The sequence below is a fragment of the Dactylosporangium sp. NPDC051087 genome (assembly GCF_055586325.1).
Window position 1 is genome coordinate 1 of sequence record NZ_JBVJIJ010000056.1, and the last position, 41,658, is coordinate 41,658.

Sequence of the window (41,658 nt, forward strand, 5' to 3'; positions counted from 1 at the left end):
ACACCGGCCCGACCCGCGTCGACGACCACGGACCCGTCTTCAGCAACTCTTCCGCGCTATGACCGACGACTAGATCCAAGATCACCAACAGCATCAATTCCGTGATGTGGGTTTGATCATGTCCCGTGTCGACAGCGGAGCTCCTGACAGTTGTGTTGCCGCACCTCGACGGGCTGCGTGTCGATCGGGTCTCTGTCGAGGCCGGGGGCGTGCGTGTTCAGGCCGAGTCGGTCGAGGGTTTCGGTGTCTGTCCCGACTGCGGCGTCACTGCTCGCCGTGTCCACAGCCGGTACCAACGGCGGGTCAGTCATCCTGCAATGGCTGGCCGTCGGGTGTGACTGCATGTGCGAGTCCGCCGGTTCTTCTGCTTGGAACCGCGCTGTGTCCGGCAGACGTTCGCGGAGCAGATCCCGGGTTTGACGGCCAGGCACAGTCGTCACAGCGTCCTGGCCCGGCAGGTACTGCAGCACATCGCGGTCGCGGCTGGCGGCCGGGGGCTCGGCTGGCGAACCGCCTGCACGTCGCCGTCGGGCGGATGACCCTGATCCGGTTGATCCGCGGCCTCTCGATGCCCGAGGTGACTTCCCCGCGGGTCGTCGGCGTCGATGACTTCGCGCTGCGCCGGGGGCGGGTCTACGGCACCGTCCTGGTGGACCTCGAGACCCACCAACCGATCGATGTCCTCGCCGACCGCGAGGCCGCCACCCTTGCCGCCTGGCTACAGCGGAACCCCGGCGTGGAGGTGATCTGCCGGGACCGCGCCGGGGCATTCGCCGAAGGCGCCCGAACGGGTGCACCGCAAGCGATCCAGGTCGCGGACCGATGGCATCTTTGGCACAACCTGGTCGAAGCGGTTGAGAAGGTCGTCATCCGCCACCGGCACTGCCTGCCCGAACCCGACCAAGACCAGCAGCCCGCCGCCGTGGAGCCGGCAGCCCCCTACGGTCCACCGGCGGAACGCGCCGAGACCCCTGCAACCATCCGAGTCCGCGAACGGTTCGCCGCCGTTTCCGGACCTGGTCGTTGGCAAAGGCGTCGCGCGTGTCGTCGCCGCCCGTCTGCTCAGCCTCGACCCCGGACACCGTCACCCGCTACGCCAACGCCACCACCGTCGAGGAACTGCTGACCGCCCGGCACCGGGTCAGCAAACTCGACCCGTTCAAGACCCACCTCGACACCCGCTGGAACGACGGCTGCACCGACGCCGTCCGCCTCACCCAGGAAATCCGTGACCAAGGCTTCCACGGCACCGAACGCACCGTGCGCCGCTACCTCGAACCCTTCCGCGCCGTCGGCAACCCAACCGCCACGAAACCGGCGACACCCAAGGTCCATATGCCGCGTCCGGGCAGCGGTTGGTCCCAGGCGCGCGTCGGTCTGTGGCGGTGCGAGATCGATGTGTCCCGCGCCGGATGGTCGTGGGGCATGCGCGAGAGTGTGGCGGTGCAAGTCCTGCGCGCCGGGTGGTGGGCGGTCCCGGGCGCGTGCGGGGGTGACTGCACGAACTCTACGTATCCGGGCGGGGGCGTGCGGTCTTGGGCGGTCCTGAGTGCGGGTGGGTCCACCGCTGTGCCCGAACCCCACTGTCCGGTGCCCTTCAGCGGGACGGTGCGTGGGTGGATGGCGGGTGCGAGGGATCCCTGATGTGCGCGGGTTGGGGCCGTGCGTGCGCAGTGCGTTCTCGGCGCGGTGGTCTGTTGCGGGGCGGCCTCTAGGCGCACTTGGCGCGTGGTGGGTGGCGGATGGTTCCGGTTGGGGCTGTGGCGGTGTGGGTCGATGTGCGGGCGGCGGTCGGTGCCGGTCGTGGGCGGGGTTTGTGGTGGGGGAAGATCTGCGCGGCGGGTGGTGGTGGGGGCGCGCGGACCGGCGGATCCCGAGCGCGGCCGAACTTTGTCTGCGGCGGGGTGGTTGTGGGGGAGAGGGATGCAAAGTTTTCGGGGGTGGTGGCGTCAGGGAGGGAGGAAGGAGGTGTCCGCCGTGATGACACCTGAGGAGGCTGAGTTTTCGGCCTTCGTCGAGCAGCGTGCTCATGCGCTGTTGAAGACGGCGTACGCGTTGACGGGGGACCGGCACGCTGCTGAGGATTTGGTGCAGAGTGCGCTGGCCAAGGCGTTTTCGCGGTGGCGGAGGATCGAGGAGCCGGAGCCGTATCTGCGGCGGATGATCTACAACGAGTTTGCGTCGGGGTGGCGGAGCCGGCGCAGGCAGGCGGAGGTCACGGTGGCGGAGCCGCCTGAGCGGGCGGGGACGCGGTACATGGACGCGGACACGGCGTTGCGGCTGCTGTTGCGGGACGCGTTGCAGGCGTTGCCGCCCAGGCAGCGGGCGGTGCTGATCCTGCGGTACTTCGAGGACCTGAGCGTCGAGGAGACCGCTGCGGTCCTGTCCTGCCGGCAGGGCACCGTGGCCAGTCAGGCGTCGCGCGGGCTGGCGAAGCTGCGTGAGCTCGTGCCGCAGCTCGACTGGAGCGAAGACCTCGTGGAAGGACGGCACTGATGCGCTTCGAACAGCTGCTCCACGAGACGATCGACGAGATGTCCGGTGAGCTGCGCGGGCCCGCGGCCGGGCTGGCCGCCCGCAGCATGGCCAAGGGGCGGAGCATCCGCAGGACCCGGCGCCTCGCCGCGGTCGGCGGTGCGGTCGCGGCGGCGGTGGTCGTCGCCCTGCCGTGGCTGGTCCTGCCCCGGGCGGACCACGCGGCGCCGGTACTCCCCGCCACGTCCACCACCCCGACGGCGGCAGGGACGAAGAACGCACTGCCCGGCGGCTGGGTCGTCACCAGGATGGGCGGCTCGATCCTCGACCGGGCGACCGGTGAGTACGTCAGCATGAGCGGACAGGTGTCCCCGGCGCCGGCCGGCAACCGTGTCCTGGTCATCGACAATCCGCGCACGGTGCGGCTGGTCGACGTGCGCGGTACGCGCCCCGTGACCGTCGACACGGCCGGCTTCGTCGGCGACTTCAACTGGAACGCGGCCGGTGACCGGCTGGTCGGCGGGATCACGCAGAAGGAACCGGCCAAGGTCGGGTTCGCCGTCATCGACGCGCAGACCGGTGCGGTGCGCAGGCAATGGATCGACCACGACCGGTACGACTGCAGCCAGTGCACCTTCACCTGGACGCGGGACGGCGAGCAGGTCGTCCTCCCCATCGCCGACCGCTCCGGCGGCGAGGCGGAGGAACGGGTCGACCACCTCCAGACCTTCGACGCCACGACCGGCGCGCCCGGCGTGGAGCTGATGGTCACGGCGGCGCCGTCCGGCCCGTTCTCCTGGTCGCCCGGCGGCCGGTACGTCCTGGCGGGCCCCCCGACGCCCGGGGTGGTGGAAGGCTGGCGGCTCTACGACGTCACCACCGGGCAGAGCGCGGACTTCCCGGCGCCCGCGGTGTGGGTGACCGCCGACCTGCTGCTCGCCACCAAGGACGGCAACGTGCTCAGCCTCACCCCCGACGGCACCGTCACCGCGACCACGCAGGTCAGCGTCGCCGCCCGCTCGACGATCAGCGTGGGCCCGCCCGGCTAGCGGGGCACGCGGAGGGGGCGTTCGACGGCGTCCTGGGCGGCGAGGGACGCCATCAGGTCGCGGTACGCGGCGGGGTCGAGGTCGCCGGTCAGCAGCCGGTCGAACGCCTTGGCCTCGCGCTGCGCGAGGCGCGCGGCATAGGGCGGGGGGAGCGGGCCGAACCTGGCGGCGAGCCAGCGGGCGGCCCGCGGCTCGTACGCGCCCGCGAGGCGGTGGTGGCGGATCATCCACGCGTGGAGGGCGATCAGCACCGTGTAGGCCACGGCGATGAACAGGAGGACCAGCACAAGCAGCAGGGTATCCCCCCGACGTGCGGGCGCCGTGAGTTGGCCGCCACCCGAATCCGCCGATAGTGTTGCGGACCGCGGCAAACGCAACCGGACCGCGGCGAAAGGAAACCGTCACCGCGGCGAAGGAAACCGTCACCGCGGCGAAGGAAACCGTCACCGCGGCGAAGGAAACCGTCACCGCGGCGAAGGCAACCGTCACCGCGGCGAAGGCAACCAGGGGAGGGGCGGCACAGCGTGGAGTGGCAGCCGGACCTGTTCGACGCCGGCCCGGTCACCAGCTCCGACCAGCCCGAGGTCCGCTCACCGGCCGCCGACCCCTCCATGCGGGCCCGCTGGCGGGCGCTGATCCTCACCGACCCGGTCGCCCGGCTGGTCCGCAACGCCGCCCACGTCAGCGTCCACCAGGCCTATGACCTGCGGCAGCTCGCCCTCGCCGCGGTCGACATCGCGGTCGCGTCGATGGGGTTCGCCAGGCAGGTCACCCTCGCCGAGCTGATCGAGTCGACCGCGGAGCTCGCCGCCGTCATGCACCCCGGCGGTACCCACGCCGACCATCAGGACGCGGCCCGCTGGGTCGTGAAAGGCCTGCTCAACGACGCCGACAACCAGGGCGCGTTCGTCTACCAGTTCGTCGACGCGCACGCGTCCCCGCCGCGGCGCGAGGAGTACGCGTTCAAGCTCCTGCAGCTGCAGGACGGCCCCGACGGTGCGGTCGTGCTCGCCTCGCACCAGGCGGTCATGCTGTACCTCAACGGCCTGGACCTGGACGTCGACGACGCCGAGGCCGCGTTCTCCGTCGTGCTGCAGCGGCAGCTGCGGGACCGGCGCTTCGAGGCCGCCGCCCGCACCGCCACGCAGGCCGAGCGGGTCTCGGTGGCCATGTCCGCGTCGCTGGCCGACGTGCTCGACGCGACCCGCCGCGACGTGCGCGCGTTCGACTGGATCACCGACGTGCCGCACCGGCTGGCGCGGGCCCGTGAGCACGTCGAGGCCCGGATCGCGGCCGACGCGGAGGTCCTCGACCACGTCGCGGCCGGCATCGACACCGAGACCGACAGCGCCGTCCGGCAGGCGTCCGGTGATCTGGTGGAGACCCTGCGCCGCATCCGCCGGGTGCACCTGGACCTCGCCGAGCGGGTCGCCGGGGCGCGGGGCGTGTTCCTGCAGGCCCAGCTGAGCCAGGTGTTCGCCCGGCGGGTCCACCTGCGGCTGCTCAACATCGAGTCCGAGCTGTTCCATCCGGTGCTGGACGCGCCCGCCGACCAGGCCAGGGTCGTCGCGGAGGCGTTCGGCGACCGGGTCCTCGGGCTGCGGGTGCCGCGGCTGCTGCACCTCGACGGCCTCGTCGACATGCTGCTCGCCCCGCCGCGCGTGGCCGGGCCCGACGAGGTGGAGCCGGAGACGCCGGGCGAGGTCGAGGGCGTGGACCTGCAGGCCTACCCGCCGGCCGTGGTCGAGGAGGCCACCCGCGTCCTGCGCCGCGCCTCGGGGCGGCCGCTGTCCGAGCTGATGGGCGAGCTCACCAAGGACGACCTGCGCGAGCTGGTCCTGCTCACCGCCCTGTGGTCCTACGCCCCCGACGTCGCGGACCCCGACGCCACGCCCGACACTCAGCGGGCCCTGGCCGCGGCGCTGTCCGCCGAGCGCTCCGGCGGCCGCCTCGACCACCCCCTCGCCTGGGGCGACGACCTGCTCGTGAACTACAAGGGAGGCCCGGACGCGTGACGGTCCCGATCGAGGACGTGTGGTCGGCGGCGGAGCTGGTCGCGTTCGGGCTGCGCACCGGCGCCCGGCCGACCGACGGCAACGCCTATGGGCAGCTGCTGGAGCGGTACCGCACGAACACCGCCTTCCGCGACGCCGTCGACACCGTCGCCGGCGGCCTGGGTCTCGTCGTGCTCGGCGCGCCGCCGCGCACCGGCCTCGTCCTGAGCACCCAGCCGGGCAGCGTGTTCGCGCTGCGGATGGCGGACCTGCGCGGCGGCAGCATGACCGCCGACGACAAGCTCATCGCCGGGCTGGTCGTGCTGGGCATCGCCGCGTACGCGTTCCCGCACGACGTCGACCTCGACGGCACCGACGTGAAGCTCGTCGAGGTCGCGGCGCTGGACAAGTTCGTCCGGGACGCGATCGACCGGGTCCTCGCCCTGCCCGGCGACGCCGACACGGTGGACGGTCAGGCCCGCCGGGCCGCCGAGGTGTACCGGCGGACCGCCGCCTTCAAACCCAAGGACCGCCTGCCGGGGCCGGCGCGCGGCTGCACCCAGTTCGCGGTGCTGGAGGTCCTCGGCTGGCTCGTCGAACGCGGCGCGGCCCGGCAGCTGCCGCAGATGGGCGCCACCTCGTACCAGCTGACCGACCGCTTCCGGCTGCTCGTCGCCGACGTGGCCGGCGGCGAGGCCCTCGAGGCGCTCCGCTCGGTGCGACGGGAGGCCGACTGATGCCGGCACCGGCCCGACTGTGGCAGATGCGGCGGGTGTACCTCGACCGCGTGGGCTCACCCGCGGCGCGGTTCCGCGACGTGTGGCTCGACCTCACCGGGCGGGACGGCCGGCCGCTCGACACGATCCTGTGGATGCGCAACGGCGGCGGCAAGTCGACGCTGATCGCGCTCGTCTGCGCCCTGATCCGCCCCGACCGGCGCGACTTCCTCGCCACCGCGACCACGGGCCGGCACCTGGAGGACTGCATCCTCGGCGCCGACACCGGCCACGTCGTGGTCGAGTGGACCGACCCGTCCGGGCGGCGGCTCGTGACCGGCGCGGTCTACGAGTGGACCGACCGGGTCCAGCCCGCCGACCCGAACGCCGGCCACGACCGGCTGAAGCAGACCTGGTACGCCTACACCCCCGGGCCCGAGGTCGAGAGCCTGCCGTTCGCCGGCGCCGATCTCAAGGAGTTCGTCCGGGCCGTCGAGGCGCTGCCCGCCGACGCCGAGCCGATCATCACCACCAAGCAGGACCGGTGGGCGCAGGCGCTGCACGACCGGGGCCTCGACCCGGGCCTGTTCACCGCCATCCTGCGGATCAACGCCTCCGAGGGCGGCATCGAGCACCACTTCAAGTTCAAGACGTCCGACGAGTTCGTGCAGTACCTGCTGAGCCTCGTCACCGAGCCGACGTCCGCGGCCAAGGTCGCCGCGATCCTGCGCGGCACCCGCGAACGCCTCGCCCGGCAGCCGCGTCTGCGCGCCGAGGTCGCCTTCTGCGACGAGGCCGTCGACCTCCTCGCCGTCCTGGACCGCTCCCGCGCCGCCGTCACCGCCGCCACGACCGGCGCCGCCGCGACCCGGGGGTCGGCGCTGGGCCTCGCCGCCGCGTTCACCGGCGCGGCCGGCCGCGCCACGGAACAGGCCGCGGCGCACGAGGCGGCGGCCGGCACCGCGGCCGACGCGGCCGGCGCCGCCGACTCGCGGGCCGCCGCCCTCGACGTGCTGCTGCGCGAGGAGCAGTGGCAGGCCGCGTTCCGCCGGCACACCGACGCGCTCGCCGCCGTCGACGACGCCGCCGCGCTGGTGCTCGCCCGGCGCCGCCTGCACCGCGCCTGGCAGCTCGTCCCCGTCCTCGTCGACCGCGACCAGCTCACCTCCCGGCTCGCCGCGGCCCGCGGCCGGCAGCTGGAGGCGGAGGCCGGCGCCGCCCCGCTGCGCCAGGCCAGGTCCGAGGCGGCGAGGGGATACCTGGCGGCGCTGCGGGACGCCTGCGCCGAGCTCGACGACACGATCGCGACCCTGACGGGGCAGGCCGCGGACGCCGCCGAACAGCAGGCGAAGTCCCGCGCGCTCGCCGACGGGCTCCGCGCCGACCTCGGCGGACTCGCCGGCCGGCACCGCGCGGTCGAGCAGCACCTCGCCGCGTTCGACCACGACCTGCGCACCGCCGCCACCGCCGGCCACCTCACGCCCGCCGTGCGGGACGACGACACCTCCCAGGAGGATCCGGGAGCGGCCCTCGGAGCGGCGCTCGAGGCGGCCCGGGAGGAGGACACCGAGGCGGCGCGGGAGCTGGCGGAGGAACTGCCGGCGGAGGCGGAGCGCCTCGACGCGGACCGGGCGGGGCACGAGCGGGAACGCGCCGCGGTGCACGCCGCCGTCACCGAACTGACCAGGCAGCTGGCCACGCTCGACAGCGTGCGGACGCCGCTGCTCGCCGAGATCGACGCGCTCGCCACCGATCCGCGGCTGACGGCACTGACCGAGCGGGACGCCGTCGACCCGGTCGGCGAGCACCGGCTGCTCGTCGACCAGCTCTCGGAGGCGATCGTCGGCGCGGACCGGCAGCGGATCCAGCTCGCCGTGGCCGACGCCGAGGACGACCGGGCGGTGCAGGCCCTGGCGTCGCCGCGCGGGCTGCTGCCGGCGTCGCTGGACCTGGCACGGGCCGCCGACGTGCTCGCCGCCGCCCGCATCCCGGCGAGCACGGGCTGGCACCACCTCGCCGACAACGTGCCGCAGGACCGGTGGGCCGCCGCCGTCGACCGGGTCCCGCACCTCGTCGGTGGCCTGCTGCTGCACGACGGGGCCGACCTCGGCCGGGCCCGCGAGGCACTCGACGGCGCGGGGCTGTTCCCGACCAGCGCCGTCCAGATCTCCACGACGGCCCAGCTCGACGCCGCGGCCCGCGAGGCCCTCGACGGGGCGCGGCTGTTCCCGACCAGCGCCGTCCAGATCGCCACGACGGCCCAGCTCGACGCCGCCACCGGCGGGCCCGCGGCCGGTCCGGACACCGGGCACGGGTTCGTCCTGGCGCCCGCGCCGGCGATGTTCGACCGCACCGCCGCCGCGCGGGAGGCGGACCGGCGGGCGGACGGGCGGCGGGACCGGGGCGAGCGCGTGCAGGAGCTGCTCGACGCGCGGGACCACGACCTGCGGCTCAAGGACCAGCTGCGGCACCTCGCCGACCGGTGCCCGCCGGGGCATCGCGAGCACCTCGACGCCGAGCACCGGCGGGTCGAGGAGCAGCTCGCCGAGGCCCGCGACCGGGCCGGGACCCTCGAGGCCGCCCGGGGCGAGCTCGACGCGCGCGCCGGACGGCTCCGCGAGACCCAGCACCGCCTCGCCGAGCTGCGCCGCGTCCTCGCCACCCGGCTCGGTGTCCTGCACGACCTGTCCCGCCGCGCGCCCGAGGCCGACCGGCAGCGGGCCGAGCTGCGGCAGCTCCCGGCCCGCCGGGCCGACCTGGAAGGCCACCTCGACCAGGCGGAGGAGCAGGAGCGCGGGTACGCCACCGTCGCCGCCCGCCGCACCGCCGACGCCGAACAGCACCGGTCGACGGCCAGGGGCCACCGCGCGCGGATGGACGAGCTGCGCAGGGTCGCGGACGGCAAGACCGCGGGAACGGGAACGACGCTGAGCCTGGCGGCGGCGATGAGCGCCTACCAGGCCGCCGACGAGGCCTACACGCGCCGCTCGTCCGGCGACGCGCTCGAGGCCACGATCAGCGAGATCGGCCGGCGCCTCGACGGCCTGGACCGGCAGTTGCGGCAGTACACGGCGGAGGAGCACGAGACCGCCGCCGGGCTCGCCGCCACCCCCGAGGCGGCGGACCCCGCGCTCGTCGCCCGGGACACCGAGCTCGCCGAGCAGGCGCACTTCGCCGCCCGCGCCGCCGCCACCAGGGCGGAGGCCGAGCGGGACGCGGCCCGCCGGGAGCTGACCGACCGGACCGCGGCCCGCCCGGCACCGCAGGAGCTGCCACGGGTCGTACCGGCGGCGGAAAACCTGCAGGAGCAGCTCGACGCCGCCGGTGGGACCGCCCGGGTCGCCCGGGAGCGGCAGGCCGCGGCCACGCAGGCGGCCGAGCTCCAGCACCGGCGCGCCGCCGACTTCCAGGGGCTCGCCGACGACCTGGAGGCGGACCTGGGGGAGCGCGGCGCGGCCGGCGCGCCCCCGTTCGACGGTGACGTCGACGCCGCCCGGGAAGCGGGACGCGCGGCGCGCCGGGCGGTGCAGGCGGCCGACAAGGCCGTCACCGCCGCCCGCAACCAGCTCGCCGCCGAGGTCCACCGCGTCGACCGGTGGGCCGGCGAGGAACGCTTCGCCGCCGTCACCGCCGAGGTCCGCGACCGGTTCCGCGGCGAGCACACCGCCGACCTGCCGGCGGGCCTCGCCGACGAGCTGCGGACCTACCGGCACGCGCTCGCCGGTGAGCTGGAGGCCGTCGACAAGGACAAGCACCTCGTGGTGACCGCGCTGTGCGCCGAGGTCCGCGAGGGACTCAAGACGCTGCAACGGGCGCAGCACCACGCGCAACTGCCGCCGGGCCTCGCCGACCACCTGCGCAACCGGCGGTTCCTCGACGTCGGCCCGCGCTCCACCGTGGACACGACCGACGCGACGCTGCGCAGCCGGGTGGAGCGGCTCGTCGAGCGGCTCGTCGCCCGGCAGGAGACCATCCCCGACGGGCTGAGCCTGGTGTGGGAGGCGACCACCGCTGTCGTCGGCCGCGGCAACTTCACCGCCCGGGTGCTGAAGCCGTCCACCGAGCTCGGCGAGGACCGCCAGCCGGTGGAGCTGATGAGCAAGTGGTCCGGCGGGGAGAAGGTGACGATCAGCCTGCTGCTGTTCTGCATGCTCGCCCGGCTGCGCGCCGCGAACCGCGGCGGTGACGTGCCGGGCCTCGGCGTGCTGCCGATGGACAACCCGCTCGGCTCCGCCAACTACGTCGCGTTCCTGGACCTGCAGCGGCGGGTCGCGGCGGCGAACGGCATCCAGCTCGTCTTCCTGTCCGGCCTCGGCGACATGCGCGCCGTCGGCCGCTTCCCCAACGTGGTGCGGATGCGCAACACCCACCACCGGGGCCGCAACTACGCGCAGGTGCAGGAGCGTGAGCTCAACGAGGAGCAGGGCATCACGACGGCCCGGCTCACGTTCCCGCACCAGGAGACGCTGCTCTAGGTGTACCGGCCGCGAGCCTCCGGCGAGGCGGGCGGTGCGACGCCGCACCGAGCCGGCGGCCGCCCGGCTCGGCGGCTACGGCAGGTCGCCTGGGCGGTCGACGACCGCGGACCGCAGCAGTGCCGTGCTGAACGGGGTGGCGCCGACCGCCCAGTCCCACGCGTTGGCAGCGACGACGTCGGTCCGGGAGCCGAGCAGCTCGTGGCGGGCCGGGTCGAAGATGAGGGCGCCCCGGAAGCCGCCGCTGGTCCTCGTCACCGCGACCCCGTGGCGACCGGCCGCGTCGGCGAGGTCGTCCAGGACCGTGACCCCGTCGAGGGTGGCGAGGGCCTCGAACACCGCGGCCCGCACCGCCGGCGGCAGCATGCCCCGCTCCAGCAGCCGTCCCGCCGCGGTGAACTCGCCGCCGCCCTCCTCGCCGCGTTCGCGGAGCACCCGCAGCATCGCCGCCGGGTCGGCCGGCAGGTCACCGGCGTATCCCGGGTCCGGCCGGCACGCCTGCCCGCCGGACGTCTCGACACCGCCGACGCAACCGGACAGCAGCACGTCGGCGGCACCGGCCGTGCGGACCAGGCCTTCGCGGGTCCCGTCCGCGGACCGCCACGTCTGCTGCCGCAGCGTCGTGGGCCGCCCGAGGCCCGGCGTGACGAGCACCGTTCCCGGGTCGGGCGCGCCCGGGGCGACCGGCCCGGCGTCGACGAGTTGCACCGTGACCGACTCGGTGTAGACGAACTGACCGGGTCGCGGCTCGGTCCACGGCTCGGCGGCCACCGCCCGGGCGGCGAGCCGGAGCACGTCGGCCCCGCCCCGGCCCGCCGGCAGCGGCGCGGCGGGACCGGCGGGGGCCGCGCTGTCCGGCCGCTCCGCGCCGTCCGGCAGCCCGCCGCCGGATGCCCAGACCGCCCCTGCGGCGACCGCCGCCGCGAGCCCGCCCGCCAGCACGAGGCGGCGGGTTCTGGCAGCGCGCCGCCGGGCCCGGCCGCCGGGGCCGCCGACCCCGGCGCGGTCGGTCCGGCCCGGCCCGCCGGAGCCGGCGGGCACGCCGACAGGGTGAGCACCATCGTCGCGGGGGCCGCTGACCCCGGCGCGGTCGGTCCGGCCCGGCCCGCCGGAGCCGGCGGGCACGCCGACAGGGTGAGCACCATCGTCGCGGGGGCCGCTGCCCCCGGCGCGGTCGGTCCGGCCGGGCCTGCCGGAGCCGGCCGGCACGACGCCGGCGAGCACTCGGGCGCGGATCGCGGCGACGTGCTCGTCCGGCGGGACGTCGAGGGTCGTGCCCAGCGTGCGCAGGGCCTGCAGGTCGTCCATGCTCACTCCACAGTGGATTCGGTCGGGTCGGACCCGAGCGCGGCGCGGACCTTGGCCCGGGCGCGGTGCAGCCGCGACCGGACCGTGCCGCCGGCGACACCCAGCGCGGCGGCGATCTCGTCGTAGGAGAGTTCGCCCCATGCGAACAGCAGCAGGACGTCCCGCTCGCCCGCGTTGAGCCCGGCGAGCGCGGCGAGCAGCGGCGGCCGCGCCGCCCGCGCGGTCACGTCGTCGGCGACGCGGTCCGCCGGGCCGTCGGCCGGTGGCTCGGGCGCGCACCGGGCGAGGGCGCGCAGCCGCGCCGACTCGCGCCGGTGATGCTGGGCGATCTCGCGGGTGAGGATGCCGAAGAGCCACGGCCGGGCGTCGGCGCGGGTGAGGTCGTACCGCCCGCGCGCGGTGAACGCCGCCAGGAACGTCTCGGCCACCACGTCTGCGGCGGTCTCGACGCCGAGGCGGCGCTGGGCGTACCGGAACAGCTGCACGGCATACCGGTCGTGCAGCGCTCCGAACGCCCCCGCGTCGTGCCCGGACCGCTCGATCAGGTCCGCGTCGCTGAGCTCCGCGCCGCGCTCCCGCGGGTCCGTGCCAACGTGCGGTTCCACGTCGGTGATGCTCCTGCCTGTCGGGGGCTGGTGTCACCGGGTATCGGCACCAGCCCCCGTTCAGGTTCCCGCCGGGTCAGGCGGGTTCGATCCAGATGTTGCGGTAGCGGACGTTGGCGCCCGCGTCGTTGTGGTCCTGCAGGCGGATCGGCAGGAACGCGGCCGACTCGGCGGCGCCGTTGCCCGTCGGGCCGTCGATCTGGATGTCGTTGTGGACGGTGACGCCGTTCCAGACGACGGTGACGCGGGCGTTCTCCGTCTTCGTCGTGCCGTTCCAGCGGGCCGCGCGGAACGTGATGTCGTACGTCTGCCACGTCTCCGGGGCGGTGCCCGCGTTGCTGTCCGGGGCGCGCTTGAGATAGATGGCGCCGCACTCGTTGTTGGCCAGTGCCGGCTTGCCGAAGGTGTCCAGCACCTGCAGCTCGTAACGGTCCTGCAGGTAGATGCCGCTGTTGCCGCGGGCCTGGCCGGTCACCTCCGGAGGCAGGTTCGGCAACCAGAACTCCACGTGCAGCTTGAAGTCGCCGAAGGTCTGCTTGGTGCGCAGGTCACCGCCGAGGACCTCGGTGGAGCCGCCGGACACCGGCCAGGTGGCGGCGGAGCCGTCGCTCGCGGCGAAGGCGTTGAGGTTGCCGCCGTCGAACAGCTGCACGCGGCTGGTGCCGTTGTGCGTCCACACCTGCTGCGCGCCGCCGTTCGCGTCGGCGATCTGCAGCGCGGTGCCGTTGGCGGTGCCGCCGCCGACGGCGTCCAGGACCCGGCCGGACTGCGGGTTGAGCAGCGTGCCGTTGGCCTGGGTCCGCCAGATCTGGGCGGCGCTGCCGTTGCAGTTCCACAGCTGCACCAGGGTGCCGGCCGCGGTGGCCCCGCCGGCGACGTCGAGGCACCTGCCGAGGGCGCGCAGGGTGTCGCCGGAGCGGGTCCAGCTCTGCGCCGTCGTGCCGTTGCAGCCCCACAGCTGGACCTTGGTGCCGTTGGCGGTGCCGGCGTTGCTGACGTCGACGCAGCGCCCGCCGATGCCGGTGATGGTGCCGGTACGGTCGCCGGGCGGCGGGCCGACGGTGAGGCTGTCGAGGTTCACGTGCCCGATGTCGCCGCTGTCCACCTTGTACGTGACGGTGTTGCCGCCGGCCCGCAGCGGCACGGAGTCCACCTTCGTCGACCACGTCTCCCAGTCGACGGTGCTCGGCAGGGACACCTGCCGGACCTTGGCGCCGTTGACGTAGAGGCTCACCGTCTTCGTGCCCGCGGACGGGTTCGGCCCGTTGCTGTAGCGCAGGCTCAGGTCGTACGCGCCGGCGACCGCGGTCGTGACGCTGAACGTGGTCGCGGCGCCCGCCGTACCGTAGCCGGCGACGAAACCGGAGCCGGTGTATCCACTGTGGTCGGTCGCCACGCGCGCGCTGCCGCTCAGGCCCGCGTGCTCCGCCTCGAGCCGCCCCGGCTGCGGGATGCTGCCGTCCACGAGGGAGTTCAGCGTGTACCACGCCTCGGTGCTCCACAGCGAGGCGCCGGTGCTCGACGTGAAGGGCCGCGGCGAGCGCAGGTAGACGACCCGGCCCGGCTTCAGGCCCGCCAGCTGCACGTTGACCTTGAGCTTGTCCGCGGACACCGTCGCCGAGGTGACCTGCAGCGTCTCCTCGTCGACCTTCGGGCCGCCGTAGGCCGGCGTCGGCACGTACCGCCACTGCTTCGCGTTGTACGACGCGGCGGTCACCGACGCGCCGACCGGCTGGGTGTACTCGATCTCGAAGCCGCCGGCGACCGCGCGCATCGCCTTCATCTCGAACGCGGACCCGCCGTTGGCGGTGAGCTTCTGCAGGCCGTAGGTGAGCTTGCCGTCCTGGCCCCAGTTGCCGCCCGCGCCGAGCCCGCCGACGTAGAACGCGCCGTCGGGGCCCTGGCTGAGCCGCAGCACGCCCATCTCCAGGCCCTGCGTCATGCGGAAGACGGCACCCTGGTACTCGCCGCCGACCTTCTCCAGGTACGCCCGCTGGATGCCGCCGTACGTGACGTCACCGAACAGCAGCTGCCCGGCGAACGGGCCGCTGTTGAGCAGCAGCGGGGTGCTCGGCGAGTTCGCGATCTCGTTCTGCGGCAGCCACAGCACCGGCTGGGTCACCGGCTGGTTGTCGAACGGCCCGTCCGGGTTGGTGTAGTGGCCGAAGAACCGGTCCTGCTTGACGCGCACCAGCTTCGAGGCGGGCAGCCAGCCGCCCTGGTTGTCGGTGACGAAGATGTCGCCCTCTGGGCCCCAGCCGATCCCGTCGGGGGTGCGCAGGCCGCCGGCGACGTACTGCACCGCGCCGGTGCTGCGGTTGATCTTCAGGCTGGTCCCGCGGTTCGGGGAGCCCTGCGGGTCGGTGGTCGCGCCGCCCTGGTTGATGGATACGGACAGGTTCAGGTAGAAGAAGCCGTCCTTGTACAGCAGCCCGAACGCGAACTCGTGGAAGTTGCCGTCGTACGGCCACGTCGCGACGGTCCGGTACTGGTCGATCTGGCCGTCGCCGTTGGTGTCGTTGAGCTCGGTCAGCTCGTGCTTCTGCGACACGTACAGCTTGCCGTCGACGTACTTGATGCCCATCGGCTCCCGCAGGCCGGACGCGATGCGGGTGTAGGTGACCTGCGACGGTGACGTGGCGCCGGTGACGCCGGACAGCAGGTAGACCTCGCCGACGGTGGTGTTGCTGCCGCCCCAGGTGGTGATCGCCAGGCGCCCGTCCGGCAGCCAGTCCATGGCGCTGACCTGCGGCTGGAAGCCGTTCGGCCGGAGGTTCGTCAGCGTGTACCCGGGATGCACGGCGTTGAGCGGCAGGCCGTCGCCGGGGCTGTCGGCGGCGCCCTCGCACTCCTTGCGGCCAGGGGCGGTGACCCGGACGACCCCGGCGTCGGTGCTGAGCACCGAATTCGGCACGACGGTGAACGCGGAGGCGCCCGGCGGGCGCCATTCGAGGGTCAGCTGCTGGCCACCGGTGCGCTCGAAGTAGTCGATGCGCAGCGCGTGGTAGCCGGTGGTGAGGGTGACGGTGCCGTCCATCGGGGTCGCGCCGTGCAGCCCGTCGTGGTTGATGACGGTCGCGCCGTCGACGAGGAGCCGCGAGCCGTCGTCGCTGGTGAGCCGGAAGATGTACGACCCGGCGGTGGCGATGTTGACGTTGCCGATCACCTGCGCCTGGAAGAGGTCCTCGAGGCCACCGAAGTCGGCGGCGGTGCTCCAGTTGACGGTCGGCATGAGCTTGTCGACGTTCGGCGTCTGCCCGGTCTTGAGGGTGCAGATCGAGTTCAGCGGCGTCTGCACGTCGAAGACGCGCAGCGTGACGCCGGGTTCCTGCGGCGGGACGGCGGCCCGCGCCGCGGTCGCCGGCAGCAGCCCGGCGATGAGCACGGCGGCGGCCGCGCCCAGGATGGTTCTCTGCATTCGAGCGCTCCGAGGGTAGGAGTTAGCCGAAACGGCATGACGGTGCCGTCCGAGGAACTCCCGCGCGCTCGCCGAAGGGCGTCACGGGCACCGGGCACCGCGATCCGCGGTGCTCGATGTGCCCGCCACGCTAGAAGACTTCTGCTCGATTGTCCATAACTTCTGCTGCGGGTGCGGAAAGTCGGTCCGGAAGGGCGGCACGAGGATGTGCGGCCACAGCCGCGCGCTGCCGCCGATCCCGGACAGGATGCCCCACGCCGACAGGGTGAGCACCATCGCCGCCGTCACGACCGCCGCGCACCGCAGCACCGGCGGGCCGCTGAGCGCGGTCCAGCCGTCGCCGAGCAGCGTCGCCAGCACGATCCAGGTCGCGCCGCCCGAGATCGCGCCGAACACCGCCGCCGCCGGCCACCGCATCGACGTCAGTATGCCGTGCGGTCAGAAGGTGTACGGGGTGTCGTACTCCGGCCGGACGACCCGGGTGCGCGGGGAGGCCTTGCGGACGGCCGCGATCAGGGCGTCGAGGCGGGCCGCGTCGGCCGGGGCGACCGCCGGCGGGTTGCGCAGGCCGGTCTCGAAGTTGTCCCAGTGCACGGGGACCACCACCCTCGGGCGGCCGAGCGCCTCGATCAGCCGGGGCACGTAGTCGCCGGTGGCGGTGCTGGACGGCAGGGCGACCATCGCCACGTCCGGGTCCAGGCCGGTCAGGTTGCGCTCGACGAAGTCGCTGCCGCCCATGAAGAACACCGACGGGCCGCCGGTGACCCGCAGCACGAAGGACAGGGTGTCGCCCTCGGGCAGGTCCGCGATCGTCCGCGGGGGCGGCGGCGGGGTGGTCCGCACGCCGGGGAACGCCATCGAGTAGGCGGCGTTGCGGCTGTGCAGCGACGCGACGACCTCGACGGTGTGGTCGCCGAAGTCGAGGACCTCGCCGCCCTTGACCGGGCACAGCTGACCGGCCGGCACGCCGCTGGCGAGGCCGAGGTGGTAGGCGGTGAGGGTGCCGACGACACGGGCGCCGGTGGACGTGGCGATGTGCGGCACGTCGGCGAAGTGGTCCCAGTGGGTGTGCGTGACGAGGACCGTCTCGGGCCGGCCGACCCGGGTCGCGATGGTGTCGGCCTCGACCGTCAGCGGCGTCTGCGGCCGGAACGCGCCGCTGAACAGTCCGGTGTCGAAGCGGCTCAGGTACGGGTCGACGAGCACGGTCCGCGCCCCGATGTCGACCCGCCAGCCGGCGGTCCCGAACCAGCGGAACGTCCCGGTGCGACCGTTCGCGGGCGAAGCGACGGCGGGCGTGACCGGCAGCGCGACGGCCGGCACTGCTGCGACGGCCGGCACTGCTGCGACGGCGGCTGCGGTACGGATGAAGTCACGGCGATCTGGCATGCGGCCCAGCCAAGCAGCCCCGCCCGCGCGCTGTCCAAGATCAGAACCTGGCCCGGCTCATATCCGATCGGCTATCAGCGCAGGTCACGCAGGTGTTCGACGGCGGTGAGGGCGGCCCTGCCGAGGGTCGCGTCGACCGCGCCGCGGGGTGCGCCGGACCGCACGAACGCCGCGACGGCGTACCGGCCGCCGTCCGGGTACTCCGCGACGCCCACCTCCATCGCCAGGCCGGGCAGCGTGCCGGTCTTGCCGGACACCCGTACATCGGCCGGGAACGCCGCGGCGAGCCTGGTCGAGAACAGCTGGCGGGCCATCAGGCCGCGGACCGTCGCGCACGCCGCCGGCGGCCCGGCCTCGTCGCGCCAGATCATGCCGAGCAGCCGGGTCATCTCCTCCGGGGTGCTCGACGTCGTGCGCGCCGGGTCGTACACCCGCAGCGTCCGCACCCGCTCCGGCGGTAGCGCCGGGTACAGCCGCGCGAACTCGGCCGCGTCGCGGGCGCCGACGTCGTCGAACATCGTCTCCAGCAGCTCCCGCGGCCCGCCGGTGATCCTGGTGCGGTGCAGCCCGAGCTCGGCGGCGAGCAGCGGCACCACGTCCGGGCCGACCCGGCGCAGCAGGACGTCGGCGGCGGTGTTGTCGCTGACGGTCATCGTGAAGTACGCGAGGTCCCGCAGCGACAGCTCGACGTCGTCGACGCAACCCGCGGTGCCCCAGCCGCCGAGCCGGTCGCCGGTGCGCACCAGGACCCGCTCGGCCGGGTCGAGCGCGCCGGTGGCCACCTGCCGCGCGAACTCCAGCACGATGAGGACCTTCACCACCGAGGCGAGCACCACCTGCTCGTCCGCCCGGCACCCGGTCTCCCGGCCGGTGTCGACGTCCCGGGCGTGCAGCCAGACCTCATCGTTGATCGACATAGGGTTCAGCGTATGGCGGACCTCGCACGGCACCTGCGGTACTTCCTGGTCGTCGCCGACGAGCTGCACTTCAGCCGGGCCGCGGAGACGCTCGGCATCGCGCAGCCGCCGCTGAGCCAGGCGATGCGCCGGCTGGAGCGCGACCTGGGGGTGACGCTGTTCGACCGGCTGCCGCGCGGCACCGAGCTGACCGCCGCAGGGCACGCGTTGCGCGAGGAGGCGGAGCGGTTCCTCGCCGCCGAGCGGCGGCTGCGGGCGCTCATGCACAGCATCCGCGACGGCGACCTCGGCACGCTGCGCGCCGGGGTGCCGCCGGAGACGCCCGCACCCACGCTCGGGGAGCTGCTGCGCCGCCTGGCGGAGCACGCGCCCGGCCTCGACGTCGACCTGCAGGAGCTGTCCACGGCCGAGCAGCTGGACCAGCTCGCCGGGGCGCGGCTCGACGTCGGTCTCGTGCACCACCCCGTCGACGCCGCCGACCTCGCCCGTGGGCCGGTGACCCGGGTGCGGCTCGGGGTGGTGCTGCCCCGCACGTCGCCGCTGACCCGGCTGGCCGAGGTCGGCCTGGACCGGCTGGCCGGGCACGGGCTGGTGCTGTTTCCTCGCTCGATGGCGCCCGGCTGGTACGACCACCTCCTCGCCGTCTGCGGCCGGCACGGCTTCACGCCGAGCCGGATCCGCCACGCCCGCAATCCCGAGTTCCTGTGCGGGCTCGTCCTCGCCGGCCTCGGTCTCGGCCTGGAGCGGGAGTCCTCGGTGCGCCGCGAGCCCCGCCTGACGTGGCGTCCCCTGACCGGTGACCCGCTCTGGCAGGAGACGTCCGCCGTGTGGCCGGCCCGCAACCCGCACCCCGCGGCGGCCCGCTTCGCCTCGGTCGCCGCCGAGGTGTTGCGGGCCGCCCCCGGTCCGCCGGACCGGATCGTCGGCGCGCCAGGCCCGTGGTCGGTGGTCTACGACGAGGCCTGAGCGGCTCAGCGCCAGGTGTCGTCGAGGGTGACCGTGCCGCCCGACGGGGTGCTGACCGTGCGGTTCGGGTCGCTCTCCCAGGTCACCGTGCTGGCGGCGTCCTTGCGGATGTACTTGTACTCGACGACGGCCGAGCCCGGCAGCGTCACCCGGCCGGTCCAGGTCGCGTCGGCGGTCTTCGTCAGCGGCACCGCGTTCGCCGGGTCCCACGACCCGATCGACGGTGCGGCGCCCACGACGTACAGCTGCTGGCCCGGCGACTCGGAGACGTGCAGCGTCACGTCGCCCTGGACGGTGGCGCCGGCCTCCCAGCCGTCCGATGTGGACAGCCAGCCGTCGGCGGGCACCGTGGCGGTGCGGTTCGGGCGGCTCTCCCAGGTGGCGGTGCCGTCGGCGGCGAGCTTCACGTACTTGTACTCGATCGCCGTGCCCGCCGGGATCCGTACCCGCGCCGTCCACTGTGGATAGCCCGGGGCGGACAGGCGCACCCCGGCCGCCGGGTTCCAGGCGCCCAGGGCCGGGACGTCGCCGACGAGGACGAGCCGCTCGCCCGGCGCCGTCACGGCGTACGCGGAGAAGCCGACCGCCGGTGCCGCGGCGGCGACGGGCCGGGACACGCGGTGCCGCACGTCGATCGCGAGGGTGCTCAGCCCCGGCACCGTCGTGGTCAGCGCGCCGCCCTTGCCGACCGTGACGGTCGGGCCGGTGCACCGGTTGCCGCGCACGGTGCCGTGGGTGACGTCGCAGTACGTGCCGGCCGGCAGGCCCGTGTCGAACGTGCGGGTCACGGCGGTCGTCTCCCGGTTGAGCACGACGTAACCGCGGCCCTCACGGGCGAAACCGGCGGCGTTGGCGCCGTTGCTCCACCAGCGGCTGACCGGCGCGTCGCCGGCCGCGTTGCGGAAGCCGACCATGCCGGTCGTCGCGGTGTCGCGGTGCTGGCAGAGCCAGCCGCCGGGGCCGCTTGTGACCCCGCCGCACCGCATGGAGCGCAGGTCCGGGCCGGCGTCGGTGCTGGTGAAGCCGTAGCTGGACAGGACCAGGGGGTGACCGTACGGCCAGGCCAGGGAGAACGCGTTGCCGATCGCGAAGAGCGGCCCGTCCTTGTACGTCAGTGTCGCGCCGCTCTGGTCCCGCTCGGTGTCGTGGCTGTCGACGTACACGACGGCGCTGCCGCTGGGGGAGAAGCCCCACGCCTCGCCGAACTGGTCGAGCCAGCTGAGGCTGCCGGTCTTCACCACCCGGCTGATCTGCTGGCCGTAGGCGTCCTCGATGACGTCGCCGTTGGGTAGGTAGTCCGACTTCGGGATCGGCGCGTTGCCGAGGACCTCCTGGTAGAGGTACGCGGGGCGGTGCAACCGGGCCTTGATGGCGGCGATGTCGGCGGCCGGGATGTGCTTCGCCGCGTCGATGCGGAAGCCGTCGACGCCGAGGCGGATCAGCGAGTTGAGGTAGCCCGCGATGTCGGCGCGGACGTCCTCCTGCTCGGTCGCGAGGTCCGACAGGCCGAGCAGCTCGCAGTTCTGGATCTCCCACGCGTCGTTCCAGTCGTGGATCCAGTCGTCGCCGTTACGGCCGCAGTGGTGGAAGTCGGTGGTGTCGTACAGGCCGGGGTAGTCGTACTTGCCGAAGCGGGTGCCGCCGCTGCCGGTCCCGCCGGTGGTCTGCCCGGACATGTGGTTGATGACGGCGTCGACGTACACCTTGACGCCGGCCCGGTGGCAGGCCTCGACCATGCCGGCGAACTCGCGGGGGCTGCCGTAGCGGCTGTCGAGCTTGTAGCTGACCGGCTGGTAGGCCTGCCACCACGGGCTGCCCTGGGCGGGTAACTCGACATGCTCCTGGGGCGGGGTGACCTGCACGGCGGCGTAGCCGGCCGGACCGAGCGTGCTGCGGCACTCGTGCGCGACGTCGCGCCACGGCCACTGGAAGAGGTGTGCGGTGACATCGCCGCGGCCGGAGGAGGCCGCCGCGGGCGGGGTGCTGAGCCCGACGGCGGTCAGGGCCAGGACCGCCGCGAGCATGAGGGGACGCTTCAACGAATACGCTCCACTGTAGGTGACTTGCAGGGGATGCAAAGTCTTGCAAGAGCGCCCTGATGCTAGCTTTCCGTTACACGCGCGTAAAGACCTGTTGATCTTTGCAAGGTCGCTTCAGCGTTTCTGCAGCTCACAAGCCATCTGCCGCGTGAAAAGCTGGCGATTTTTGCAAGAAGCTTGACATCTGTCAATCAGCCAGATCAGTCTTCCTCCACGCGTTGCCACGCCCTGAGGGCTGTCACGTCGGTCGGTCCGCCACCGCATCGATGCACGCAAGGAGCACCCTGTGTCCCGTAAGAGAACGCTGCTACTGGCTGTCCTGACGCTGCTGGCGTCGCTGCTCGTCGTCCCCGCGCTCGCCTGGGCCGGGACGACGGTGACCGTCTACTACAAGCCCACCGCCGCCTGGAGCACCGTCAACATCCACTACGCGCCGACCGGCGGCGCCTGGACGGCCGTGCCCGGCGTGGCGATGACGCCCGCCTGCACCGGCTGGTACAGCAGGACCGTCGACCTCGGCACCGCCACCGGCATGCAGGTCGTGTTCAACAACGGCGCCGGCACCTGGGACAACAACTCGGGCCGCAACTACAGCGTCGGCTCGGGCGACGTCACCGTCACCGGCGGGGTCGCGGGCACCGGCAACCCCTGCGGCGGCGGCGGCCAGCCGACCCCGACCACCCCGCCGCCGACCGGCAGCACCGCCACCGTCTTCTACTCCACCGCCGGGAAGACCTGGCCGGTGGTGAACATCCACTACGCGCCGACCGGCGAGGCGTGGACCGCCGTGCCGGGCGTGCCGATGAACGAGGTCGCCTGCGCAGGCTGGGTGAAGAAGACCGTCGCGCTCGGCGCCGCCACCGGCATGCAGGCCGTGTTCAACAACGGCTCCGGCACCTGGGACAACAACAACGGCGCCAACTACCGCATCAACGCCGGCACGTCCCGGGTCGCCGGCGGCGTGGTGACCGGCGGCGCCACCGACCCGTGCGCGGCGACCCCGCCGGACACGACCCCGCCGAGCGTCCCCGGCGGCGTCACGGCGACCGCCGACCACGTCACGGTCACGCTGTCGTGGAACGCCTCCACCGACGACCGCGGCGTCACCGGCTACCAGATCAGCCGCGGCCCGGGACCCGTCCTGCTGACCACGGCGACGAACGGGTACATCGACGGCGGCCTCGCGGCGCGCACCACCTACACGTACACCGTCAAGGCCGTCGACGCGGCGGGCAACCTCTCCGGCGCGTCCAGCACCGTCACCGTCACCACCGGCGACGCGCCGCCGCTGCCGGCGGGCGGCTCGATGCTCGGCGGCGACCCGCGCAAGGAGAGCATCTACTTCGTCCTCACCGCGCGGTTCTACGACGGCGACCCGGCCAACGACCGCGGCGGCAGCCAGCACGTCAAGTCCGGCAACGCCGCGAACAACGACCCGATGTTCCGCGGCGACTTCAAGGGCCTCGTCGACAAGCTCGACTACATCAAGGGCCTCGGCTTCTCCGCCGTCTGGATCACCCCGGTCGTGCTCAACCGGTCCGACTACGACTACCACGGCTACCACGGCTGGGACTTCTTCCGCGTCGACCCGCGGCTGGAGTCCTCCGGCGCGTCCTACCAGGACCTCATCAACGCCGCGCACGCCAAGGGCATGAAGATCTACCAGGACGTCGTCTACAACCACAGCTCCCGCTGGGGAGCGAAGGGCCTGTACGTGCCGACCGTGTGGGGCGCCCGGGACGGCCAGTGGGACTGGATGTACAGCGAGAAGGTCCCCGGCAAGGCCTACAACCCCCTGGAGGAGAACTCGCTCGGCCGCGCCTACAACGGCGACCTGTGGTCCACCACCGCGCCGGCCGGCAACACCTGCCCCAACTACGGCGCGACCAACGGCACGTTCAGCCCCGAGGGCTACGCCAACCACCACTGCCAGTGGCCGAGCCCGACGGCGAAGATGTTCCCCGCGTCGCTCTACCACCAGTGCTGGATCGGCAACTGGGAAGGCGAGGACGCCCGCTCCTGCTGGCTGCACGACGACCTCGCCGACTTCAACACCGAGAACCCGGTCGTGCAGCAGTACCTCATCGACGCCTACAACTCCTACATCGACATGGGCGTCGACGGCTTCCGGATCGACACCGCCGTGCACATCCCGCGGGTCACCTGGAACCGGCGCTTCCTGCCGGCGCTGCAGCAGCGCCTGACCCAGAAGTACGGCGCCGCGAAGGCGAACGACTTCTACGTCTTCGGCGAGGTCGCGGCCTTCGTCAACGACAAATGGAACCGCGGGTCGGTCAACCATTCGGCGCAGTTCTACACGTGGAAGGAGCGCCGCACGTACAGCGCCGACGACACCACGGCGGCACTGGAGCAGTTCAACTACGAGAACACCCAGGGCACCGGCAACCAGCCGACGTCCACCAACGCGTTCCTGAACGGCAACGACTACCACGCACCGGACCACAGCCAGTTCTCCGGCATGAACATCATCGACATGCGGATGCACATGAACTTCGGTGACGCCGCCAACGCGTTCAACAACGGCAAGGACTCCGACGACAGCGTCAACGACGCCACGTACAACGCCGTGTACGTGGACTCGCACGACTACGGGCCCAACAAGTCCAGCACCCGCTACGCCGGCGGGACGGACGCGTGGGCCGAGAACATGGATCTCATGTGGACGTTCCGCGGCGTCCCGGTCCTGTACTACGGCTCGGAGGTCGAGTTCCAGGCCGGCAAGCAGATCGACTGCGGACCGACGTGCCCACTGGCCAACACGGGCCGGGCCTACTTCGGCTCCTACGTGGAGGGTTCGGTCGTCGCGTCCGGCTACGGCACCGTCGCCAGCGCCAGCGGCCCCGTCGCCACCACCCTGCAGAAGCCGCTGGTCCAGCACCTCCAGCGACTCAACCAGATCCGCCGCGCGGTGCCCGCACTGCAGATGGGGCAGTACTCCACCGCGGGCGTCACCGGCGGCATCGCCTACAAGCGCCGCTACACCGCCGGATCGGTCGACAGCTTCGTGCTCGTCGCCATCTCCAGCACCGCCACGTTCACCGGCATCCCCAACGGCACCTACACCGACGCCGTGACCGGTGACGTCCGCACCGTCACCAACGGCACCCTCACCGCCACCGTGACAGGCAAGGGCGCCATGCGCGTCTACGTGCTGTCGCTGCCCGGCAACCCCGCACCGGGCAAGGTCGGCACCGCCGGCCCTTACCTCCGCTGATCTTCGAGGAGACACCCCTGTGAAACGTGTACTGAGTATCGGAGCGGCCGCCCTGGCAGTGGCCGGCGCGCTCGCCTACCCCCTGCTGTCCGCCGACAAGCAGGCCGACGCGTCCGTCGCCTCCGACGACGTCATCGCCAACCTGTGGTCGTGGCCGTGGACCTCCATCGCCACCGAGTGCACCAACGTCCTCGGCCCGGCCGGCTACGGCGCCGTGCAGGTCGCCCCGCCGGAGGACTCGATCAGCGTCGCCGGCCACCCGTGGTGGGACATCTACCAGCCGGCCGGCTACGACCTCAACAGCCGCATGGGCACCGCTGCGCAGTTCGCCTCGATGGTCAGCACCTGCCACGCGTCCGGCGTCAAGGTGTACGTCGACGCCGTCATCAACCACATGACCGGCGCCAACCAGACGTCGACCACGGCCTACGGGCCGGCGTCGTTCACCAACAACTACAGCTACCCGAGCGCCGGCTACGGGTACAACGACTTCCACCACAACCCGGGCGCCTGCCCGCAGTCGGACAACCAGATCCACGACTGGAACAACCAGACCGAGGTGTGGAACTGCCAGCTGGTCGGGCTGTCGGACCTCGCCACCGAGAGCGACTACGTCCGCACGAAGATCGCCGGGTACCTCAACAGCCTGCTCGCCGTCGGCGTCGACGGGTTCCGCATCGACGCCGCCAAGCACATGCCGCAGGCCGACCTCGCCGCCATCAAGGGCAAGCTCACCAACCCAGGCGTGTACTGGGCGCAGGAGGTCATGCCCGGCGGCAGCGGCAACCTGTCGATGGCCGCGTACGAAGGCATCGGCGGCATCCTGGAGTTCAACTACGCGACGAACCTGAAGAGCCAGTTCCAGGGCAGCATCGCCAACCTGCAGACCTTCGGCACCAGCTGGGGCCTGCGCCCGTCGGACAAGGCGACCGCGTTCGTGTCCAACCACGACACCGAGCGCAACGGCTCCACGCTCAGCTACAAGAACGGCAGTACCGACACCCTCGCCACCGTCTTCATGCTGGCCTGGAACTACGGCACCCCCAACGTCATGAGCTCCTTCAGCTTCACCAACACCGACGCGTCCCCGCCCGCCAACAGCAGCGGCTACGTCAGCGCCGTCACCTGCGGCAGCGGCTGGGAGTGCCAGCACCGGCAGCGCTCGATCCGCAACATGGTCGGCTTCCACAACGCCACGAAGGCGAGCCAGGCCGTCGGCAACTGGTGGAGCGACGGCTCGAACGCGATCGCCTTCTCCCGCGGCGCGCTCGGCTGGACCCTCATCAACAACGGCGGCGGCTCGGTCGCGTCGCGCACCTTCAGCACCGGCCTGCCCGCCGGCGTGTACTGCGACGTCATCCACGGCGACTACACGGCGTCGACGTCCACCTGCAGCGGCCCGACGGTCACGGTCAACGGCTCCGGCCAGGCCACCGTCGGCGCGAACGCGAAGGACGCCGTCGCCCTGCACGTCAACGCCCGCGTCACCGGCGGCACCCCGTCACCGACGCCGTCCACGTCGTCGCCCGTGCCGTCCGGCGTGGCCTTCACGGTGACCGGAGCGCCCACCGGCAACCCCGTCTACCTGATCGGGTCCGTGCCGGCGCTGGGCTCGTGGAACACCGCGAACGCGATCCCGATGACCGCGTCCGGGTCGGCGTGGACCACGTCCGTGGCCCTGCCCGCGGGTGCGCTGGAGTACAAGTTCATCACCAAGACCAGCGGCGGCGCCGTCACCTGGGAGCCGGGCAGCAACCACACGTACACGGTCCCGTCCGGCGGCACCGGCACCGTCACCGCGACCTGGAACGGTTCGACGACGACGACGAACCCGGCGGTCACCTTCAACGCCACGGTGACCACGGTCCTCGGCCAGAACGTCTACGTGATCGGGTCCGTGCCCGCCCTGGGCTCCTGGAACACGGCGAACGCGATCCCCCTGTCCTCCGCCGGCTACCCGGTCTGGTCCGGCACGGTCACCATGCCCGCGAACACCGCCGTGGAGTACAAGTTCATCAAGAAGGACGGCTCCGGCACCGTCACCTGGGAGAGCGGCGCCAACCGCACCCTGTCCACCGGCACCGCTGCGCAGACCGTCAACGCCACCTGGAAGTAGCCACCGTCACCGCAGCCCGGGCCCGCACCTGCGCGGGCCCGGGCCGCCGCGACCTGGGATGTGCTTCGGGCCTGGTCGCGCTTGTACTGTTCCGCGACCGGGCCCCTGTCGCGGGGGCGCTTTCTGTCGTCCTGCCCGTGTGCGGGCGGCCATTCGCTGGGCCGATGGTTCCGCGTAGCCTCCGGCCACGCGTATGGGTGGCGTGGCTGCGGTGGCTGCCGTGCCTGAGGTGACCTCCGCGCCGCCGTCCACACATGGTTCCCGCCGTCGAGGTACCTATGTTGTGGCGCACCGCCGTCGCTGGCACCAAACCCATAGTGGGCTGAACGGTCCGTGCCGGCGCGCGGCCAGTGGTGGTTTTGGTTCTCGGTACGAAAACCTTGGATTGGACTTGGCTTTTGCACCACGGGCGGTGGTGCGCCACGACATAGGTACCTCGACGGCGGTGGCAGGGTGTGCGCGGAGGTGCGGAGGTCACCTCAGACACGGCACCCAGGGTGACCACGCCACCCATACGCGTGGCCGGAGGCCGCGCGGAACCATCGGCCCAGCGATTGGCCGCCCCCACACGGGCTGAGGAACCGTAAGCGCCCCCGTGACAAGCTCAGCGGATCCGAACCGGAAGAAGGCCAGACCGGCGGAAAGCGGTCAGCGGGAAGGCGGGCGCAGGCCGGGGAACGGCGGGAACGAGCCGGTCGCGGGCGGGAACTCGCCGCCGGGCGGGAGCACGCCGACGGTCCGCGGGGCCGGGCCGGTGGACGACGGGAACGAGCCGGTGGTGGGGGCCGGCGCCGGGCGGGGGATGTCGTCCGGTTTGCGGGCCGGCATCGGCAGGACGATCGACGGGTCCACGGACCGGTCGATGCGGGCGGTGGTGTCCGGGGGCGCGGCGAACAGCGCCGGCTCGACCAGCACCGCGATCCCGTCCAGGCCGATCAGCTGCCGCGCGCCGTCCGGCCACGCGTGCATCACCGCGCAGGAGCGGTAGCGGACCGTGGCCCGGCACTCGCCGTCCACGATGCTGACGCCTTCGGCGCCGAGGACGAGCGCCGCGCCGGAGCCGTCGAGCGCGCGGTACGTGTGCCCGGGGAGCGCGTTCGTCGACGTCGTCGGCGCCGCCGTGAACCCCGCCCAGTCGGCGCGGCTGCCCGGCGGCACCTGCAGCAGCCCCGAGCCGAGGAGCTGCAGGGCGGCGTCGTGCACGTCGGCGAGGGTGACGGCGTACAGCCGGCCGCGCAGCTGGTCGAGGGTGTGCAGCCGGGTGCCGGTGAGCAGGTCGGTGGCCAGGCCCGGCAGCCGGCCGGCGGGCGCGTCGGGGTGGCGCAGCGCCTCGTCGGCTTTCGCCCGGACCGCGTCGAGCTCGGTCTGGGTGATCCGGCCGACCCGGAACCCGGCGAGGACGTCGACGAAGCCGCCGACGACCGCGCCCTGCTTCTCCGGCAGCGCGTCGGCGAACGCGGTGACCACCGCCATGCCGTCGCCGCGCGGGTCGTAGGAGGCGCTCGCCGCGTACGACAGGCCGCTCTCCTGCCGCAGCGACCGGAACAGCTCCCGCTCCAGCATCAGGGCGAACAGCGAACCGGCCACGTGCCGCCGCATGATGCCGTCGAAGACGACGCCGCCGCCGGCGCCGGTGTAGTACGCCGGGGTCGCCGGCAGGATCGTCGAGGCGGCCGGCACCGGGCGGAGCGTCCCGGCCGGCAGCCGCAGCCGCAGGCCCGGCGGGATCCGGTCGCCGGCGATCCACAGCACGGCGTTCGCGCGGGTGAACCACGCGTTCGCCCAGGCCTGCACGTCGTCGGGGCCGAGCCGGTCGATGCCCCACTCGGGGTAGCTGACCAGGCCGTAGTGCTGGGCGCCGTACCGCCACATCGGCAGCATCCGGTTGACGCCGCCGCCGCGCCCGGCCGCCTCGGTGCGCAGGATCGCCTTCTCGGTCTCCAGTCGCTGCACCGGCAGGTTCGCGAGGGAGTCGCAGACCATCTCCAGGTACGTGACGATGTCGCTCTCGCTGCCCTGCATGTGGAAGTGGGTGGCGATGCCGCCGGTGGCGCCGTTGTAGTGGTAGTCGGCGACGCCGTGCCGGTGCAGCGCGAGGTGCTCGACGAGGTGGGTGATGCCGATGCGGGCGGCGCCCTCGTCGGCCAGGCCGACCCGGAAGGTCAGCCCGGCGGTCATCGGGCCGGAGCTCGGCGCGAGCAGCGTCGGCACGCCGTCGACCTCGGTGCGGTGCAACATGGCTCAGCCCCTTCCCGATGCGCCCAGCGCGCGGTCCCGGAGGTTCGCGTACGCGGTGCCCGGCTTGTCGAAGTACTCCGACCAGAGCGGAGTGCGCCGCCCGGCGAGGGCCCGGAAGTGCGGCGCCGCGGCCGCGTGGTCGCCGATGAGGGAGAACAGCATCGCGAACCAGTCGTGCGCGGTGTAGTACCGGTAGCCGGGCTGGAACGCGGGATGCCGGACGGTCAGGTCGGCCACGGCATGGATCTGCGCGACGACCTTCGGGTCCCGCAGCAACGCCGTGCCCTCGGCGTCGTCGTCGGCGGCGCCGAAGCGCTCCATGTGCCCGGCCACGACGGCGAGGAGGCCGATCGACCCCGGCGGCGCGCTGCGCAGCAGCTCGGCGGAGAACTCGGCCACCTTCTCCCACGACCCGCCCCACTTCGGCTGCAGCTGCTGGATGAGGTGGTAGCCGGCGATGTACGCGTGCGGGTGGTGCACGCTGAGCCGGTCGTAGCGCCGGCGGGCCTCGTCGTGCCCGAGCGAGATGCCCCGGCAGATGATCATCCGCTCCAGCCACGCGTAGCCCTGCCCCGGCTCCCGGGCGGTGACCTCGATGAGGATCTGCTCGGCCCGGTTGAGGTGCTCGTGGAAGCCCGCCCATTGCTGTCTCGTCACGTTGCGGGCCCAGCCGGTGCCGCGGATGCCCCAGCCCCGCAGCACGGTGCGGACGCCGAGGAGGGTCTGTGCCAGCAGCCAGGTCGGATCCGCGGCCGGCACCCGCTGGAGCACCTCGTCGCTGAGGCGCTCCTCCACCTGGCGGCACGCCACCGAGAGGTCGTCGAGGCCGCGCAGGCCGCCGAGGAACGCGGCGACGGCGGGCCAGTCGCCACGGTCGGCGTCGGCGGCGAGCCGGCGCAGCTCGGTATAGAGGTCGACCGGCTCGCTCTGCGGCACCGGCATCTGAAACGGCACGGCGGGCAGCATATGCGACCCGCCGCGCCCGGGATGCCCCCTGATGAGGCGGGGTTTCGGGACGTCAGCTCGGTTCGTACGGGCGAGGCCCGGGCGACGACCCGCCCGACGGACGGCGGGGCCGGAGGGTTGGCATCGCCTCCGGCCCCGACCGTCCGGGTCGCTCAGTGCAGCCAGACGGCCGTGTCCGGCGGGAGCGTCCCGGCGGGCAGGTCGCCGCTCGCCAGGACGACGGAGCCGGGCGGGAGGGGGACCGCCGCGCCCGACAGGTTGACGACGCAGCGGACGCCGTCGCGGGTGAAGTCCAGCACGTCGGCGGGGGAATCCTGCCACGCCAGCGGGCCGGTGAACGTCCGGCGCAGGCGCAGCGCCTCCCGGTACAGCGAATGGAACGACGACGGCACGCCCTGCTGGGCCGAGGCGGCGAAGGACGACCAGTCGGGCTGGGGGAGCCAGGAGCGGCCGGTGGTGGAGAAGCCGTAGGCGGGCGCGTCCGCGGTCCAGGGCAGCGGGACGCGGCAGCCGTCGCGGCCGGGGTCGGTGCCGCCGGAGCGGTGCCACACCGGGTCCTGGCGGGCGTCGCCGGGCAGGTCGAGGACCTCCGGCAGGCCGAGCTCCTCGCCCTGGTACAGGTAGACCGCGCCGGGCAGGGCCAGCATGAGCAGCGCCGCGGCCCGGGCGATCGTGGCGGAGCCGAAGCGGGTGACGTGCCGGGCCTTGTCGTGGTTGGACAGCACCCACGTCGTCGGGGCGCCCACGCTGTCGGCGGCCTCGACGCAGGCGTCGATCGTGGCGCGCAGCTGCGTCGCGGACCACGGCGCGGCGAGGAAGTCGAAGTTGAACGCCTGGTGCAGCTCGTCGGGGGCGACGTAGCGGGCCAGCCGCAGCGGGGTCGACGCCCACGCCTCGGCGACGGCCATCCGGTCGCCGGGGTACGAGTCGAGGATCTTGCGCCACGCCCGGTAGATCTCGTGGACGCCGTCCTGGTCGAAGTACGGCAGCGGCTCCCGGCCGAGCAGCCCGATCTGCTGCGGGTGCCCCACCGACGGCAGGCCCGCCGCCTTGACCATGCCGTGGGCGACGTCGACGCGGAAGCCGTCGACGCCCCGGTCGAGCCAGAAGCGCAGCACCGACTCGAACTCGGCGCGCACGTCGGCGTTGTCCCAGTTGAGGTCGGGCTGGCCGGGGTCGAACAGGTGCAGGTACCACTCGCCGTCCGGGGTTTGCGTCCAGGCCCGCCCGCCGAAGATGGACTCCCAGTCGTTCGGGGGTTCACCGGGCGCGGCGGACGGCCGGAAGATGTACCGGTCGCGCTCCAGCGACCCCGGTCCGGCGGCGACCGCCTCCGTGAACCACGCGTGCTGCGACGACGTGTGGTTCGGCACGATGTCGACGATGACCCGGATGTCCAGGGCGTGCGCGGCGGCGAGCATCGCGTCGAAGTCGGCCAGGGTGCCGAACAGCGGGTCGACGTCGCGGTAGTCGGCCACGTCGTAGCCGCCGTCCACCATGGGGGAGCGGTAGAAGGGCGTCAGCCAGATCGCGTCGACGCCGAGCTCGCGCAGGTACGGCAGGCGCTCCCGCAACCCGATGAGGTCGCCCTCGCCGTCGCCGTTGCCGTCGGCGAAGCTGCGGACGTAGATCTCGTAAATGGCAGCGGTGCGCCACCAGTGTGAAGAAGGCACGGTGAAGGAATCCCTTGCGCTGAAGAGAAGACAGGAGGGGGAGGAACTCAGCGGGCGACGATGCCCGTCGAGCCGCGGACCACCAGCTCGGGTGGGAACAGGAACTCCGAGTGCGGGGTCGGCTGCCCGTTGATGGTGTCGACGAGGGCGCGCACGGCGGCGTTGGACATCGCCCGGACGGGCTGCCGCAGGGTCGTCAGCGGCGGGTCGGTGAAGGCGATGAGCAGCGAGTCGTCATAGCCGACGACGGAGACGTCCCTGGGCACCGACAGGCCGCGGGCGCGGGCGGCGCGGATCGCGCCGAGCGCCATCAGGTCGGAGCCGCAGACGAGGCCGGTCGCGCCGCGCGCGATGAGCCGGTCGGCGGCGGCCGCGCCGCCCTCGACGCCGAAGAGGGACAGCTCGACCATCTCCTCGAGGCCGTGCCGCTGCATCGCCGCGCGGTAGCCGGTGAGCTTGCGCTGCACCGGGGAGAAACGGTCGGGGCCCGAGATGAGGCCGATGCGGGTGTGGCCGAGCGAAGCGAGGTGGTCGACCGCCGTCTGGCTGGCGAGCCGGTCGTCGCAGGAGATGCAGGGCGCGTCGAGGCCCGCGACGTAGCCGGTGATCATCACGATCGGCAGGGGCCGGTCGATCAGCTTGCGGTAGCGGTCGTGGTCGGCGGTGGTGTCGGCGTGCAGGCCGGAGATGAAGATGATCCCGGCGACGGACCGGTCCAGCAGCATCTCGACATACTCGTCCTCGGTCACGCCGCCCGGGGTCTGCGTGCACAGCACCGGCGTGAAGCCGTGCTGGGCGAGCGAGGACTCGATGATCTGGGCGAAGAGCGGGAAGATGGGGTTCTCCAGCTCGGGCGTGACCAGTCCGACGAGGCCCGCGCTGCGCTTGCGCAACCGCTCCGGGCGCTCGTATCCGAGCACGTCGAGCGCGGTGAGGACGGCCTGCCGCGTGTCCGCGCTGACGCCGGCGCGATTGTTGAGCACGCGGGACACCGTCGCCTCGCTGACCTCCGCCTGCCGGGCGATGTCAGCGAGCCGGGCACGGGGTGGCTCGGTGGACATGAGGCGACTGTAAAGCATCGAACCGCCATTTGTGAAAGGTCGATGCAAGGTCTTTCATTCGTCGCAAGCTCTTGCTAGCGTTCGGCCACGGCGCGCGGGTGTCGTTGGAATCGCGACCCGGCATCCGCCCGCCACACACCCCGCTTCACACCCCGCATCCAGGCATTTCCCCGTGGCTCCCGTCAGGGAGGCCGCGCACCACACCCTGCAAAAGACCCTCAGCACCTCCCTGTCCGAACAGGAGAATCCCCATGCGCATCCGCATCACGGGTGTCGTCACCCTTGCGGCTCTGTCGTTAGTGCTCACCGGCTGCGGCGGCAGCGACGGCGACAAGTCCGGCTCCTCGACCGAGTCCAAGGCGGCGGCCGGCGGCACCCTCACCATCTGGGCCGACGACCAGCGCTCCGCCGCGCTCAAGCCGTTCGCCGAGAAGTTCGGCAAGGACAACGGCGTCACCGTCCAGGTCCAGGCCGTCTCCAAGGACCTGCAGACCAACTTCGTGACCGCGTCGCAGTCGGGCAAGGGCCCGGACATCGTCGTCGGTGCCCACGACTGGATCGGCAACCTGGTCCAGAACGGCGCGATCGACCCGGTGCAGCTGCCCGACGCGCAGAAGTCGGCGTTCGCCGAGGTCGCGGTCAAGGCCGTCACGTTCAACGGCCAGCTCTACGGCGTCCCGTACGCCATCGAGAACCTCGCCCTGATCCGCAACACCGACCTGGCGCCCACCGCGCCCGCGTCGATCGAGGACCTCGTCAAGGCCGGTCAGACGCTGAAGACGGCCGGCAAGGTCACCAACATCATGTCGCTGCAGGTCGGCACCAACGGCGACGCCTACCACGCGTACCCGCTGTACGCCTCCGCCGGCGGCTACCTCTTCGGGCAGAAGGCGAACGGCGACTACGACCCCGCCGACCTGGGCGTGGACAAGCCCGCGTCGGTCGAGGCGTTCAAGAAGATCGCGGCGCTCGGCGAGAAGGGCAGCGGCGCGCTGACCCGCTCCATCACCGGCGACAACGCCATCCCCACGTTCACCGGCGGCAAGACCGCGTTCCTCATCTCCGGCCCGTGGGCCGTCGCCGACATCAAGAAGGCCGGCGTCAAGTACGACATCACCCCGATCCCGGCGTTCGCCGGCGGCAAGCCCGCCCAGCCGTTCGTCGGCGTGCAGGCGTTCTACGTCGCGTCGAAGGGTCGTAGCAAGGCCCTGGCCAACGAGTTCATCACCAACTACCTGACGAAGCCCGACCTGCAGGTCGCGCTCTACCAGGCCAACCCGCGCCCGCCGGCGCTCGTCGCCGCGCTCGACCAGGTCAAGGGCACCGACCCGGACATCCAGAAGTGGCTGGAGGCCGGCAAGGGCGGCGCCGTGCTCCCCGCGATCCCGGCCATGGCCGCGGTCTGGGACCCGTTCGGCAAGGCCGAGGCCGCGATCGTCGGCGGCGCCGACGTGCAGTCGACGCTGACGGCCGCCGGTAAGGCGATCTCCGAAGCGATCGCCAAGTAACGATGACGACGACCCAGCGGGGAGGCGGCTCGCTCGCCGGCCCCACCATCAAGATCGCCCTGCTCGGCGCCGGGCTGGCGTTGGCGATCGCGGCCGCCCTCCCGCTGGTCGACGCCCACGCCTGGGGCTGGCTCGCGGTGCTCGCCGCGACCACCGCACTGCTCTTCTACATCTACCTGACCCCGCGGCACATCGCCGCCAAGTACCTGGTGCCCGGCACCGTCTTCCTGCTCGCGTTCCAGGCGGTGCCGGTGCTCTACACGGCCAGCACCGCGTTCACCAACTACGGCGACGGGCACCGCGGCAGCAAGGCCGAGGCCGTCACCGCCGTGCAGGGCGCGTCGGTCAAGCAGGTCCCCGGTTCCATGGAGTACGACCTGGCCGTCGCCACCCGGGAGGGCGCCATCGTCTTCCTGCTGGTCGACAAGACCGGCGCGACGTTCGTCGGCGACGGCACCGGCCTGCACCCCGCGCGGCTCACCGTCTCCGGCGGGAAGATCGTCGAGGCGGACGGCTACACCCTGCTGACCCTCGGCGAGGCCAACCTCCGCAACGACGACATCCTCGCCTTCAGCGTCCCGACCGGCGAGGGCGCGGTCCGCGCGTCCGGCCTCACCCGCGCGTACAACGGGCAGGCCACCCAGTTCTACGACCAGGGCTGCGACTGCGTCACCGACCGCGGCACGGGCAAGCAGTGGAAGGCCGACAACGCCTCCGGCAGCTTCGTCGCCGCCGACGGCGAGCGGCTCCCGCAGGGCTGGAAGGTGTCCGTCGGGCTCGACAACTTCACCCGGGTCCTCACCGACTCCCGCATCTCCGGGCACTTCCTGAGCACCATGGCGTGGAACTTCGCGTTCGCGATCGGCTCGGTCCTCGTCACGTTCGGCCTCGGCCTCGGGTGCGCCCTCGCGCTCAACGCCGACCGGTTGCGCGGCCGCAGCCTGTACCGGGTGCTGCTGGTGCTGCCGTACGCCATGCCCGGGTTCGCGATGCTGCTCGTCTGGCGCGACATGTTCAACCAGCAGTTCGGGCTCATCAACCGGTTCTTCGGCATCGACGTCGACTGGTTCGGCACGCCGTGGACGGCCCGGCTCGCGGTCATCCTCGTGCAGCTGTGGATGGGGTACCCGTACATGTTCCTCGTCGCCACGGGCGCGCTGCAGGCGATCCCGAAGGAGATGACGGAGGCCGCGACCATCGACGGCGCCTCGGTGCTGCAACGCTTCCGGCAGGTCACCCTGCCGCTGCTGCTGGTCGCGCTGACCCCGCTGCTCATCGCGTCGTTCGCGTTCAACTTCAACAACTTCAACGCGATCTACCTGACCACGGAGGGCGGCCCGTTCCCGCCGGACGACTCCACGGTCGGCGCCACCGACCTGCTCATCACCTACACGTACCGGCTGGCGTTCGGCGGCTCCGGCGCCCAGTTCGGCTTCGCCGCGGCGATCTCGGTCTACATCTTCGCCATCGTGGCGGTCGTGTCGCTGATCGGGTTCCGGCGCAGCCGCAAGCAGGAAGAGGTCTACTCGTGACCAAGTGGATGCGCAGGATGGGCTGGCGGCACGCCGTCGGGGTCGCCGCCCTGGTGTTCTCGCTCTTCCCGATCGTGTTCGTGGTGTCCGCCGCGTTCAACCCCGTCGGCTCGCTGAGCTCCACGGAGCTGTACCCGACCGGCGCGAGCACCGCGAACTTCACCGACCTGTTCGGCAAGACCGCCTTCGGCCGGTGGTACGTCAACTCCGTCGTCATCGCGAGCATCGCCGCGGCCACGGCCGTGTTCCTGTCGGTGCTCGCCGCCTACGCCTTCTCCCGCATGCGTTTCGCCGGCCGCCGGGTCGGGCTGATGGCGCTGCTGCTCATCCAGATGTTCCCGCAGTTCCTCGCGGTCGTCACGATCTACCTGATCTTCGCCGGGATCGGCGACTTCTATCCCGCGTTCGGACTGGACACCCCGTGGGGGCTGATGCTGCTGTACCTCGGCGGCGCGCTCGGCGTGAACACCTGGCTGATGAAGGGGTTCCTCGACACCGTGCCGCGGGAGCTGGACGAGTCGGCGGTCATGGACGGCGCCACCCACGCGCAGACGTTCTTCCGGATCACGCTGCCGCTGATCGCGCCGATCCTCGCGGTGACCGCGCTGCTCGGCTTCATCGGCACGATCAACGAGGTCCTCCTCGCCAACGTGTTCCTGCGCTCCGACGACTCCAAGACCCTCGCCGTCGGCCTCTACGGGCTGATCGCCGGGCAGCGCAACGCGAACTTCGGCATGTTCTGCGCCGGGTCGCTGCTGACCGCGATCCCCACGGTGCTCGTGTTCCAGTCGCTGCAGCGGTACATCGTGTCGGGCCTGACCGCGGGGGCGGTGAAGGGATGATCCACCACGACGGCTCGGCCCTGCACGTGCCGGACCAGTCCCCGGTCCCCGGCAGCGACGTCGACGTCCACCTGCGCACCTCGCCGGGCGTGCGGCAGGTCCACGTGCGGTCCGTCGTGGACGGTGAGCCGCGGTTCAGCGAGGCCGTCCCTGCTCGTGAACAGGGCGGCGAGATCTGGTGGCGGGCTTCGCTGCCGGTGCGCAACCCCGTGACGCCGTACCGGTTCCTGGTCGACGAGCACTGGTACACGGCGAACGGCCTGGCCGGTCACGAGGTCCCCGACACGACGGACTTCCGCCTCGTCGCGCACCCCGCGCCCGCGGCCTGGATCCGTGACGCCGTCATCTACCAGATCTTCCCCGACCGGTTCGCCCGGTCGGCCGCGTACGCCGAACGCGCCCTGCCCTCGTGGGCGGTGCCGAGCGGCTGGGACGCCCCCGTCATCGGCCGTGGCGAGCTCGCCGGGCGGCAGATCTACGGCGGAGACCTCGACGGCATCATCGGCCGCCTGGAGCACATCCGGTCTCTCGGCGCAGACACCGTCTACCTGACCCCGTTCTTCCCGGCCGGGTCCAACCACCGCTACGACGCGTCCACCTTCGACGCCGTCGACCCGCTGCTCGGCGGCGACGCGGCCCTCGCCCGGCTCGCCGACGCCCTGCACGCCCGCGGGATGCGGCTCATCGGCGACATCACCACCAACCACACCGGCGACGGGCACGAATGGTTCCACGACCCGGCCGCCCGCGACCGCTACTACCACGACGCCGATGGCGGCTACGCCGCCTGGCTGGGCGTGCCGAGCCTGCCGAAGCTCAACTGGAGCTCCACCGGGCTGCGCAAGGCGTTCGTCGACCCGCTGCAACGCTGGCTCGAGCACCTCGACGGCTGGCGGGTCGACGTCGCCAACATGACCGGCCGGCACGGCACCGACGACCTCACCCACGAGGTGTCGCGGCTCGTCGCCCGCGCCGTGCGCGACGTGCGCCCCGACGCGATGCTGGTCGCCGAGCACGCCCACGGCGCCGGCGGCGACCTCGACGCCGACGGCTGGCAGGGCACCATGAACTACGCCGGCTTCACCCGTCCACTGTGGACCTGGCTGCGCGGGCCGGACCTGGCGCTGCCGGACTTCCTCGGCGTCCCCGGCGGGGTGCCGGCCCGCGGCGGCGACGCCGTCGTCAAGGCCATGCGGGCGGTCTCGTCGAGCATGTCGTGGCGGTCGTGGACGCACTCGTGGTCGGCGCTGAGCACCCACGACACGCCCCGCATCCGCACCGTCGCCGGCGACCCCGGCCGGGTCGAGGTCGCCGCCGGGCTCCTGGCGACCCTGCCGGGCGTGCCGATGCTCTTCGCCGGCGACGAGCTCGGCCTCACCGGCGCGTACGGCGAGGAGTCCCGCACCCCGATGCCGTGGCACGACGAGGCGAGCTGGCACCGGCCGACCCTGGACCGCTACCGGGCGCTGCTCGGGCTGCGCCGCGCCCACCCGGCGCTGCGGCACGGCGGGATGCGGGTCGAGCACGCCGACGCCGACACCATCGCGTTCTGGCGGGAGACCGCGTCGGAGCGGCTCCTGATCTTCGCCCGCCGCGCGTCCGGCCCGCCGGTGGACCTGCCCCTCACCGGTGCGGTCAACGTCTACGGCGGCGCCGCCGAGGCCCCGGCCGACGGGCCGACCTTCCAGGTATGGCAATTCATGGCAACACCGATTGACCGACCGTGATGCCTTCCCTTCACTGACTGTCATGTCTCTGCGTCGTCTCGCGCTGCCCGCCGCCGCCTTGCTCGCGATCTGCTCGATCCCGGGTACCGCGGCGGCCCACACCACCGTCCACACCGGCTCGGGGCGGCCCGCGCTCGCCCTGGCCGGCGGGCGGCTCTACGCCTCGTGGGCCGGCTCCACCTCCGGCACCTACGGCAAGCAGCTCATCATCGGCACGTCGGTGGACGGCGGCCGCACGTTCACCAAGGACAACAGCGTCGTCGAGCGCACCCCGGAGGGAGAGGGGCCGGCCCTGAGCGCCGACGGCTCCGGCGTCCGGCTCGCCTGGTCCGCCGCCAACAACGGCAACACGCTGACGGTGGCGTACACCGGCGGCACCGGCCTGCAGTGCCGGACCGCGTTCGCCGGAGTGCGGACCGACCGCTCGCCGGCCCTCGCGCTCGACGCCGCCACCGGCACCCGCTGGATCGCCTGGACCGGCACCGACAGCCGGATCAACGTCGCCCGGCTCGACACCGGTGCCTGCGCCGCGGTGCTGCGGGACCGGGTCACCCTCGCCGAGACCACCGCCCACGGCCCGGCGCTCGTGTTCGACGACTCCGGCGCGGAGAACGGGCTGCTCCTCGGCTGGACCGGCGCGGGCGGGGCGATCAACCTCGGCACCGTCACGACCGGCTCGGCCGAGCTGACCAACCGCTCCACCGTGATCCAGCCCGGGCAGCAGCTGGCCTCGGGCGGGCTCGGGCTCACGTCGCACCCGGCGGACCTCTACGTCTGGTTCCGCGCGACCGACGGCGTCGTGCGCCGCGGCTACTCCCAGGGCTGCCGGCCGACCTGCTTCTACGTGTACGCGTCGGAGCTGCAGTCGGCGTCCGACGTGGGCGTGGGCAGCGACGGCTTCCACGACACCATCGGATACTTCGACGCTCGCGGGAAGCTCAACGTGGCCACCTATTGACAGGTTGGCTGCCTATTGCGGAGAGTTCGGTCGGGGCTTATTTCAAGTCCTGAAGTTTCCGCGCCCTCCCCGCCAGGAGCTGTCAACATGGTCCCAACCCGACCGTTGCTCGCCCTGTCCGTCCTGGCTGCGTCGGTGGTGGCCCTGAGCGCGCCCAGCGCCCAGGCCGCCGCCACCAGTGTCCAGGTCTACTGGAGCTCCGAGTCCCGCACCGCCGGCTACGAACCCAAGAACGGCAACTGGTACACCAACCCGGCCACCGGCCTCGCCGGCACGCCCTACCAGCTGTCCCGCCAGGCCGACACGCCCGTCGTGGCGGCCACCGGTACACCCACCATCACCGCCGACACGAACAACCGCTTCCAGACGATCCTCGGCGTCGGCTCGTCGCTGGAGGAGTCCACCGTCTACAACCTGTCGCGGATGAGCGCCACCGCCCGCGACCGGGCCCTGCGCGCGCTCGTCGACCCCGCCACCGGCGCCGGCTTCAACGTCATCCGGATCACGTTCGGCACCAGCGACTTCACGTCCGGCGCCTTCTACACCTACGACGACGGCGCCGCCGACCCGACCCTGTCGCGCTTCTCGATCCAGCGCGACATCGACCTCGGCATCATCGCCACCGTCCGCCAGGCCCTCGCCATCAACCCCGACATCAAGGTGTTCGCGAGCGCGTGGTCGGCGCCGCCGTGGATGAAGACCAGCAACGCCATCATCGGCGGCAGCCTCAACACCAGCCAGATCCCGACCCTGGCCGCCTACTACCGGCGGGCCGTCGCGGCGTACACCGCCCAGGGCATCCCGATCCACGCCCTCACCCTGCAGAACGAGCCGCTGTTCTCCCCGCCGGACTACCCCGGCATGCTCGTCTCCGCCGACCAGGAGCGGCAGCTCGCCAAGGCGCTGCGCACCGAGCTGACCAACAACGGCTTCAGCACCCGCATCTGGGCGTTCGACCACAACTTCGCCGAGGCGGTCTCCTACGCCGCCGGTGTCCTGGGCTCATCGAGCGCGCACTCCGACGCCTACTCGTCGGTGGACGGCATCGCGTTCCACGACTACGCCGGCGACCCGTCGGCGATGAGCACCGTGAAGGCGTCCTACCCGGACAAGGACATGCTGATGACCGAGCGCTCCGTGTGGGGCACCTCGGGCGCCGACCGGATCGTGCAGTACTTCCGCAACAACGCCACCCTGTATGAGGGCTGGGTCAGCATGCTCGACCAGAACCGCTCGCCCGAGCGGTGGTCCGGCTCGCCCGACCCGACGATGCTCGTGCAGAGCACCGGCAACCGCGACACCTTCTGGGCGCTGCCGGACTACAACATGGTCGCCCAGTTCTCGAAGTTCGTGAAGCCCGGCGCCCGGCGGGTCTCCACCGGCTACGGCAGCACCGGCACCGTCACCAACGTCGCGTTCCTCAACCCCGACGGCACGCTCGTCACCGTCGTGGTCAACCAGACCGGCGGCAACCAGGCGTTCACGCTGCGGGTCGGCACCCAGCAGATCAGCAGCACGCTGCCGGCGAAGACGGTCGGCACCTACCTGTGGGCCGGGGCCAGCAGCGGTACGCCGTCCACACGGGTCGGGCCGATCACCGGGTACGGCGCGAAGTGCGTCGACGTGGCCGGCGCGAACCCGGCGAACGGCACGAAGATCCAGCTGTGGACGTGCAACGGCACCACCGCCCAGTCGTGGACCGCCGGCACGGACGGCACGCTCCGCGCCCTCGGCAAGTGCCTGGACGTCGCCGCGGCCAACTCCGCGAACGGCACGAAGGTGCAGCTCTACGACTGCAACGGCAGCACGGCGCAGACCTGGACGGCACCCGGCGACGGGACGCTCCGCGCGCTCGGCAAGTGCCTGGACGCCACCGGGCCCAGCTCGGCGGACGGCACGCAGCTGCAGATCTGGGCCTGTGGGACCGGCGCCAACCAGCGCTGGACCCTGCCGGCCTGACGGTCCGTTTCTCAGGCGCGCCTTTTGTCAGGCGCGCGCCGCGACCGGCGCGCGCCTGGCGCGGCGGCGCTCCACCCACAGCTCGAACAGCAGCGTCGTGAACGGCGGGATCGACGCCGCGGCGCCGACGAGCAGCCGGAGGAAGCTCCACCGCTCCTTCGCCGTCACCCATACGAGCGCGGCGAGGTAGGCCACGAACATCGCCCCGTGGATCGGCCCGAAGATCTTCACGCCGATCTCGTTCTCGACCACGACGTACTTGAAGAACATCCCGATCAGCAGGCCGGCCCAGGAGCACGCCTCGCCGATCGCGGCGATCCGGAACACGCGCGCGGCGGTGTCGGCGTTGGTCATCGCAACAGCCTGCACCCTGCCCCCTGACATGGCGGAGGGCGGGTCCCCTTGTTGTGGCCGGTCCCCCCCCCAGGGGTTGTTTTTTTTGTTTGAGGGGAAACCCAATTCTGTTTCGCCCGCGGTGCCGGCGGGGGTTCC

28 protein-coding genes and 1 pseudogene are annotated in these 41,658 nt (G+C 72.6%); 16 read left to right on the forward strand and 13 right to left on the reverse strand.

Going from position 1 to position 41,658, the window contains the following annotated elements; translation table 11 throughout:
• Positions 1 to 209: 209 nt before the first annotated feature.
• The 4 genes and pseudogenes from ACZ6TV_RS52895 to ACZ6TV_RS52910 all read left to right on the forward strand — a co-directional run bounded on the left by ACZ6TV_RS52895 (position 210) and on the right by ACZ6TV_RS52910 (position 3,524).
• Positions 210 to 338, forward strand: coding sequence for a transposase family protein (locus ACZ6TV_RS52895; RefSeq protein ID WP_465308990.1), 129 nt, complete (start codon positions 210 to 212; stop codon positions 336 to 338).
• Positions 339 to 586: 248 nt separating this feature from the next.
• Positions 587 to 886 (forward strand): annotated as a pseudogene (locus ACZ6TV_RS52900) (ISL3 family transposase); the annotation flags it as partial.
• Between the two features lie 1,094 nt (positions 887 to 1,980).
• Entirely contained in the window at positions 1,981 to 2,496 is a 516-nt protein-coding gene (locus ACZ6TV_RS52905) for a SigE family RNA polymerase sigma factor (RefSeq protein WP_465308992.1), read from the forward strand.
• Complete coding sequence (locus tag ACZ6TV_RS52910; RefSeq protein ID WP_465308941.1) at positions 2,496 to 3,524, forward strand: TolB-like translocation protein; 1,029 nt, start codon at positions 2,496 to 2,498, stop codon at positions 3,522 to 3,524. Before ACZ6TV_RS52905 ends, ACZ6TV_RS52910 begins: the two co-directional genes overlap by 1 nt.
• On the opposite strand, the gene ACZ6TV_RS52915 is transcribed toward ACZ6TV_RS52910, so the two are convergent.
• On the reverse strand, positions 3,521 to 3,811 hold the full coding sequence (locus ACZ6TV_RS52915) for a hypothetical protein (RefSeq protein WP_465308943.1): 291 nt from the start codon (positions 3,809 to 3,811) through the stop codon (positions 3,521 to 3,523). The genes ACZ6TV_RS52910 and ACZ6TV_RS52915 overlap by 4 nt on opposite strands.
• A 237-nt stretch (positions 3,812 to 4,048) precedes the next feature.
• Between ACZ6TV_RS52915 and ACZ6TV_RS52920 the strand changes: the two genes are divergently transcribed.
• Genes ACZ6TV_RS52920 through ACZ6TV_RS52930 form a run of 3 tightly spaced genes read left to right on the forward strand, consistent with a single transcriptional unit; the run spans position 4,049 to position 10,709 of the window.
• Complete coding sequence (locus ACZ6TV_RS52920; protein ID WP_465308945.1) at positions 4,049 to 5,539, forward strand: hypothetical protein; 1,491 nt, start codon at positions 4,049 to 4,051, stop codon at positions 5,537 to 5,539.
• The gene (locus ACZ6TV_RS52925) at positions 5,536 to 6,255 is read left to right on the forward strand and encodes a hypothetical protein (RefSeq protein ID WP_465308947.1); all 720 of its coding nucleotides are present in this window, start codon (positions 5,536 to 5,538) and stop codon (positions 6,253 to 6,255) included. The genes ACZ6TV_RS52920 and ACZ6TV_RS52925 overlap by 4 nt, the downstream gene beginning before the upstream one ends.
• On the forward strand, positions 6,255 to 10,709 hold the full coding sequence (locus tag ACZ6TV_RS52930; RefSeq protein WP_465308949.1) for a hypothetical protein: 4,455 nt from the start codon (positions 6,255 to 6,257) through the stop codon (positions 10,707 to 10,709). Before ACZ6TV_RS52925 ends, ACZ6TV_RS52930 begins: the two co-directional genes overlap by 1 nt.
• A gap of 75 nt (positions 10,710 to 10,784) precedes the next feature.
• On the opposite strand, the gene ACZ6TV_RS52935 is transcribed toward ACZ6TV_RS52930, so the two are convergent.
• From ACZ6TV_RS52935 to ACZ6TV_RS52960, 6 genes are all read right to left on the reverse strand, one after another.
• Complete coding sequence (locus tag ACZ6TV_RS52935; protein ID WP_465308951.1) at positions 10,785 to 12,017, reverse strand: CU044_5270 family protein; 1,233 nt, start codon at positions 12,015 to 12,017, stop codon at positions 10,785 to 10,787.
• Between the two features lie 2 nt (positions 12,018 to 12,019).
• Positions 12,020 to 12,622 carry an RNA polymerase sigma factor gene (locus tag ACZ6TV_RS52940; protein ID WP_465308953.1) on the reverse strand — a complete coding sequence of 201 codons (603 nt, stop codon included), beginning with the start codon at positions 12,620 to 12,622 and terminating at the stop codon, positions 12,020 to 12,022.
• 76 nt (positions 12,623 to 12,698) lie between these two features.
• On the reverse strand, positions 12,699 to 16,040 hold the full coding sequence (locus tag ACZ6TV_RS52945; RefSeq protein ID WP_465308954.1) for a 3-keto-alpha-glucoside-1,2-lyase-like domain-containing protein: 3,342 nt from the start codon (positions 16,038 to 16,040) through the stop codon (positions 12,699 to 12,701).
• A gap of 81 nt (positions 16,041 to 16,121) precedes the next feature.
• On the reverse strand, positions 16,122 to 16,457 hold the full coding sequence (locus tag ACZ6TV_RS52950; protein ID WP_465308956.1) for a hypothetical protein: 336 nt from the start codon (positions 16,455 to 16,457) through the stop codon (positions 16,122 to 16,124).
• A 21-nt stretch (positions 16,458 to 16,478) separates the two neighbouring features.
• Positions 16,479 to 17,429 carry an MBL fold metallo-hydrolase gene (locus tag ACZ6TV_RS52955; protein WP_465308958.1) on the reverse strand — a complete coding sequence of 317 codons (951 nt, stop codon included), beginning with the start codon at positions 17,427 to 17,429 and terminating at the stop codon, positions 16,479 to 16,481.
• A gap of 74 nt (positions 17,430 to 17,503) precedes the next feature.
• Positions 17,504 to 18,346: a serine hydrolase gene (locus tag ACZ6TV_RS52960; RefSeq protein WP_465308960.1), complete on the reverse strand. Its 843-nt coding sequence runs from the start codon at positions 18,344 to 18,346 to the stop codon at positions 17,504 to 17,506.
• 12 nt (positions 18,347 to 18,358) lie between these two features.
• Between ACZ6TV_RS52960 and ACZ6TV_RS52965 the strand changes: the two genes are divergently transcribed.
• Positions 18,359 to 19,312: a LysR family transcriptional regulator gene (locus ACZ6TV_RS52965; RefSeq protein ID WP_465308962.1), complete on the forward strand. Its 954-nt coding sequence runs from the start codon at positions 18,359 to 18,361 to the stop codon at positions 19,310 to 19,312.
• A 5-nt stretch (positions 19,313 to 19,317) separates the two neighbouring features.
• On the opposite strand, the gene ACZ6TV_RS52970 is transcribed toward ACZ6TV_RS52965, so the two are convergent.
• Complete coding sequence (locus tag ACZ6TV_RS52970; protein WP_465308964.1) at positions 19,318 to 21,351, reverse strand: carbohydrate-binding module family 20 domain-containing protein; 2,034 nt, start codon at positions 21,349 to 21,351, stop codon at positions 19,318 to 19,320.
• 286 nt (positions 21,352 to 21,637) lie between these two features.
• On the opposite strand from ACZ6TV_RS52970, the gene ACZ6TV_RS52975 reads away from it, so the two are divergent.
• Both ACZ6TV_RS52975 and ACZ6TV_RS52980 read left to right on the forward strand, forming a co-directional pair.
• Positions 21,638 to 24,586, forward strand: a complete 2,949-nt coding sequence (locus ACZ6TV_RS52975) for a carbohydrate binding domain-containing protein (protein ID WP_465308966.1) — start codon at positions 21,638 to 21,640, stop codon at positions 24,584 to 24,586.
• 19 nt (positions 24,587 to 24,605) lie between these two features.
• The gene (locus ACZ6TV_RS52980; RefSeq protein ID WP_465308968.1) at positions 24,606 to 26,702 is read left to right on the forward strand and encodes a carbohydrate-binding module family 20 domain-containing protein; all 2,097 of its coding nucleotides are present in this window, start codon (positions 24,606 to 24,608) and stop codon (positions 26,700 to 26,702) included.
• A 648-nt stretch (positions 26,703 to 27,350) separates the two neighbouring features.
• On the opposite strand, the gene ACZ6TV_RS52985 is transcribed toward ACZ6TV_RS52980, so the two are convergent.
• The 4 genes from ACZ6TV_RS52985 to ACZ6TV_RS53000 form a co-directional block, all read right to left on the reverse strand.
• Positions 27,351 to 28,940, reverse strand: a complete 1,590-nt coding sequence (locus tag ACZ6TV_RS52985; protein WP_465308970.1) for a M16 family metallopeptidase — start codon at positions 28,938 to 28,940, stop codon at positions 27,351 to 27,353.
• 3 nt (positions 28,941 to 28,943) lie between these two features.
• Positions 28,944 to 29,894: a hypothetical protein gene (locus ACZ6TV_RS52990; protein ID WP_465308972.1), complete on the reverse strand. Its 951-nt coding sequence runs from the start codon at positions 29,892 to 29,894 to the stop codon at positions 28,944 to 28,946.
• Positions 29,895 to 30,058: 164 nt separating this feature from the next.
• Positions 30,059 to 31,579: a glycoside hydrolase family 13 protein gene (locus tag ACZ6TV_RS52995; RefSeq protein ID WP_465308974.1), complete on the reverse strand. Its 1,521-nt coding sequence runs from the start codon at positions 31,577 to 31,579 to the stop codon at positions 30,059 to 30,061.
• Between the two features lie 47 nt (positions 31,580 to 31,626).
• The gene (locus ACZ6TV_RS53000; protein WP_465308976.1) at positions 31,627 to 32,658 is read right to left on the reverse strand and encodes a LacI family DNA-binding transcriptional regulator; all 1,032 of its coding nucleotides are present in this window, start codon (positions 32,656 to 32,658) and stop codon (positions 31,627 to 31,629) included.
• Positions 32,659 to 32,891: 233 nt separating this feature from the next.
• On the opposite strand from ACZ6TV_RS53000, the gene ACZ6TV_RS53005 reads away from it, so the two are divergent.
• The 6 genes from ACZ6TV_RS53005 to ACZ6TV_RS53030 all read left to right on the forward strand — a co-directional run bounded on the left by ACZ6TV_RS53005 (position 32,892) and on the right by ACZ6TV_RS53030 (position 41,166).
• Positions 32,892 to 34,148, forward strand: coding sequence for a sugar ABC transporter substrate-binding protein (locus tag ACZ6TV_RS53005; protein ID WP_465308978.1), 1,257 nt, complete (start codon positions 32,892 to 32,894; stop codon positions 34,146 to 34,148).
• Positions 34,149 to 34,150: 2 nt separating this feature from the next.
• Complete coding sequence (locus ACZ6TV_RS53010; RefSeq protein ID WP_465308980.1) at positions 34,151 to 35,680, forward strand: ABC transporter permease subunit; 1,530 nt, start codon at positions 34,151 to 34,153, stop codon at positions 35,678 to 35,680.
• 8 nt (positions 35,681 to 35,688) lie between these two features.
• Complete coding sequence (locus ACZ6TV_RS53015; RefSeq protein ID WP_465308994.1) at positions 35,689 to 36,522, forward strand: sugar ABC transporter permease; 834 nt, start codon at positions 35,689 to 35,691, stop codon at positions 36,520 to 36,522.
• Positions 36,519 to 38,249 (forward strand): glycoside hydrolase family 13 protein, encoded by a 1,731-nt coding sequence (locus ACZ6TV_RS53020; RefSeq protein ID WP_465308982.1) that lies wholly within the window; start codon positions 36,519 to 36,521, stop codon positions 38,247 to 38,249. Before ACZ6TV_RS53015 ends, ACZ6TV_RS53020 begins: the two co-directional genes overlap by 4 nt.
• Before the next feature lie 22 nt (positions 38,250 to 38,271).
• Positions 38,272 to 39,207 carry a hypothetical protein gene (locus ACZ6TV_RS53025; RefSeq protein WP_465308984.1) on the forward strand — a complete coding sequence of 312 codons (936 nt, stop codon included), beginning with the start codon at positions 38,272 to 38,274 and terminating at the stop codon, positions 39,205 to 39,207.
• An 87-nt stretch (positions 39,208 to 39,294) separates the two neighbouring features.
• Positions 39,295 to 41,166: a ricin-type beta-trefoil lectin domain protein gene (locus ACZ6TV_RS53030; RefSeq protein ID WP_465308986.1), complete on the forward strand. Its 1,872-nt coding sequence runs from the start codon at positions 39,295 to 39,297 to the stop codon at positions 41,164 to 41,166.
• Between the two features lie 27 nt (positions 41,167 to 41,193).
• Here ACZ6TV_RS53030 and ACZ6TV_RS53035 read toward each other — a convergent pair whose 3' ends face one another.
• Positions 41,194 to 41,520, reverse strand: a complete 327-nt coding sequence (locus ACZ6TV_RS53035; RefSeq protein WP_465308988.1) for a DUF3817 domain-containing protein — start codon at positions 41,518 to 41,520, stop codon at positions 41,194 to 41,196.
• Between the last annotated feature and the right edge of the window lie 138 nt (positions 41,521 to 41,658).

Excerpts from the sequence above, each read along its gene's own strand:
- ACZ6TV_RS52935 (WP_465308951.1), bottom strand. The coding sequence starts at position 12,017 with ATGGACGACCTGCAGGCCCTGCGCACGCTGGGCACGACCCTCGACGTC.
- ACZ6TV_RS52960 (WP_465308960.1), bottom strand. The coding sequence starts at position 18,346 with ATGTCGATCAACGATGAGGTCTGGCTGCACGCCCGGGACGTCGACACC.
- ACZ6TV_RS53000 (WP_465308976.1), bottom strand. The coding sequence starts at position 32,658 with ATGCTTTACAGTCGCCTCATGTCCACCGAGCCACCCCGTGCCCGGCTC.
- ACZ6TV_RS52930 (WP_465308949.1), top strand. The coding sequence starts at position 6,255 with ATGCCGGCACCGGCCCGACTGTGGCAGATGCGGCGGGTGTACCTCGAC.
- ACZ6TV_RS53015 (WP_465308994.1), top strand. The coding sequence starts at position 35,689 with ATGCGCAGGATGGGCTGGCGGCACGCCGTCGGGGTCGCCGCCCTGGTG.
- ACZ6TV_RS52955 (WP_465308958.1), bottom strand. The coding sequence starts at position 17,429 with ATGCCAGATCGCCGTGACTTCATCCGTACCGCAGCCGCCGTCGCAGCA.
- ACZ6TV_RS52950 (WP_465308956.1), bottom strand. The coding sequence starts at position 16,457 with ATGCGGTGGCCGGCGGCGGCGGTGTTCGGCGCGATCTCGGGCGGCGCG.
- ACZ6TV_RS53025 (WP_465308984.1), top strand. The coding sequence starts at position 38,272 with ATGTCTCTGCGTCGTCTCGCGCTGCCCGCCGCCGCCTTGCTCGCGATC.
- ACZ6TV_RS52910 (WP_465308941.1), top strand. The coding sequence starts at position 2,496 with ATGCGCTTCGAACAGCTGCTCCACGAGACGATCGACGAGATGTCCGGT.
- ACZ6TV_RS53005 (WP_465308978.1), top strand. The coding sequence starts at position 32,892 with ATGCGCATCCGCATCACGGGTGTCGTCACCCTTGCGGCTCTGTCGTTA.
- ACZ6TV_RS52985 (WP_465308970.1), bottom strand. The coding sequence starts at position 28,940 with ATGTTGCACCGCACCGAGGTCGACGGCGTGCCGACGCTGCTCGCGCCG.
- ACZ6TV_RS53010 (WP_465308980.1), top strand. The coding sequence starts at position 34,151 with ATGACGACGACCCAGCGGGGAGGCGGCTCGCTCGCCGGCCCCACCATC.
- ACZ6TV_RS52945 (WP_465308954.1), bottom strand. The coding sequence starts at position 16,040 with ATGCAGAGAACCATCCTGGGCGCGGCCGCCGCCGTGCTCATCGCCGGG.
- ACZ6TV_RS52905 (WP_465308992.1), top strand. The coding sequence starts at position 1,981 with ATGACACCTGAGGAGGCTGAGTTTTCGGCCTTCGTCGAGCAGCGTGCT.
- ACZ6TV_RS53020 (WP_465308982.1), top strand. The coding sequence starts at position 36,519 with ATGATCCACCACGACGGCTCGGCCCTGCACGTGCCGGACCAGTCCCCG.
- ACZ6TV_RS52965 (WP_465308962.1), top strand. The coding sequence starts at position 18,359 with ATGGCGGACCTCGCACGGCACCTGCGGTACTTCCTGGTCGTCGCCGAC.
- ACZ6TV_RS53030 (WP_465308986.1), top strand. The coding sequence starts at position 39,295 with ATGGTCCCAACCCGACCGTTGCTCGCCCTGTCCGTCCTGGCTGCGTCG.
- ACZ6TV_RS53035 (WP_465308988.1), bottom strand. The coding sequence starts at position 41,520 with ATGACCAACGCCGACACCGCCGCGCGCGTGTTCCGGATCGCCGCGATC.